The sequence below is a fragment of the Clostridium carboxidivorans P7 genome, assembly GCF_001038625.1.
GTDB lineage: Bacteria > Bacillota > Clostridia > Clostridiales > Clostridiaceae > Clostridium_AM > Clostridium_AM carboxidivorans.
On sequence record NZ_CP011803.1, the window covers coordinates 2768233 to 2825903 of the forward strand.

General features: G+C 29.6%; 56 protein-coding genes and 1 other annotated feature (2 of these 57 only partly in view). Of the genes, 12 read left to right on the forward strand and 44 right to left on the reverse strand.

The window, feature by feature from the left end; all coding sequences use genetic code 11:
• On the reverse strand, positions 1 to 468 hold the 5' portion of the coding sequence (locus tag Ccar_RS12125) for a metal ABC transporter substrate-binding protein (RefSeq protein WP_007062308.1). It extends 462 nt beyond the left edge of the window; only the first 468 of its 930 coding nucleotides appear in the window; its start codon is at positions 466 to 468; the stop codon falls past the left edge of the window.
• 118 nt (positions 469 to 586) lie between these two features.
• Between Ccar_RS12125 and Ccar_RS12130 the strand changes: the two genes are divergently transcribed.
• Both Ccar_RS12130 and Ccar_RS12135 read left to right on the forward strand, forming a co-directional pair.
• Positions 587 to 1651 carry a permease gene (locus Ccar_RS12130; protein ID WP_007062307.1) on the forward strand — a complete coding sequence of 355 codons (1065 nt, stop codon included), beginning with the start codon at positions 587 to 589 and terminating at the stop codon, positions 1649 to 1651.
• A gap of 2 nt (positions 1652 to 1653) precedes the next feature.
• The gene (locus Ccar_RS12135) at positions 1654 to 2421 is read left to right on the forward strand and encodes a TIGR03943 family putative permease subunit (protein WP_007062306.1); all 768 of its coding nucleotides are present in this window, start codon (positions 1654 to 1656) and stop codon (positions 2419 to 2421) included.
• A 352-nt stretch (positions 2422 to 2773) separates the two neighbouring features.
• Here Ccar_RS12135 and Ccar_RS12140 read toward each other — a convergent pair whose 3' ends face one another.
• The 10 genes from Ccar_RS12140 to Ccar_RS12185 form a co-directional block, all read right to left on the reverse strand.
• Positions 2774 to 3088: a NifB/NifX family molybdenum-iron cluster-binding protein gene (locus Ccar_RS12140; protein WP_007062641.1), complete on the reverse strand. Its 315-nt coding sequence runs from the start codon at positions 3086 to 3088 to the stop codon at positions 2774 to 2776.
• Positions 3089 to 3130: 42 nt separating this feature from the next.
• The gene (locus Ccar_RS12145; RefSeq protein WP_007062640.1) at positions 3131 to 3865 is read right to left on the reverse strand and encodes a Rossmann-like domain-containing protein; all 735 of its coding nucleotides are present in this window, start codon (positions 3863 to 3865) and stop codon (positions 3131 to 3133) included.
• A 22-nt stretch (positions 3866 to 3887) separates the two neighbouring features.
• Positions 3888 to 4511 carry a DUF1847 domain-containing protein gene (locus Ccar_RS12150; protein WP_007062639.1) on the reverse strand — a complete coding sequence of 208 codons (624 nt, stop codon included), beginning with the start codon at positions 4509 to 4511 and terminating at the stop codon, positions 3888 to 3890.
• A gap of 234 nt (positions 4512 to 4745) precedes the next feature.
• Entirely contained in the window at positions 4746 to 5306 is a 561-nt protein-coding gene (locus tag Ccar_RS12155) for a class I SAM-dependent methyltransferase (RefSeq protein WP_007062638.1), read from the reverse strand.
• Between the two features lie 5 nt (positions 5307 to 5311).
• Positions 5312 to 5503 (reverse strand): ATP-binding protein, encoded by a 192-nt coding sequence (locus Ccar_RS12160; protein ID WP_007062637.1) that lies wholly within the window; start codon positions 5501 to 5503, stop codon positions 5312 to 5314.
• 306 nt (positions 5504 to 5809) lie between these two features.
• Positions 5810 to 6169 carry a DUF1634 domain-containing protein gene (locus tag Ccar_RS12165; protein WP_007062636.1) on the reverse strand — a complete coding sequence of 120 codons (360 nt, stop codon included), beginning with the start codon at positions 6167 to 6169 and terminating at the stop codon, positions 5810 to 5812.
• Positions 6169 to 7005 (reverse strand): sulfite exporter TauE/SafE family protein, encoded by an 837-nt coding sequence (locus Ccar_RS12170; RefSeq protein ID WP_007062635.1) that lies wholly within the window; start codon positions 7003 to 7005, stop codon positions 6169 to 6171. Before Ccar_RS12170 ends, Ccar_RS12165 begins: the two co-directional genes overlap by 1 nt.
• Position 7006: 1 nt before the next feature.
• Complete coding sequence (locus tag Ccar_RS12175; RefSeq protein ID WP_007062634.1) at positions 7007 to 8209, reverse strand: ROK family protein; 1203 nt, start codon at positions 8207 to 8209, stop codon at positions 7007 to 7009.
• A gap of 401 nt (positions 8210 to 8610) precedes the next feature.
• Entirely contained in the window at positions 8611 to 9366 is a 756-nt protein-coding gene (locus Ccar_RS12180) for a prolipoprotein diacylglyceryl transferase (protein WP_034826511.1), read from the reverse strand.
• A gap of 173 nt (positions 9367 to 9539) precedes the next feature.
• A complete protein-coding gene (locus tag Ccar_RS12185) occupies positions 9540 to 10418 on the reverse strand; it encodes a LysR family transcriptional regulator (RefSeq protein WP_007062631.1) in 879 nt (292 codons plus the stop codon).
• Positions 10419 to 10525: 107 nt separating this feature from the next.
• On the opposite strand from Ccar_RS12185, the gene Ccar_RS12190 reads away from it, so the two are divergent.
• Positions 10526 to 11521, forward strand: coding sequence for a YeiH family protein (locus Ccar_RS12190; protein ID WP_007062630.1), 996 nt, complete (start codon positions 10526 to 10528; stop codon positions 11519 to 11521).
• Between the two features lie 249 nt (positions 11522 to 11770).
• Here Ccar_RS12190 and Ccar_RS12195 read toward each other — a convergent pair whose 3' ends face one another.
• The 4 genes from Ccar_RS12195 to Ccar_RS12210 form a co-directional block, all read right to left on the reverse strand.
• Complete coding sequence (locus Ccar_RS12195; protein WP_007062629.1) at positions 11771 to 12691, reverse strand: SufB/SufD family protein; 921 nt, start codon at positions 12689 to 12691, stop codon at positions 11771 to 11773.
• A complete protein-coding gene (locus Ccar_RS12200) occupies positions 12692 to 13423 on the reverse strand; it encodes an ABC transporter ATP-binding protein (RefSeq protein ID WP_007062628.1) in 732 nt (243 codons plus the stop codon).
• A 163-nt stretch (positions 13424 to 13586) separates the two neighbouring features.
• Positions 13587 to 14126 (reverse strand): permease, encoded by a 540-nt coding sequence (locus tag Ccar_RS12205; protein WP_007062627.1) that lies wholly within the window; start codon positions 14124 to 14126, stop codon positions 13587 to 13589.
• On the reverse strand, positions 14123 to 14599 hold the full coding sequence (locus tag Ccar_RS12210) for a permease (RefSeq protein WP_007062626.1): 477 nt from the start codon (positions 14597 to 14599) through the stop codon (positions 14123 to 14125). The genes Ccar_RS12205 and Ccar_RS12210 overlap by 4 nt, the downstream gene beginning before the upstream one ends.
• A 193-nt stretch (positions 14600 to 14792) precedes the next feature.
• Between Ccar_RS12210 and Ccar_RS12215 the strand changes: the two genes are divergently transcribed.
• The gene (locus Ccar_RS12215) at positions 14793 to 15131 is read left to right on the forward strand and encodes a PadR family transcriptional regulator (RefSeq protein ID WP_007064970.1); all 339 of its coding nucleotides are present in this window, start codon (positions 14793 to 14795) and stop codon (positions 15129 to 15131) included.
• Positions 15132 to 15491: 360 nt separating this feature from the next.
• Here Ccar_RS12215 and trxA read toward each other — a convergent pair whose 3' ends face one another.
• The 20 genes from trxA to Ccar_RS12310 all read right to left on the reverse strand — a co-directional run bounded on the left by trxA (position 15492) and on the right by Ccar_RS12310 (position 40711).
• The gene (trxA, locus tag Ccar_RS12220; protein ID WP_007062624.1) at positions 15492 to 15812 is read right to left on the reverse strand and encodes a thioredoxin; all 321 of its coding nucleotides are present in this window, start codon (positions 15810 to 15812) and stop codon (positions 15492 to 15494) included.
• A gap of 47 nt (positions 15813 to 15859) precedes the next feature.
• Complete coding sequence (locus tag Ccar_RS27690; RefSeq protein ID WP_341271378.1) at positions 15860 to 16159, reverse strand: HesB/IscA family protein; 300 nt, start codon at positions 16157 to 16159, stop codon at positions 15860 to 15862.
• 263 nt (positions 16160 to 16422) lie between these two features.
• On the reverse strand, positions 16423 to 17250 hold the full coding sequence (locus Ccar_RS12225; protein WP_007062622.1) for an AraC family transcriptional regulator: 828 nt from the start codon (positions 17248 to 17250) through the stop codon (positions 16423 to 16425).
• 89 nt (positions 17251 to 17339) lie between these two features.
• A complete protein-coding gene (locus tag Ccar_RS12230; RefSeq protein WP_007062621.1) occupies positions 17340 to 17729 on the reverse strand; it encodes a cupin domain-containing protein in 390 nt (129 codons plus the stop codon).
• Positions 17730 to 18048: 319 nt separating this feature from the next.
• Positions 18049 to 18405 carry a DUF2512 family protein gene (locus Ccar_RS12235; RefSeq protein WP_007062620.1) on the reverse strand — a complete coding sequence of 119 codons (357 nt, stop codon included), beginning with the start codon at positions 18403 to 18405 and terminating at the stop codon, positions 18049 to 18051.
• A gap of 123 nt (positions 18406 to 18528) precedes the next feature.
• Entirely contained in the window at positions 18529 to 20604 is a 2076-nt protein-coding gene (locus Ccar_RS12240; RefSeq protein ID WP_007064969.1) for a histidine kinase N-terminal 7TM domain-containing protein, read from the reverse strand.
• A 110-nt stretch (positions 20605 to 20714) separates the two neighbouring features.
• Entirely contained in the window at positions 20715 to 21233 is a 519-nt protein-coding gene (locus tag Ccar_RS12245) for a type 1 glutamine amidotransferase domain-containing protein (RefSeq protein WP_007062617.1), read from the reverse strand.
• Positions 21234 to 21281: 48 nt separating this feature from the next.
• Positions 21282 to 22301: a sensor histidine kinase gene (locus Ccar_RS12250; RefSeq protein WP_007062616.1), complete on the reverse strand. Its 1020-nt coding sequence runs from the start codon at positions 22299 to 22301 to the stop codon at positions 21282 to 21284.
• On the reverse strand, positions 22298 to 22969 hold the full coding sequence (locus Ccar_RS12255; protein ID WP_007062615.1) for a response regulator transcription factor: 672 nt from the start codon (positions 22967 to 22969) through the stop codon (positions 22298 to 22300). Before Ccar_RS12255 ends, Ccar_RS12250 begins: the two co-directional genes overlap by 4 nt.
• 78 nt (positions 22970 to 23047) lie before the next feature.
• Positions 23048 to 25033, reverse strand: coding sequence for an FtsX-like permease family protein (locus tag Ccar_RS12260; protein WP_007062614.1), 1986 nt, complete (start codon positions 25031 to 25033; stop codon positions 23048 to 23050).
• A complete protein-coding gene (locus Ccar_RS12265; RefSeq protein ID WP_007064968.1) occupies positions 25023 to 25790 on the reverse strand; it encodes an ABC transporter ATP-binding protein in 768 nt (255 codons plus the stop codon). Before Ccar_RS12265 ends, Ccar_RS12260 begins: the two co-directional genes overlap by 11 nt.
• A gap of 308 nt (positions 25791 to 26098) precedes the next feature.
• On the reverse strand, positions 26099 to 29164 hold the full coding sequence (locus Ccar_RS12270) for an efflux RND transporter permease subunit (protein ID WP_048030064.1): 3066 nt from the start codon (positions 29162 to 29164) through the stop codon (positions 26099 to 26101).
• Positions 29165 to 29179: 15 nt separating this feature from the next.
• The gene (locus Ccar_RS12275) at positions 29180 to 30451 is read right to left on the reverse strand and encodes an efflux RND transporter periplasmic adaptor subunit (RefSeq protein ID WP_007064965.1); all 1272 of its coding nucleotides are present in this window, start codon (positions 30449 to 30451) and stop codon (positions 29180 to 29182) included.
• Between the two features lie 86 nt (positions 30452 to 30537).
• Complete coding sequence (locus Ccar_RS12280; RefSeq protein WP_007064274.1) at positions 30538 to 31122, reverse strand: TetR/AcrR family transcriptional regulator; 585 nt, start codon at positions 31120 to 31122, stop codon at positions 30538 to 30540.
• 312 nt (positions 31123 to 31434) lie between these two features.
• Positions 31435 to 32115: a hypothetical protein gene (locus Ccar_RS12285; protein WP_007063490.1), complete on the reverse strand. Its 681-nt coding sequence runs from the start codon at positions 32113 to 32115 to the stop codon at positions 31435 to 31437.
• A gap of 222 nt (positions 32116 to 32337) precedes the next feature.
• Positions 32338 to 33957, reverse strand: coding sequence for an amidohydrolase (locus Ccar_RS12290; RefSeq protein WP_007063489.1), 1620 nt, complete (start codon positions 33955 to 33957; stop codon positions 32338 to 32340).
• Positions 33958 to 33993: 36 nt separating this feature from the next.
• A complete protein-coding gene (locus Ccar_RS12295; RefSeq protein ID WP_007063488.1) occupies positions 33994 to 35391 on the reverse strand; it encodes an APC family permease in 1398 nt (465 codons plus the stop codon).
• A gap of 756 nt (positions 35392 to 36147) precedes the next feature.
• Positions 36148 to 37731, reverse strand: coding sequence for a PucR family transcriptional regulator (locus Ccar_RS12300; RefSeq protein WP_007063486.1), 1584 nt, complete (start codon positions 37729 to 37731; stop codon positions 36148 to 36150).
• Positions 37732 to 38065: 334 nt separating this feature from the next.
• On the reverse strand, positions 38066 to 39289 hold the full coding sequence (gene tyrS, locus Ccar_RS12305) for a tyrosine--tRNA ligase (protein ID WP_007063485.1): 1224 nt from the start codon (positions 39287 to 39289) through the stop codon (positions 38066 to 38068).
• A gap of 127 nt (positions 39290 to 39416) precedes the next feature.
• Positions 39417 to 39649: a binding site (T-box leader), on the reverse strand.
• A 156-nt stretch (positions 39650 to 39805) separates the two neighbouring features.
• A complete protein-coding gene (locus tag Ccar_RS12310; protein ID WP_007063484.1) occupies positions 39806 to 40711 on the reverse strand; it encodes an FRG domain-containing protein in 906 nt (301 codons plus the stop codon).
• Between the two features lie 137 nt (positions 40712 to 40848).
• Between Ccar_RS12310 and Ccar_RS12315 the strand changes: the two genes are divergently transcribed.
• The 4 genes from Ccar_RS12315 to glpT all read left to right on the forward strand — a co-directional run bounded on the left by Ccar_RS12315 (position 40849) and on the right by glpT (position 46290).
• Positions 40849 to 41544 carry a response regulator gene (locus Ccar_RS12315; protein ID WP_007063483.1) on the forward strand — a complete coding sequence of 232 codons (696 nt, stop codon included), beginning with the start codon at positions 40849 to 40851 and terminating at the stop codon, positions 41542 to 41544.
• Positions 41545 to 41585: 41 nt separating this feature from the next.
• Complete coding sequence (locus Ccar_RS12320; protein ID WP_007063482.1) at positions 41586 to 43361, forward strand: HAMP domain-containing sensor histidine kinase; 1776 nt, start codon at positions 41586 to 41588, stop codon at positions 43359 to 43361.
• A gap of 167 nt (positions 43362 to 43528) precedes the next feature.
• On the forward strand, positions 43529 to 44872 hold the full coding sequence (gene pgtP / locus Ccar_RS12325) for a phosphoglycerate transporter protein PgtP (RefSeq protein WP_007063481.1): 1344 nt from the start codon (positions 43529 to 43531) through the stop codon (positions 44870 to 44872).
• Between the two features lie 80 nt (positions 44873 to 44952).
• Complete coding sequence (glpT, locus tag Ccar_RS12330) at positions 44953 to 46290, forward strand: glycerol-3-phosphate transporter (RefSeq protein WP_007063480.1); 1338 nt, start codon at positions 44953 to 44955, stop codon at positions 46288 to 46290.
• A gap of 443 nt (positions 46291 to 46733) precedes the next feature.
• Here the strand turns inward: glpT and Ccar_RS12335 are convergent, their stop codons facing one another.
• The 4 genes from Ccar_RS12335 to Ccar_RS12350 form a co-directional block, all read right to left on the reverse strand.
• Complete coding sequence (locus Ccar_RS12335; protein ID WP_048030066.1) at positions 46734 to 47960, reverse strand: IS256 family transposase; 1227 nt, start codon at positions 47958 to 47960, stop codon at positions 46734 to 46736.
• A 112-nt stretch (positions 47961 to 48072) separates the two neighbouring features.
• A complete protein-coding gene (locus Ccar_RS12340) occupies positions 48073 to 49749 on the reverse strand; it encodes an acyl-CoA dehydratase activase (RefSeq protein WP_007063690.1) in 1677 nt (558 codons plus the stop codon).
• Positions 49746 to 51017: a 2-hydroxyacyl-CoA dehydratase subunit D gene (locus Ccar_RS12345; protein ID WP_007063689.1), complete on the reverse strand. Its 1272-nt coding sequence runs from the start codon at positions 51015 to 51017 to the stop codon at positions 49746 to 49748. The genes Ccar_RS12340 and Ccar_RS12345 overlap by 4 nt, the downstream gene beginning before the upstream one ends.
• Positions 51018 to 51068: 51 nt before the next feature.
• On the reverse strand, positions 51069 to 51761 hold the full coding sequence (locus Ccar_RS12350) for a cyclic nucleotide-binding domain-containing protein (protein WP_007063688.1): 693 nt from the start codon (positions 51759 to 51761) through the stop codon (positions 51069 to 51071).
• A 152-nt stretch (positions 51762 to 51913) separates the two neighbouring features.
• On the opposite strand from Ccar_RS12350, the gene Ccar_RS12355 reads away from it, so the two are divergent.
• Both Ccar_RS12355 and Ccar_RS12360 read left to right on the forward strand, forming a co-directional pair.
• On the forward strand, positions 51914 to 52336 hold the full coding sequence (locus tag Ccar_RS12355; RefSeq protein WP_007063687.1) for a DMT family transporter: 423 nt from the start codon (positions 51914 to 51916) through the stop codon (positions 52334 to 52336).
• Between the two features lie 14 nt (positions 52337 to 52350).
• Positions 52351 to 52809, forward strand: a complete 459-nt coding sequence (locus Ccar_RS12360) for a DMT family transporter (protein ID WP_007063686.1) — start codon at positions 52351 to 52353, stop codon at positions 52807 to 52809.
• Between the two features lie 75 nt (positions 52810 to 52884).
• Here Ccar_RS12360 and Ccar_RS12365 read toward each other — a convergent pair whose 3' ends face one another.
• From Ccar_RS12365 to Ccar_RS12380, 4 genes are read right to left on the reverse strand one after another with little or no spacing between them, the layout of a single operon-like run.
• Positions 52885 to 53991 carry a DUF362 domain-containing protein gene (locus tag Ccar_RS12365; RefSeq protein WP_007063685.1) on the reverse strand — a complete coding sequence of 369 codons (1107 nt, stop codon included), beginning with the start codon at positions 53989 to 53991 and terminating at the stop codon, positions 52885 to 52887.
• 41 nt (positions 53992 to 54032) lie between these two features.
• Entirely contained in the window at positions 54033 to 54506 is a 474-nt protein-coding gene (locus Ccar_RS12370) for a flavodoxin (protein WP_007063684.1), read from the reverse strand.
• A gap of 5 nt (positions 54507 to 54511) precedes the next feature.
• Positions 54512 to 54832 (reverse strand): carboxymuconolactone decarboxylase family protein, encoded by a 321-nt coding sequence (locus tag Ccar_RS12375; RefSeq protein WP_007063683.1) that lies wholly within the window; start codon positions 54830 to 54832, stop codon positions 54512 to 54514.
• A gap of 53 nt (positions 54833 to 54885) precedes the next feature.
• Complete coding sequence (locus tag Ccar_RS12380; RefSeq protein WP_007063682.1) at positions 54886 to 55296, reverse strand: cupin domain-containing protein; 411 nt, start codon at positions 55294 to 55296, stop codon at positions 54886 to 54888.
• A 338-nt stretch (positions 55297 to 55634) separates the two neighbouring features.
• Here Ccar_RS12380 and Ccar_RS12385 point away from each other — a divergent pair, with 338 nt between their 5' ends.
• Positions 55635 to 56081: a MerR family transcriptional regulator gene (locus tag Ccar_RS12385; protein WP_007063681.1), complete on the forward strand. Its 447-nt coding sequence runs from the start codon at positions 55635 to 55637 to the stop codon at positions 56079 to 56081.
• A 96-nt stretch (positions 56082 to 56177) separates the two neighbouring features.
• Entirely contained in the window at positions 56178 to 57089 is a 912-nt protein-coding gene (locus tag Ccar_RS12390; protein ID WP_007063680.1) for a LysR family transcriptional regulator, read from the forward strand.
• Positions 57090 to 57201: 112 nt separating this feature from the next.
• On the opposite strand, the gene Ccar_RS12395 is transcribed toward Ccar_RS12390, so the two are convergent.
• Positions 57202 to 57671 carry the 3' portion of an AEC family transporter gene (locus tag Ccar_RS12395; protein WP_007063679.1) on the reverse strand. Its footprint extends 454 nt past the window's final position, so the window shows 470 of its 924 coding nt (coding positions 455–924); its start codon lies off the right edge, out of view; the stop codon is at positions 57202 to 57204.

Sequence of the window (57671 nt, forward strand, 5' to 3'; positions counted from 1 at the left end):
AAATTCTGCACCCTTTAAACTTAGCCATACATGTGGATCTTCTTGTCCATGTTCCTTAATTTCATCTTCATCAGTATTCTTTATTGATTCAAAGCCTTTTGATGCCTCAACAGTAACTAATTGTTTGTTATCAACTACTTTTAGAGACTTATCCACCCAAGATTCCATTCCAAATCCACTATAAACAAATACTTTAGCTTTATTTAAACCTTCAAGATCCTTTGCTTTAGGCTCAAAATCATGTGGTTCAGTTCCATTTGGAATCATTGTTTTAACTTCTACCTTATCCTTACCTACTGCCTCAACAAATTCTCTCATGGCATTAAAAGAAACTACAACTTGTATTTTTCCCTGAGACTCCTTTTTATCATCAGTCTTATTACTGCTGACTGTACTAACATTACCGCATGCTGAAAAAGTTACAAGAATACACATTAAAATTAAAATTGAGATTATTTTTTTATACATTTTTTCACTCCTTAAATAAAGTTGTTGCAAATCATTTGCATTTACATATATAATATACATACATACCACAATTGTCAATAGATTCCACATTTAAATTTATATTAATAAAGGAGTAAAAATGGAGAGAAAGACCAAATTTTCTATAATCAACAAAAAACTAGCTATAACTATAATGTCAATTATATTACTATTCTTTTTAATGAATATCTTAAGAAATATTTCTATAAGCAAAATTGATACTACTACATTAAACAATTTTTGCACAATATTCATCAGTATGATACTAGAAGGATTACCATTTATTATAATAGGATCATTAATTTCATCATTTATCCAACTATTTATTTCAGAAGAAACTATACTAAAAATCATACCTAAAAATAAAATTGTAGGTTTATTTTGTGCAGCATCAATAGGCCTGATTTTCCCAATATGTGATTGTGCAATAATACCTGTAACTAGAAGACTTATAAAGAAAGGGGTTCCTGTAGGAATAGCCATTACTTTTATGATTTCTGTACCTATAATCAATCCTATAGTACTGTTTTCTACTTACTATGCATTTACTGGAAAACTATACATAGTAATTGCAAGAGCTTTAATTGGATTTATAAGTGCAATTTTAATAGGATATTTCATAGATTTGCTGCATAGGGGAAATGCATTACGACATAACATTCATATAAACAAATGCAGCTGCAATTGCAACGGGCATCATAGTCATAATTACAATAATGCTAGTCATAAAATTTATTTTTTATCTGATATAGTTTATCATACCAGTTCTGAAACCTATAATACAGGTAAATTATTTATTATAGGTGCACTTATATCATCCTTTGTTCAAACTTATGTACCAAAAAAATATATATTTTCTATTGGGCAGGGTGAAATATACTCTATATTAATCATGTTTTTATTAGCTTATCTATTATGTATTTGTTCTCAAACAGATGCCTTCATTGCTAGAGCTTTTCTTGGGCAATTTACTGTTGGTTCTGTAATTGGTTTCTTAATATTTGGACCAATGCTTGATATAAAAAATACATTAATGCTTATGGGAACATTTAATAAAAAATTTGCAATAAAGCTTATTCTCCTCATAATTTCCATATGCTTTATTATGGCTATATCTGCAAATTATGTAATCCCTCTTAGCTTGAAAATTATTGGAGGTATCTAAAAGTGAGTAGTAAAAAATTTAATTTTAACATCGGCGAATTTACATGGTGTACATTGCTTCTTGCAATTTCATTTTATTTTTATAAATTAATTTCTTCAAAAGAAATTAAGATGTTTATAAGTCCTAATATGAATAAATATGTTATGTTTGCTTCTATAACTTTGCTAATTTTAGCAATTTTTCAAATACCTAAAATATTAAATACTCAAAACGATAGACCAAAATTTGGATACTTAATATTTGGAATTCCAATAATCATTGGAATTTTAGTTAATCCAAATGGATTAACTCAACAGATAGCAGATACAAAAGGAATTAATGTATCACAAAACACCTATCAATCAAGCACTAAAGTACAAAAAGAAGACTCTAGTAAAACTAAGAATACAGAAATTGTTATGACTGAAAACAATTTTTTTACTTTTCTTAATGAAATTGACGATAATCCTAATAAATTTAAAAATTACAGTATAACATTAACAGGTTTTATTTATAAAAACGATAATATAAAAGCTAATCAATTTGTTATTGCAAGAATGCTTATGGTATGCTGTGCAGCTGATGCACAGATTGTTGGATTCTTATGTGATTCTAGTGGACAAAACTTAGACAAAAATACATGGGTACAAGTAACAGGAATTCTTGATACTACAAACTACATTGACAATAATTCAAAACAAGTATCTTTAATTCCACTAATAAAAATTCAAAATGTAAAAAAAGTAAATCCTCCTACTTCTAAATATATTTATATGAGAAACACTGATTAAAATTGAAAATAATTATTAACTCAACTTTCCTAGTTTTAAAAAAATGCGAAGCATTTTTTAGAGGACATTTGACAGAGGACAGGGGACAATGAAGGTGAGTTTTCCTCCCTACGTCGGAAAACTAATTTATTTTTAAAGCTTATTTTGCTAACGCAAAAGAAGCTTGGAATTTATACAGGTCAGCAATGTTTTGCTTTAGCAAAATGAGTCATCAAAAATCATCCTTCACTGTCCTCTGTCCTCTAAAAAAGTTGTGTCACATTGTGCTTATTATATTAACTAAAAAGCACTACTTCTACTTAATGATGATGTCCACCACAACTATCTGTACCATCATAATTTCTAATTAGTTTCAATGATCTTTTTTCATTTCTTCAAGAGCTTTTTCAACTGAATAGTCAGCACCAAAGAACCTTGTTACTCCAGCATCTGCTAAAATATCAAATGCTGTTTTTTCTATATCACCTGTAATCAATGCCTCACAATCATACTTCAATATATCATCAGCAAGACTTTTGGAGTATGAATCTTCAAATAATTCATCATTTTTTATAAATGTAATATTTAAATTATTCATATCAACAATGAGCAAATACAAACATTTTTCAAATTTTCTAGACACTTTGCTGCTTAAATTTTCTCCATCTGCTGCCACTGCAATATTCATCTTTTCACCTCGCTTTATGTATATAAATATGGGATTTTTCTATTATTTTGAACAAGGACAAAATCTTTCAAGCTTCATTAAAGCTGCTGCACCTGCAAGAGTAGTTCCAAAAAATATAGTTGGTTTATCTAACAAAACATTAGTTATTGTTTTATTAGCTACAGTGCTGCCTGTAGCAACCACAATATCACACCAATTCAACAAGTCCTCAATTAATTTACTTCCATCCTCAACCATTACTCCATATTTAACTTTTCCTATATTATTGTCATCTAAATCCACAATTCTTACCTTATAATTTTTACTCAAATTTTCTAATATAGCTGGTTGATATCCTATTAATGCAATTTTAGGATTATCATATTTATTTTTTATATATTCTACTAACTCCAAAGCACAGCTTTCTGGTTCTCCATCTTTACAGTGTACTGTATTATTTGTCATCCCTAAGTATCTGCATACAGCATTTAAAGTTGCAATATATACAGCTGTATCAAAGTTTGTCTCTAGCGGCATTTCAATTATTTGTTTTAAATTTCCCAGGAAATTATTCGGCATATCTGTAAAAGCCTGACCTTTAACACCTTTAAAATCTGCTTGTAATAATTTTTCTTTTCCTTTTATAATGGGAAAATCTTTTCTTTCAGTATTTCCTATAGCCTCTTCTGCAGTTAAAGCTCTTCCTGTTATTTTTACTTCTTCATTTAACAATCCATTATCTTCTACAAGTTTTTTAAACTTATCAAATAAATCAGTATAAAATTCATTTTTATTCATTTAGATCCTCTTCTTTATTTAATTATTTATATAGCTTATTTTTATAGTATCCATCTGAAAGATATAGCGCCCCTATAGGATTATGTGCAAGTACTCTATCTTTAACTGCAAAAACAGTTATTGGTGCATCAGAATATTTTATAAATAATGAATCATGACCTACACATAATCCTAAAATAATATTTAAATCCGTTTTAGCGTTATTTAGAAAAATAGCTTGTCCTATAGGATTGCACATAGCTTCATATGTACCAGGTCTTACCTTTTCACTATCCTTAATATTCAAAAATTCTTTAGGTATACTTCCATTTTTACAAACCACCGAATTAACCTCAAATCCATTATGCTTTAATATTGAACATAATGCTTTTGCTTCATTACTTAATCCCACACAAAAAGCTACTCCTAATTTTTTAAAGTTGCATTTATTAGCAAAATCCATTATTTCTTCAAGCCTTGTTTTTTTACAATATCCTTCTGCTTCAACTAACGCTGAATTATGTGCTAATTTATAATTTTCAGCTTCAGAATATAACTTTTTTATTTTCTCTTGTTCCTCTTTTTCATTGCAAGGACAATTAACAGGTAATTTTTCAAGTTCTCCTTTCTTACAATAATGTTCACTGCACATAGCACAAGTATACATATTACCACCTCAAACCTTCTTCATTTTATTTTAAAAAGTAATTATGCCTTTAAGAAAAGATTTATTTATAAAAAGCATAACTACATTAATTATCTAACACACTATTAGCATATGCTATAAATATAATTATAGCATATGCTAATTATATATCAATAAAAAAAGCCATTAGAATAGTCTTTAAAATTATTCTAACTGGCTCCTTATGTTCAATAAAAAATTAATATTTCTATTTTATTATATTTTAAATTTTAAACCATAATGTTCATTATTAATATTTACTTCCTCTAAAAAAGTAAATTCTAGAGGTTCAACTAGGCTTTTTATTTCTTCTTTTGATATTCTTTCATTTACTGGCGGACCACTTTTCATATCCCTTTTATCCCATTCAATTATACAAAAATATCCTTCATTTTTTAATACTCTTTTTACCTCTGTAAGAAATCTCATTTTATCTTCTATTTCATGTATAACATTACATACAAAAACATAATCAATAGAATTATTTTCTACTGGAAAGGAATATTCTTCACTCTTTTTAAATTCTATATTTGTTATATCTTCTACTTTTTCCTTTGCAATATCAAGAATTTCTGGTGTTATATCTATACCAATTACATTTCCCTTATTAATAATTTTTGCTGCTGGTATAGTAAAATAACCTATGCCACACCCTATATCAAGTAACGTACCTTTGTTACCTATTTTAAACTTTTTTAGAGTTTCTTCAGGAGGCATACTCTCTCTTCTTTTAGGATTATCTAATTTTTCTATTTTTTTAATATCAAATTTATGCATCTTAATCACTCCCCATCTTCAAATTCTAATGCACCTATAGGACAATAGTATACACACCTACCGCATTTTACACATCTTTCTTCAAGTACAGTAGGTGCATCAAATCCTGTTTGTTTTAATGCATATACTGGACAAACTTTTACTGCTAAACATGAATGATCTTGCGTGCAAATATCCTTATTTACTCTTATTATCATAATAGTCACTCCAACCCTATCATATTTAATATTCTTATCATTAACTTACTTTTTCATATCCTATTACCTTCTTTGGATATGCTTTAAGATATTTTTCACAAATCTAAAAGCACATACAATTAACTCCTTTCATATGGACTATTTAAATAGCTTAGCATCATTATATCATTATATTATGATATTACAATATATGAGCATTAATTTTATACTAAATTTTTTCATTTAAATTTTAATTTGAAAGTAGATTTTACCTATAATGTGAAAAGTTGCTTTGATTTTAGCAAACAGATTAGATAAAAAATTTACCTATTCAACTTTTCCAAGTATAAAACTTATAATTAATATTACAAAAACAAGTGAAGTAATTTTGGCATATAAAAAATCTTTTTCTTTCATAAATACAATGATTGAAACACCTACACGAAATACAGGGGTTGCAATTAAAATCATAAGTCCAGTTAATATTATTGAATATGATTTAAATGCCAAAGCTCCTTTTAAAATTGCTATAGGCTCTGTTGGATATGTACTTCCTGCATATCCGCTATTTCCAGTTAATAAAAACATTGCAAAACCAATGAATATTACAAAAGCACTTAATAAAACACCAAATTTTAAAAATTTACTTATAACAATCTCCATTTCTTCAATTTCATTTTTATGCATCATTTAACCCCCAATCCTTTTATAATCATTTCTATTGAAACATAAGCAACAACTGGTATAAATATTTTTCTTATAGTTTTACTCTTTAAATTCTGCATAACCTTAGTTCCAATAGCTGCTCCAAATAAAACACCAAGAGCTACAGGAGCAGAAATTTTAGGATCTATATCCCCTCTAATTAAATACACACCAGCACTTGCAGCTGCAGTTACTCCTATCATAAAATTACTAGTGGCACTAGATACCTTTAATGGAAGTTTCATAAACAAGTCCATAGCCATAACCTTAAATATTCCACTTCCTATACCAAGAAGTCCTGATATAACCCCTGCCACATACATCATTCCAAATCCACCATAGACACCAGTAACATTATATTGAATTTGCTGATTTAAAACTTTGTCATAATAAGCCCCATTTAAATTTAATTTTGCAGCTATAGGATGTGTTTCAATATTTTTAGGAAGTTCACTTTTTGATTTTTTGATCATGTTAACTGTAGAATATAGTAAAACCATGCCAAATATTAAATAAAGATATTTAGTGTTAATCATTCCACTTAAAAATGCTCCTGTAATTGCACCTGTTGTTGTAGCTATTTCGAGAAACATACCTACCCTTATATTTGTAATTCTATCTTTTATATAGGCAATAGCTGCTCCACTTGAAGTAGCAATTACTGATACTATACTTGCACCTATGGCATATTTTATGTCTATTCCAAAAAATAAAGTTAATACCGGTGTAATTATAATACCTCCTCCAAGTCCAAGAATTGAACCCAACACTCCTGCTATAATTGATATGATAAATATTTTCAAAGCTATTATAACCATTTTACTTTCCCCCAATGCTTGTTTTTTTCAGATAGTTTTCTATTACTATCAAGCCTGATCCAACTGCTATGGCATTTCCTTTAAATTCACCTCCATCACTAAATATAACCTCATTATTTAAACAGTTACTTTTATTAAATGCATCAATGCATTTATTGTAATACAATTTATAATTTTTAATTAAAGGTCCATATAAAATTACCAATTGAGGATTTAATATTCTCACCATATTAGCAAGTCCAACCCCTAAAATTTCAGCACCCTTATTAATAATTTCTACAGCAGATTTATTATTATTCACTGTCAGTTCTAATATTTTTTTATAATCTTCCTCTTTTATTTCTTCATTTGTATCATTGTTATTATTTTTTAATATTGAATTGAAACTTTTAACTATTGCATTAATAGAGGAATAACTGTCTAAGCATCCTTTATTGCCGCAACTACATTCTTCGCCATTGAAATCTACAACCATATGCGCAAAAGCATCTTCAGAGTCCCTCATAGTCCTAATAATAATTCCATTATTTATAACTGCTGATCTTATTCCAATTCCACAATGTACGTACACAATATTTTTAAAATCTTTTCCCTTACCAAATAGATATTCAGCTAAAACAGCAGCATTAGTTCCATTATCTATGAAACATGGAAGAGAAGTTCTTTTCTCAAACATGTCCCTTATAGGAACATTACTCCAAAGTTCATTGAAAAAATTTTTAGGATTTATCATAACACCTTTTTCTCTATCAAGTGGTCCTACAGTACCTATTCCTATACCCAATACTTCACTTTTATCTATGGATAATTTTAATAGTCCTTCATCTATTATATTTCCAATTTTTTCAACAGTTTTCTCTGGCGAAAAACTATCATCCATAAAAAACTCTTTTTTTTCTAAAATTGTCATTTTTAAATTTAATATAACTATCCTTACATAAGTTCTTGACATATCTACCCCTATAGCATATATACCACTTTGTGCCACATCGTATTTTACTGCTTTTCTACCTCCAGTTGACTTCGATATACCTGCCTCAGATATTAATTTTTTATCTTCAAGACTTTTCATTACTCTATTTAAAGTAGTCAATGTCATACCTGTTATAGCTTGTATACTTTTCTTTGTAATCAAACCCTTTTTTTGAATTATATCAAGAGTTTCTAACTCTCTATTTGACAATTCTCTTAAAATTTTCTTCATATAAACCTCCTTTTTTACATATTTACCTATAACTTCATTATACAACTTTTAACCATTTTGGCAATAAGTTTTTTGTATAATTTATCCGATCGCTACCATTGCTAATATCCCAACCTTCTTCAAGTTTGGGATAAGCACTGCTACGCGCCTGGATAAGTTCTTCTAAGACTCAGATGGGTAAAATGACTAAATGGCATTTTACGAGCTTTTGCTCAAGTAAGAGGTATTACTCACAGGCAAACTCTACCTGAGTCTAAGAATCACTTGATGACTTTATTTTTAAATCACTTTTCATGCATGTTTTATAATTAAAAATTTAAATACAAAAAATCAAGCTGCAATTATACTTTTACAGCTTGATTTTTCATCATGCATTATTGTTTTAAAATTTATAACACCAACTAATTATTTTTCTTTTTATTAGCAAAACCAAAAACATAAATACCTATAAAGAATATAAATATACAAATAAATTGAGAAGTCGATAACAATCCAATGCTACCTCTTGGATCTCCTCTAAATATTTCGATAATAAATCTTCCTATACTGTATAAAATCATATAAAGTCCTGATACTTGTCCTTTTCTTTTAGACTTTGATGAATAATAAAGAAGTAAACCTGCTATTATAAAATCTCCAGCACTTGAGAAAAGCTGTGTAGGTATTAATGGAACTCCATTGGGAGCATATAAAGAATTTTGAAATATTATACCAAAAACACTATCTGTTTCTCTTCCAAAGCAGCAGCCTGTTGCAAAGCACCCTATTCTTCCAAAACCTTGAGCCATTGCAATCGCTGGTACTACTAAATCTAAATAGCCCCAAAAATCTAAGTGCTTTTTTTTACAATAGACATACCCTGTTAAAACACCTCCCATTATACCTCCATAAACCACAAAGCCGCCAGTTAACGTTTCAAAAATATATTTAGGGTCATGAATTACATTTTGGAATTCTACCATCCAAAATAAAAGTTTAGATCCGATAAAACCTCCTATTATTCCATATATGCCTAAATCTATAATTACATCTTCGTTAAAACCTAATTTCTTCGCTCTGTATGTTGATAGCAGCAATGCAGATATTATACCTATGGCTATCATAAGTCCATAACTGTATATAGTAATTGGACCAAATTTAAATAGTATTGGATGCATCTTCATATTCCCCTTTTCATATCTCGTGTATCTTATTATACATCGATTAATTTTTTTACTCAAAATTGAGCTAATATTATTAACATTTCTCTTAATGCTTTTTTATTTATAATATAATTATATATGTTTTAACCGTTTTGGCAATAAGCTAATCATCGAATAACTTGTAAAATTTATTTATACTTTGCTTCACAATAATCCATAAAATGCTGCATTATTTCTGTTAAATACTTATTCTTATGATATATGATTTTAAACTGTCTTTTAAATTTTATACCTTTTATAAGTATTTCGTAAAGAATTGCAGAATCTAATTCATTCATTACTGAATTTCTTGAAATCACTGAAACTCCTAAACCTTCTGCAACTGCAGTTTTTATAGTATCAGTATTATTACAAACCCAGATAACTTGCCATGTTAATTGGTTTTCTATCATTTTATCCTCAAAGGTTTTACGAGTTCCGCTCCCCTCTTCACGAATAATAAATTTTTCCTTTTCAAGCTCATGAGGTTCAATGTAAGATAGTTTTGAAAATCTATGATTAGCTCCACAGATGAGTACAAGTTCATCATTCATAAATGGCTTGTTTATAATATCTGAATTAGTTGTTTCTCCTTCTACAAGTGCTAAATCAATTTCATCATGAAGAAGCATTTTTTCAATTTTCGTAGTGTTTTCTTCATACACTTGTATATCAACTTCAGTATTTTCTCTTTGAAAATGTGAAACAAGTTTAGGAAGTACATAAGCTCCAACGGTAACACTTGCACCAATACGTATAGATCCTTTTTCATTTAGAGTTTTCATTTCATTTTCAAGCTCTATATTTAATTTAATAATATATCTAGCATAGCTGAGCAATTTTTCTCCTGCCTGAGTTATATAAAGTTTTTTCGACAGCCGTTCAAAAAGGCGTAAACCATAGTGGTTTTCAAGTTCAGAAATTGCCTGACTAACTGCTGATTGAGACATAAATAATGTGTCAGAAGCCTTTGTCATATTCATTTTGTCACATACAGCAACAAATATTTTAAAGTGTCTTAAAGTCATAATATTCTCCTTATACATTAGTATATACTTATCACATTGATTAAATAATAATATTTTACTTATATAATGTCAAGGTGTATCATAAGAAACAGATCGGAGGAGATATTATGAAAACAACAAATAACAAATTATATGGAATTATACTTGCTCTAATTATAGCAATTCCAGCATGGATGATTGGAAATACTTTTCCTATTATAGGAAGCCCTGTACTTGGTATTTTATTTGGAATGATTTTAGCCTTTTGGAAAAGGCCAAGCTATTTTAATACAGGGGTAACCTTTACTGCAAAAAAGTTACTTCAATATTCAATTATTCTTATGGGATTTGGCATGAATCTTTTCAATGTTTTTAAAGTAGGAAAGCAAACAATTCTTTTAATGCTTTTTACACTAACAGCAGCATTCATTACTGCTTATATTGCAGGTAAATTATTAAAAATAAATGGAAAAACAGCAGCTTTGATTGGCGTTGGTTCTTCCATATGTGGCGGCTCAGCTATTGCAGCAACAGCTCCAGTTATTAATGCAAATGAGCAAGAAGTAGCTCATTCTATATCAACCATATTTCTTTTTAATGCTATTGCAGCTTTTTTATTTCCATTCCTTGGTCATTTATTTAACATGAGCAATCAATGCTTTGGACTTTGGGCTGGAACAGCTGTTAATGATACTTCATCTGTAGTAGCTGCTGGCTATTCTTACAGCACTGCAGCAGGTAATCTTGCAGTTATAGTAAAACTTACAAGAACCTTGGCCATTGTTCCAATTACATTGGCACTAGCTATTTATACTTCTAAAAAAGAAGCCAAAAGTAAAAAAGGATCTTACAGCATCAGCAAAATATTCCCTTGGTTTGTACTTGGATTTGTAGCTGCATCAGTAATTAACACATTTATTCCTATACCAGCTGTAATTACTAAGTTCTTATCCGAGGCTGGGAAATTCGTCATTGTAATGGCAATGGTATCTGTAGGATTAAATACTAATATTGTAGAACTTGTTAAAAATGGTGTAAGACCAATTGTATTAGGCTTCACATGCTGGGTGGTTTTAGCACTTACTTCACTTGGAGTACAACATTTTATAATGGGAATTTTTTAAGAAAAGCAACTTTTTCAAAGGACAGAGGACAATTGACAGAGGACAGTGAAGGATGATTTTTCTCCACTTTGCTACGAAAAATCTCTAATTAAATTTTTGATGACTCGTTTCGCTAAAGCGAAACATTGCTGATTTATATAAATTTAAAGCTTCTTTTGCATTAGCAAAAAAAGCTTTGAAATAAATTAGTTTTCTGACGTAAGGAAGAAAACTCACCTTCATTGTCCTCTGTCCTCTGTCAAATGTCCTCTATTTAAGAAATCCTTTTAATATAGTATCTTCTGCTTCCTTTTCTGAAAGTCCTAAAGACATAAGCTTTATAAGCTGATCATTAGCAATTCTTCCTATAGCAGCTTCATGTATAAGTTGGGAATCTGAATGGAATGCTGATATTTTAGGTATAGACTCTACTCTAGCCTTATCCATTATTATGGAATCACATTGTATATGACCTCTACATCTTTCATGTCCAGACATATTTAAATGAAACATTTGTTTTGACTCATCTCTAGCTACAGAACGAGAAATTATTTGCGCAGAAGAGTCCTTTCCTATCATTTCTACATTTATGATGGACTCTGCATCTTGATTCTTATATGTAAGAAGTCTTTCTATTACTACAACTTTAGCATCTTTATGAAGTTTTATTTCTGTATCTCTTTTAGTACTGTCTACTCCTTTTATTTGAACTAATTCTAATTCTGCATATCCTCCTTCTTCAACCTCTATTATTGTTTTAGGATTCAATACTTTTTCACCATTTCCATTACCTTCTCCAAAGTGTTTCTCTACATACTTTATTCGAGCACCCTTTCTAACAAAAAATTCATGTACCCCATCATGTTGCGATTTTGTATCACCTGGGTTATGTATACCACAACCTGCTACTATAAGTACATCTGATCCCTCACCAATTTCAAAAGTATTATATACAACATCATTTAATCCTTCTTTTGTTATAATTACAGGTATATGAACGCTCTCTCCTTTAGTTCCAGGTTTTACTACTATATTTATACCAGGCTTATCTTCTTTTGTTATTATATCTATATTAGCTGTAGTGTTTCTTGCAGCCTTTTCTCCATTTTTTCTTATATTATAAGCACCAATTGGCAATTCATGAAGTCCTGACATTTGATCTAACATACTTTTATCTAACGCATCTAACATCTAAAAAGTCCTCCCTTTTTCACAGGTTTCGCTGCAATTACAACTGTCATTTTTTATTATTTGAGCAAGTATATTCTCTTTTGAAGTTATTTCTTTAATTTGACCATCTGAGAGTATAATAACTTCATCTGCTAAATTTAAAATTCTCTCTTGATGAGATATTATAATTATAGTTGTTTCCTTCTTTTTATTCATATTTTCAAAGGTTTCAACTAACTTTTTAAAGCTCCATAAATCTATTCCTGCTTCTGGTTCATCAAATAATGCAACTTTGAGATTTCTAGCAAGTATAGTTGCTATTTCTATTCTCTTAAGTTCTCCACCAGAAAGACTTGAATCCACATCTCTATTTACATAATCTTGAGCACAAAGTCCTACATCCAGAAGCAAATTACATATATTTACTTCTTTATCCTTTGCAGCTAAGCTTAACAATTCATTTACTTTTATACCTTTAAACCTTGCTGGTTGTTGAAATGCAAAACCTATACCTTGTCTGGCTCTCTCTGTAATATCTAAACCTGTAATATCTTCCCCATCTAATAGTATATTTCCAGAAGTAGCCTTATATATTCCCATTATTGTTTTGGCTAGAGATGACTTACCACCACCATTTGGGCCAGTAATTGCATATATTTTATTTTTTTCAAACTTCAAGTTTATATTTTGTAGAATACTAATTTTTTTATTATCATTATCTAATTCTAAAGACAAATTTTTTAATTCTAACATCCATATAATCCTCCTATTTTTGATCATAAAATTGTTTTACATTTATGTTTAATAAATACATTACGTTATTCTTAGTAGTTATTATACCATATATAATAGAAAATACTAAATTTTGTACAACTGCTTGAATAAAGACTTTTCTATTTAAAAAATATAAAAGTCTTTATTCAAGATTTTTAATATTTTCATAAATTGTTTCTTTTTCAATAGGTGAAATAATTTTATCTGTAATATATGCTATTAAGATAATCACAGGTATATCAATAGCATATCGAGTAAGCATAAACTTCCATCCCATTACGGATGCTTCAAACAATGATATAGGTATTTTTGTAGCAGACCATGCTCCTATAAAAATTAGTATATTGAAAAATTTACTTCCCTTTTTCATCAAAATTGCAGCAAAAGGGAATGCAACATATACCGGTCCAGCAGCAAATGACCCTAATAAAAATGCAATAAGTATACCTTTTAATCCTGATCCTTCTCCCATAAACTTTATCATTGTTTCCTTCTGTACCCAGGTATCCAAAAGTCCCATCAGAAGAAATATTGGCGGCATAATAGCAATTAATTCCTTCAAGTTATCTCCAGTTCCCTTTAATGAACTTGTTCCTAGTGAAGGCTTTACTATAAGTAAAATTAAATTTATTATTAAAATAACTCCAAATACTCTATACCTTTTAAAGATTTTTTTCATCATATTAACACTCCCATCACAAACGCAATTATAAAAGAAAACACAAGAGCAAGTGAATTTCTAATATAGGTAGCTTTCATGCCCCAGTATTTTGCTTCAATAGGAATAGTAATAATTCCAACCATAACTGAAGTTGATATTAACATTGTTATTTGAACCATACCAGCTCCATTTTTTAGCAATGTGGCCGCTAACGGAAATGTAACAAATCCAGGTATTACAGTGCAAGAACCAATAAGTGCAGCTAACATTATACCTAATATACCTGATTGCTGTCCCATTATTTTTGAAATAACCTGAGGACTTAAAATAGCAAGCATAATTCCTATAACAAATAATATTGAAAGAAATAATGGCAGGATATTTTCAAAGGATTTCCATGCCTTTTTTAAAGCTAATAATGTTTTCTTACGACTCTTAAACAAAGATATAAACAATAGAACAAACGCTAAAAGATATAATCCAATAGTAAACATAAAATTTTCATAACCTCCCGTAATTTAATTAGATATCAATGAAATATAATGATGATTTTTACACTATAGTGTACTTTACACTATTATCATACATCCATTTTACTTTAGTGTCAATAACACTAAGGTATTATTTGCAATTAGGTGTATAAAATAATATAATGTGATAAGAATACAAATAAAAAGGAGAGATTTTATGGCCAATAAAAGAAATCAATCTCGTCATTTGCCTGCATTTATTTTACTAACATTAGCTGAAGGTTCTACTTATGGTGGTGCAATATACACTTCACTTATAGAAAAAATACCTAATTTCCAATGTGATCAAGGTGCTATATATCGTACTCTTCAGCAACTTGAAAATGACCATGCAGTAATATTTTCATGGGATACAACTAATTCTGGACCTGCAAAGAAAATTTATAGTATTACCGAAACTGGATTGAAGCAGCTTGATGATTGGAAAGATGATATAGAAAAAAGGATTGTATATTTAAAATGCTTTTTAGATAGATATGAAAGTTTAAGAAAATAAGATTATTTGTGACACCTATTGCTATATTTTAAGCATAGTGCGACACAACTTTTTTAGAGGACAGAGGACAATTGACAAAGGACAGTGAAGGATGATTTTTCTCCGCTATGCTGCGAAAAATCTTTGATTAAATTTTCAATTACTCGTTTCACTAAAGTGAAACATTGCTGATTTATATAAATTTAACGCTTGTTTTGCGTTAACGAAACAAGCGTTAAAAATAAATTAGTTTTCTGACGTAAGGAAGAAAACTTACCTTCATTGTCCTCTGTCCTCTGTCAATTGTCCTCTTGAAAAGTTATGTCACATTATTCTAATATTATTTACTTGTTGTGAATTTGCAATAAACAGTTGTTCCTCTTAATTTGAATACTGCTGCAATCTAGACTTAAGTATTTCCTTAGGTTGAAAACCCACTATTTTATCAACTGCTTTACCATCTTTGAAAATCATCAATGTTGGTACTCCTGTAATTCCATACTTTTCAGCTAAATCACCACTTTTATCCACATCAACCTTAAATATTTTAGCCTTTCCTTCCATTTCTGTACTTAACTCTTCTAAAACTGGAGCTACCATCTTACATGGTCCACACCATTCTGCAAAAAAATCCACTAATATTGTTTCATTACTATTTAAAACATCCTTTTGAAATTCACTACTATTTATTACCTTTGCCATTATTAATAACCTTCCTTTCAAATATATCTCTTCATTTTATTTACCTTTTAGCATGAAGAAGAATTACCACCAAATATAGTAAATCCTCGTGTAAACCAACTATTTGAGTAATCAATAGTTGACCCATTTATATATGCTTCAAGCTCTGGACTGTAGGCAACATTTATACCATCTGATTTAACAATTACGTCATCACTATTTTTTAACTCATCCAGAGTTAACTGTAATCTTGGGCCGCCTCATCCATAACCTGCAAAAACAACTCTCAATATTGCATTTTCAGGATCCTTAACTCTTTGCTTCATTTCATTAAACTTTTCTGCTGCTTGTTTAGTAACCTTAACCATAATAATATTACCTCTCTTTCACATTTTTTATTTGAATCAATATTTATATAATTAATTTCTGCCTAGCTTATAATTTTTATAAGTATGAAAATACGGTGGATTAACAAGTATTCACATAAACTTGCATATAGCAACATATTTTCAAATTCAGCTTTAATCTCTATATTTATATATTACGATATTATGATATATATGTCAATATATTTTTTAAATATTTTAAAAAATAGTTCCACTTAAGAGACTACCTAAATTTAAAACTATTATTATTTTTTCATTTCCCCAAGATATTGACTAGGGGTCACTCCTACACTATTTTTAAAATGTTTAATCATATGGCTTTGATCCGCAAAACCTACTTCTAATGCTATATCTGTCATTTTCATTTTTCCATCTTTTAAAAGCTCTTTCACCTTTCTTATTCTGATACTATTCTGATAACAATGGGGAGCAAATCCATATTCATTGGAAAAAAGCCTAATTAAATAGTAAGGACTTAAACCTGAAATTTGAGATAGTTGGTTTATTGAAATATTTTCTTTATAATTATATTCAATATATTCTTTTAATAACTTTATAACTCTTTGTTCATTACCTGTACTTTTTAAACTATATATTCTATCCAAATAGTTTATATTTAATTGCTCTATAATTTTAAGAAACAAACCTTTACTTTCCGAATCTATATTTTTATCTAAAAGGTTACAGCAAAGTTTATTTATTAAGACATATAAATGTGAATCATCAATTATATTGTGAAAAAATAATTTTCTTGAATTTTTTTCTTTTGTATCTTCTAAAATGTTTTTAATGCACCCTTTATCAAAACAAATACACATATAATCATGTGTTCTTTTATCTAAAGATTTAAATGAATGAACTTCACCTGTATTAACAACAAATACTTTACCTTTATCAGCGCATAATTGCCTTTTATCTATGGAATATATTCTTGTCCCCCTATTTATAACTCCTAAACACATACTTCTGTGTGAATGTTTAGGAAACGCTCTTCCTACATTAATACCTTGAATTACATCAATATTATAAAAGTCATTTAAATGACGAAATTCAATTTTCTCCTTATCTATCAAGTATACTCCCCCATATTTCTATTGATTTAAAACAAAAACTTCCAATATAGTAATTATATCAGAAGCTTTACATATAATATAACCTTTTTCTATACCAGCGCAGGTATAAATTTAGCAAACAAATATAGGTCACCATTAACAGCTTTAACTTTATGTTGTATGCCTTGTGGTATTACACTGAGTGTTCCAATAGAATAAATTATTTCTTTATCCTCTAAAAAACATTTTCCTTCACCGTCAATTACCTCATGTAGTTCCCAATTGCTATCATGAATATGTTGTCCTATTTCACATCCTGATTCAATTTTTACAATATGGCAACTAAACTTTCCAGCTGTGTCCTCACCTTTAACAATATGCTTTAGATATACACCTTTATTAGGGTTTTTGTTCCATTCTAACTTTTCAATATTAATTTCCTTGTTTTGGTATATCACCTTACCACCATTAAAAATTTTTACAATACTATCATTCATCATTATTGACCTCCTTATATTTCTAGAAAATACTTAAAATTTATTAAACCTTCATTCCTAGAAGTTTTTTATATTTTTATAATAAATGAATTTTAGAACTTCGTATTGTACGTTATTGCTATTATCTTTAATGATTGCTGATTTATATTGATCTTGTATCGTATATATTTTTAGCAAGATTATAAACTACATTAACCTTATTTAATTACTTATTTTGAAAAGTTTTATTTATAAAAAACATACAGTAAAATAAAAAGTTCGCAGGTATATCTTTTTCTACGAACTTTTCTAAAATGTAAGTTTCTTATCAACGATGGATTTGCTAATCTTTCCTCTTTCTAAAAATAATATTAGATACATACTTGTGAAAGAACCATTCTCCTGTACTTATAATTACAGCTGCTATTAATGCACTTACAAAATGTATTTGAGTAGTGCTCCATATGTAATTAAACATATACATAGTAGCTAATGCCAGCGCAACATCTGCCATAGAAGCTATAGTATTGTTTGATGCTGGAAGTATTAATAAATCACCTATAATATATGCAATAATTGTAACAGCAGCAGCTATATAAAGTATAGATGAAAAAGTTAAAGTGGTTAGTATACTAAAAATAATTTCTAAAACTACTGCTACCATTACAAATTTTATAAGTAAGGCTACAACATGCCTCATACTACCATCTCCTCTAATTTTTTTACAAAATTAGTTTTCCTAGTAGTATAAAAAATATCCAATTATTTTCAAAAAAATAGCTTCAAGATTTTTTAAGAGTGATCTGCAACATATTACATTTTTCTAATTATGTTGTGCATAAGCATTTTGTGATATATTTTCATTAATCATTAACTTTTTTATCCTATTCTTATACTCATACATACGGTTATCTGCAATTTTTATCAGTTCATTAATTTCCACCCCTTCTCTGGGAAAGTTAACAATGCCATAACTATAACTGCAAATAATTTTGTTTTTGCCAAAATTTATTGGATTATTTTTAAAGTGTTCAATTAATTCTTCAAATTTATCAATTAAATTTTCCAAATTTAAATTAAAGAAAACTCCAACAAATTCATCTCCTCCAAATCTTCCTATAATATCTGAAGCATCAGCTAATCCACTCAATACTTTTGAGAATGTTTTAATTAATTCATCTCCAGCTAAATGGCCATAACTATCGTTAACAAATTTTAGTTCATTTAAATCAAAAACCACTAAAAAAAATTCTTTTTTATTTATATTATCATTGTAAATATTATCATAAAGTAATTGTTCAAAATAGCTTCTATTATATACATTAGTTAACTTATCATATCTGGATAGATATACAGTTTTTTCATAAAGTTTATGCTTTGTAACTGCAATAGAAATCTGACTTGCCATATATTCCATTAATTCCAAGTATCCTTCATCAAATATATTGTTATATGTACTGTCAATGTTTAAAAAACCATATAACTCATTATCTATAATAATAGGTGCCCTAATTACAGATTTTATTTTTTTTCCTTCTGCTGTATCTAGCATAACTACATTTTTCATTTTATCCACATCGTTGTAAATAATTGCTTTATTTGTACTTTTCTCACTATCACTCCATTCGAAACGTTCTTTAAAGTTAACTACAAATTTTTTAATATCTTCTGAATTATAACCTCTAGCTGCAACTATTTTTAAATTTTCATCCTTATCCAAAAGTACTATTGAACCATTTCTCTTCCCATCAATACAATTGATAACCTTATCTAATATTAATTGAAGTAAATCATTAATATCTGATATTTCATTAATGGAATACCCAATATCAAGCATAACTTCTTTTAACTTTAATAACTTATTTATTCTCTCTATATTCCTGTTTTGCTCTGTAACATCCATAAAAACAAGTATTTTGCCAATGATTTCACCAGTATTTTCATATATATTATTAATATTAATCTTGTAGTATATTAAGCGATCTTTATCCTTTGCTGTTATTAAACTTTCATTGCTAGAACCATCATTTACTGCTTTTAGTAATGTCCTATGGTCTTTTAATACTTCATCAATTTTTTTGTTGCCTGCTTCTACATATTTCAATTCTGAAATAATATTTTTTGATGCATTATTAAAGTTAACTATATTATTTTGAGAATCTAATATTATAACTCCATCCAGCATATTAGAAAAAACTTTCTCCAGTGCAATTGGTGTAAGTTTTAAAAATCTAAATCTTAATACAGCAAAACTATACATTAGTGCTGAAATACAAAGTGCAAGTGGAGCCAAATCCACATCCAAGCGCAGCAATCCAAAAATGTAAATAAAATCTGAAATCCATGGAATTATCCAGGCTACTATTAAAAGTAATATCTGTTTTTTTATGATTGTCACTGCTTTTAAATAAGCCCTTATAAAAATTATCAATCCTATAACCATTAGTACATAATTATATACTGTATGTACCCAATACCATGGGCCATGTATTACTTCTAAAATTGGAAAAATTCCTTGGTCATTAATATACATTTTTTTATAAAATAAATGATGAAAATCATTTGTATAATTAACTAATAATACAATAGTAGGAATAACATATAATAGCATTAGAGTTCTTTTTTTAATTTTATCTATGAAACCAGTAAAATTAAGTGCAAACATCAACCATAATGCACCTAGAAAAGCTCCTCCTAAATATTCTACTTTAACCCAAAACTTTACCCATTCAATGCTTGTACATAATATTTCAAATGCATATCCAGATGCATAAATTGATACAGGAATCAAAGATATAGCAACATATTTCTTATCACTTTTCCATGCAAAATACCCTACAAAAAACAATACTAGCGCAGATACTAATAACATAAAGCTTAAAAGATTGTTTATCTTCAAAGAACTCACCTCGTACAACCATTATACTAAATATTTATTACAAAGCTATAGAACTTTTTTATAGTTATAAAAAAATTCTCCAAAGAAACTTCTTGGAGAATTTATTATACCTACCTATTCAAAACTTCAATATATTTTTTCATATATAAAGGTAAATCCATTGGGCGTCTGCTGGAAACAAGATTCTTGTCTACAACTACAGCTTCATCAATCCAGGTTGCACCTGCATTTTCCATATCATCCTTTATTCCTGGAGTGCTTGTAACCTTTTTTCCTTTTAAAATCTTTGCTGAAATTGCTACCCATCCAGCATGACATATTTGTCCTACTACCTTGTTTTCATCATTCATTTTTCTTACTATGTCTATAACTTCTGGAAATCTTCTTAGTTTATCTGGAGCCCATCCTCCTGGTATTAAAATACCGTCAAATTCTTCTACATTTATTTCTGAAAAAGCACAATCTGAGTGTGCAGGAACTCCATACTTACCAATATATGTTTCACCAGCTTTTTCACCAGCTACAATTACTTCTACTCCTTCTTCCTTAAGCCTTAAAATAGGATACCAAAATTCTAAATCCTCAAAATCACTGTGAATAAGACTTAAAACTTTTTTATTATTTTTCATGTTAATTCCTCCTCTTAAAATTAGTATTTATCCTTAATAAATATATTATCAATCACATGTAAAAGTTGTCATACTTGACATAGGAAACACTAATGTAACTTTAGTTCCTTTATTAACCTCAGAATCAATGTTAATTTTCAATCCTAATTTTGAACAAAGCTTTTTACACAAATACAAACCCATTCCTGTGCTTTTACTAAATCTTCTTCCATTATCACCAGTAAAGCCTTTTTCAAAAACTCTACTTACATCTTTATCTATTATACCTACTCCATTATCCTCTATAATTAACATCACTGAGTTAGCTTTTTTGACTGAAGATATACTTATTATTGGTTCTTTATTACTTGAATACTTTATAGAATTTCCGATTATCTGATTAATAATAAATTCAGTCCATTTTTCATCAGTATATACACTTTCATTAATGTCTTTTATATCTAATTTTATCTTCTTATGAATAAAATCTCTATAATTTCTTTTGATTACCTTCCTCACTGTGTTATCAAGGTTAATCTGTTTTATAATATAGTCTTTATGAGCATCATTACTTCGTGAATAATAAAGCACCTGTTCTACAAATCCCTCAATTCTATCCATCTGAAAGTCTATTTTATTAGTCACTTCATTTTTATTATTTTCAATTATCAACTTTGTAGAAGCTATTGGTGTTTTAATTTCATGTACCCAGGTCTCTATGTATTCTCTATAATCTTCTTGTGTATCTTTATAATATTTTACATTCTCATGCATATCTCTGCTTATTTCTTTAAGTATACAATTAAGTTTTTCACCTTGCAAAAAATTTGCTTCTTTTATCATCTCTGGAAGTAAATATTTCTTGTCCAATTTTTCTAATATGCTATCAATCTCATCATAATAATTTTTATATTTTATAAATTCTAAAGCCATATATGAAACTAATGAAAAAAAACATATACAAAAGACAAATACAATTATAATGAATTTAACATTAATAGCCAGCATTATAGCTGCAAGTATAATAAACATCAGTATATTACATGATATTATAACAATTTTATCTTTAATAAATTCACCTATACTCATGGCATTATATACCCTAACCCTCTTCTTGTTTCTATTGGATTTTCTATTCCTATTTCCTCAAGTTTTTTTCTTAATCTATTAATATTAACAGTTAAGGTGCTGTCATCTACAAAATAGTCTGCTTTCCACAAGTATTCCATAAGTGAATCTCTTTTTACTATATTTCCTTTATTATTAATTAAATATGAGAGTATTTTAACTTCATTTTTGGTTAGCTCTAGAGACTTGTCTTTATAATTAACCGCTGCATTTGAAAGATTTAAATTGAAATCTTTATAACTTAATACATTATTATTTTTTAAATTACCATAGGTCCTTTTTAATAAATTTGTTATTCTTGCTAGTAATATGTCTGTATTATAAGGCTTGGTTATAAAATCATCTGCCCCTAAATTCATACTCATTAACTCATCTACTTCGCTGTCTCTGCTTGTAACTATTATAATTGGAATATCTGAAGTTTTACGTAGTTCCCTGCATATATAATAGCCATCATACAAAGGAAGGTTAATATCCAATAATATAAGACTTGCATTCTCATTTTCAACATATTGTATTATATCATTAAAATCTACTGGTGTTTTTACCTCATACCCATATTTCATTAAAAAGTTTTGCAATTCTTCTCTTATAACCTCATCATCTTCAATAATAATAATTTTCTTCATTCTATTCCCCCTGTGATAAATATAAGGCCATTAAACTTTGAAAAACAAAATTTAATAACCTTATTAACTATTATAAAACTAAATATTATTTTTTACTATATTTTTATATCCTGTATATGTTGTACAGAAATATCCTGCATAAACTACAATAAATAATAAAGCTGTTATTAGCGCTGAAAATCTAATATCTGTTTGGTTAAACTTACTTAACTCATCATTAACTACTGTAATACCAATAATTGAATGTATTAATGCAATCATCACTGGAAGGCTGAAATATATCAAGGTTTGGATAAATATTGTCTTATCTATCATTTTTTTGTTTGCACCAATTCTCTTTAAAGCTTTATATCTTTCTATACTATCACTGGCTTCTGACAATTGTTGAAGAGCAAGCACTGCCATGCTGGTTATTAAGAATATTATTCCTAAATATATTCCAATAAATAATACTGCTGTTGTTCCACTCTTGCTTCTAGAATAAATATCATCCTTTGAATAAGCATCCATATTTGAAATACTTAAGTCTTTATACTTATGCTTTAATAAATTCTCATGTATTTCACTATATTTTTTATTATTTTGTTTCCTATTTTTATCTGAATACATCACATTAAGTATAGACCTATAAATTTTATTGGGCTTAGGTAAAAATTCATCATCTATAACTATTGTTAAGTAAGTATCCTGCATAGTATAATCTGCAAGATTTTCATCTATTATTTCATCATTTTTTACTGAATACTCTTTTCCTTTGATATTGACTTTCTTACTACTTTTAAATTTTTCATCAATTAACTTAACCATGTCTTTATAGTTGGACATAATCAAAACTTCATCCTTATTTAAACTTACTTCTTTTTTATTCCTTAACTTTAACATTTTATTATAATCAGATATTTTAATAAAGAATACTTTGCTATCTTTGTTATCTTCATTGGTAGTGGATAATAAATCACCTACTTTTACATCTGAACGATATTCATTGTAAGTTGCATATTTTTCATTTTCATTTATTTTAAAGTCAATCTTTTTTAATACATCTTCTAAATTTTCACTATGATTATTTATTGTTATACTAGCATCAAAAGGTGCTTCTTTTTTAAGCCCTACTTCAAAATCTTTCTTAATACTTATTCCTGTAGATAACACAAGTATTGTCATAAATAGCATTAAGCATATTACTGACATTGATATAAAATTTGTATTAACTTTACTGTTTATCTGTTTTACTACAAATATATTTAATCCTTTTAAATATAAATTTTTGTTTTTATTTACTATATATAATATAAATCCAGATAAACTGAAGAAAAATAATACTGTACCTACTATCAAAAGGACTATTAATGGCTTAAACATAGTATTTCTTGTATCCAACCCTATCTTTAATAGAGAACTATATGTGAATCCAAGTAATACTACACATAGAATAAAAGCTAATAAATATACAAATGAACTTTTAAATTTTATATTTTCATTTTTTCTGCCTGCTGTTAGCAAATCAATTATTTTATATTTAGAAATAACAAATATATTAAATATCATAACAATTAAAAACATTATTCCAAAATATAATGCAGTCTTAGTTACAGCACTTGTTGAAAGTGCAAATCTATATTCATTTATTGAAATCTCAAATAACTTCAATGTAAAAATAGATAAAACCTGAGATACTGCCATCCCTAATATAATACCCGCAATTAAGGATATAGCTCCAACTATAGAGGTCTCTGTTACTATAATTCTAGATACTTTTCTTTTTCCCATACCTAAAGTCATATATATTCCTAATTCTTTTTTACGTTTCTTTATTAAAAAATTATTTGCGTATAATATTAAGCTGCCTAATATCATCGATACAAATACTGACACACCAGACATAATTTCAATTAATCTTGATATGTACTGTGCATTTGAGGATTTCACATCGATAAGTGCCTTTTGTGAATCTATAGAATTAAAGCTGTAAAATATACAAACAGCTAATATTAGTGTTAAGAAATATATAGTATAGTCCTTATAACTCTTCTTAATATTATTTATAGCTATCTTAGAATACATTGTTGTCATCACCTCCAAGAAGAGTTACTACTTCTATAATTTTATTAAAGAATTCTTTTCTAGTATCGCTGCCTCTTATAAGCTCATTAAAGAGTCTTCCATCTTTAATAAAAAGTATTCTATGAGCATAGCTGGCTGTAAAAGAATCATGAGTAACCATAAGTATTGTAGTTTTTAAATTCTTGTTTAAATCTTCAAATCTTTCCAGTAATAATCTAGCTGATTTTGAATCCAGCGCCCCTGTTGGTTCATCTGCCAATACTAAGGAGGGATTAGTTACTATTGCTCTTGCCGAAGCAACTCTTTGCTTTTGTCCTCCTGACATCTGATAAGGGTATTTATTTAATACTTGTCCTATTTCTAAATACTGTGCTACTGCTTTTATTTTTTCATCTATTTCTGAACTTTTCTCCCCTTTTATTGTTAATGCTAAAGCTATATTCTCATAAGCTGTAAGGGTATCCAGCAAATTAAAGTCTTGAAATATAAAACCTAACTCATTTTGTCTAAACTTATCCAATGCTTTTGATTTTAATCTTGTAATATCGCTGTCATTTATTATTATATTTCCCGTGGTAACATTATCAATAGTTGATATACAGTTAAGTAATGTAGTTTTACCACTTCCTGAGGGTCCCATTATTCCAACGAACTCCCCTTTATCTACCTTAAAGCTGATATTATCTATAGCCTTTGTTACATTATCTTTGTTTCCATAATACTTTTCAATTTTTTCTACACTTAATATACTTTTCATTTATAAATCTCCCTTTTTTCTTTATCTGGTGGCTGTCTACTATAGCATTTATTGATATTAATCAGTACTGTTAACTTTATTTCATGTAACCTATTTTATATGATTCTATATATATCAGCAATTGAAGTATATTTCATTAACATTACATTTTTGTTATATTAATATCAAATGATTATTTAAATATGAAAAAAATTCTCCAAAGAAACTCTTTGGAGAATTTATAAAATATATTTACTAGCTTAACTTTCACATATACAAAATTAATATGAAGTGATGATATTGATAGCATAGTTATTTCTAATCTATTTTTAATCTTTAGATATTTGTAGAAGTTTTTTATTTGCTAATCTTTGCTCTAATTTAGTATTAATTAAAGAATATACTACTGGAACAACAATAAATGTTAGAAAAGTAGCTGTCAAAAGTCCACACATCATGGCAACTGACATAGGTCCAAATAATGCACTTCCTGAAAAAGCTAGTGGTATAAGTGCTGTAATAGTTGCTGTAGAGCTCAATATTATAGGCCTAAATCTTTGACTTACAGCATGCATACAAGCATCATCTACAGAAAATCCATTTTCTCTAGCATCATTTATATATTCAATAAGAAGTATAGCATTTCTTATAACTACTCCAATTAAGCTTATTACTCCCATAAAAGCTGTAAGTGACAAATTCATTCCAAAAGCATGAAGTCCTATAGCCACTCCTATAAGTGACAGTGGCAGAGAACACATTATTACAAGAGGCTGCATAAATGATTTGAATTGAACAAACAAAAGTACATAGATTATTACCAAAATAAGTACTCCAGCAACGCCAAGGCTTGTAAAGTATTTACTTATTTGAGCTTTCTCTCCATCATATATAACTTTTATTGGATCTAAATTCATTCCATCTATTTTTTGCTTCAATGCATTTTCTATATTAACAGAATTATATCCACTTTTAACATCACTATAAATGGTTATAGTTCTATCTTCCTTATAATGTGTTATCTTATCTATCTCTGAGTTAAGTTTAATAGAGGCTACTTCATATAAAGGTATTTTTTTATTTGTAATGCTTGATTCGATATATAAATTTTTCAAGTCTTCTATAGACGAAATATTTGTTTTAACCATAATATCATATTCACTACCATTTTTTCTATAAGTAGATGCTTTATACCCTTTAAGTGCAATATTAATTTGCTGTAGAATGTCCGACTTCAATAATCCAAGTTGTGATGCTCTATTTTCATCTATATTTACTTCAAATTCATAAGTCTTTTTGGCAGCATCATCTCTTACATTCATAGTTCCAGGCATATTTTTTAGCTGCTGCTCAATTTTTTCAGAAGCCTTTTGAATCTGATCTAAATCATCTCCAGTAAGTCTTAAACGTATTGGAGCACCTATAGGCGTTGCTTCTTCAAGTTGATTTACTGTAGCTGTGCCTCCCGAAATGTTACTATCTATTTGATTTTGCATATATTCTACTAATTCCTGTCTTGTTTTAAACCTTTTTGTTTTATTTAAATCTAATTTTACCATTATTTGAGCTGTATTGTCAGCAGGTGCAACTGTAGGTAATGTTACATAAAACTTTGGCATACCACCACCTATAGCTGACGTATAACTTGTAACTTCTTTTTGCTGTTTCAATATGCCTTCTATTTGATTTACTAATTTACTAGTATTTTTTATATCTGCAACTTTTTCATTTGAAATATCTATATATATTACATCTTTATCCACATAAGGGAAAAGCTGCATTCCAAGAGTTTTCATTAAAATCAATGCTGCTGCAAAGACAGCTAAAGCTGCTGAAACAACAGTTTTTTTATGCTTAAGTCCATATTTTAAAAGATTTTCAAACATCATACGAACTGGATTTGTTCCTTTGCTTTCTTTACTCTTTTTAAAGAATAAAGAAGACATGGCTGGAGTTACAAACAATGCACATAAATATGAGCAGATTACACATATTATCACAACCTGAGGTAGGCTTTTTAAAAACTTACCTACAACTCCCGATATGGAGAGTAGAGGCAAAAAGGCTCCTACAATAATTAAGGTAGATGTAAATACCGGAACAAACAATTTCTTTATGCCGCCAAAGGCTGCTTCATTTCTTTTTAATCCCTCATCTATTCCAACTTGTACAACATCACCTATTACTATGGCATCATCAACAAGTATACCAAGAGCTATGATGAGTGCTGTAGTTGACATCTGTTCAACCTTGATTCCAAATGCGTACATGATAATAAAATTCATGCATATTGATATAGGTATAACTGTAGAAATTACCATTGCATTTCTAAACCCCATACCTATAAGTACTGTTATAATTACAAGTATTATCCCATCTCTAAGATTTTTCATAAAAAATGAAACGGAATCATTTACGTCTTTAGGTTGAAAGGTAACTTCATCTATTTTAAGATCACTTGGCATTCCTTTTTTTATTTTATCTAATTTTTTCTGTATAGCATTTCCTATTGGAATTACATTTTTATTTTTTTGAAAATAAGCTGCCAATAATACTGCATTTTGACCATTATCAGTAAATTTATATGTAGAATCATTATCATAGTCCATATATACTTTTGCTATGTCCTTAATCTTTATGGTTTCACCAGTACTACTGGAAACTCCTATGACAGTATTTTCTATATCATGTAATGAACTAAACATACCTGGTATATTTACTTTTATTTTACCTGTAGCTAAATTTAAAGATCCTGATGGTATGTCTATATTTTGTGCACTTAACACAGTACATATATCTTTTACAGATACTTTATACTTGTTTATTTTGTTCCAATCTACTTGTACATTTACTTGTCTATCCTGTTTGCCTTTTACATCTATTCTTGAAATTCCATCAGTATTACGAATCTCTTTCTTTATATCATCAGCGTAATCTCCTAATTGTTGATAAGAGTAATTATTACCTGATATACTTATTATTGTACCAGCTGTTTCTGTAAGATTAGTATTAATTTCACTATCATTACATCCACTAGGAAGTTCAGATTTTAAATCTTTTATTTTATCTCTTAAATCCCTCCAGGCCTTATCTTCATCAGCGTCATTGTTCAAATTAATGATAACTATTGATGCATTACTTTCTGAATAAGATTGTACATAGTCACACCCATCAATTTCTTCAGCTTTTTGTTCCACTTTTTTAGTAACTAACTTTTCTATATCGCTAGGTGAAGCACCTGGATAAACTGTAGTAATCATAGCTGCTGGAGAGCCAACATCTGGAGTTTCCTGTTTTGAAATGCCACTATAACAGTAAAATCCACTGACTATAATTATAGCTACTAAAAATAATACAATTTTTTTATTCTTTATAGCTGCTTTAATTAATCCCATATTATATGTCTCCTTTTATTTAATTGTAACCTTGTACCCTGATTTTATATTTTTCATTCCTTCAATTATAAGTTTGTCTCCATCTTTCAAACCTTCTACTGAAACTTTATCTTCTTTGTTATCACCTAAAGTTACATTTTTTTTAACAGCATGTCCATTTTCAACTACATAAACATAATCCTCTCCATCATTTAAAACTGAGTTAATCGGAATAGATATAGAATTTGTCTGTCCCATGTCTATATAAACTGTGGAAGTTTCACCTACATAATACTTACTGGTGTCTATAGGAGTAGTAATGTTGATTTCAGCACTATATGTTCCAGATGTGCTGTCTGCTAATTGAACTATATTTATAATTTCTCCTTGTGCTTTATCATCGCCAATATTTACTTGTGCTTTTGTTCCAACTTTTACTTTCTTTACATCATCTTCTGATAGACCTACTGTAATAACTTGTTTTTCACTTCTAAATAATATTACAGGACTGCCAGCTTGCTGCATTTCTCCTTCTTTACCTAATACATCAACAACATAGCCATCCATATCTGCAGTCATAGAAGCATCATTCAACATACTTTCTTTTGCCTCATAACCTGCTTTTGCCTGATTTAATTGGTCTAAAGTTGCTTGTTTATCTTCTGGTCTAGATCCATTTTGCAACTGTTGAAGACTCTGCTCAGCACTATTTAAGGCATTCTGGGAATTATCCAATTGTAACTTAACATCTTGTAATTGCTGCTTTGAAATGGCACCAGATTCACTTAGTTTCAGATTTTTGTTATACAAATCTTTATAATAATTATTTGCATCCTGTGCATTTTTTACACCTATTTGAGCTTTGTTTATATCTTCCTGCTGAGCACCATTTACAGCCTTATCATATTGTGCAGAAGCCGCAGCTACTTGAGCATTAGCAGCTTCTGCTGCAAAATTAAGATCACTTTTATCTAGATCTACTAGCTTGTCACCTTTTTTTACATGTTGACCTTTAGATACATATATTTTTGAAATTTTGGCTGAACTTTTAAAAGAAAGCTTTCTAACTTCACTGCCTCCAGTTAACCCTTGATATTGTAACGACATAGGATAACTTCCGCTTTTAACCTGCATTATTTTTACTGGATATTTTTTAGTGTCATTTTCACTTGTTTTATTTTTAGATGAAAACACAGAATATACTATACACAAAACTATAGCTGCAACAGTTAAGGATATAAACAAAATCTTTTTTCTCTTAGCTGCATTAGTTATTTTTTTCATCATATAAATAAATTTTTCTACCACTCTATATGCCTCCTCAATTTTAAAATATCTATATATTTCTACTTGTATTAATAAATAAATATTCATTCATTAATGTTTAAAAAAAATTATTTCATTGCATTTATACATATTTGGGCTGTTTTCTTAATTTCCTCTTCTGTAAATATTTTATTTTTATCCAGCTCTAATGAAAATGATAAATATCTAAATGGAATTGTAAAAGAAACAACTAATACTTCCAGTGGAGTTATATTAGGATTAATTTCTCCTGTTTTCTTACCTAATTTAATACACCTTTCTGCTAATTCAAAAACTTCTCTAAAATTATCAGACCTTCCTCCTGCTGGTATTTTTAAATCCATAACAACTGTAGATGTAAATTTTGCTATCATAGGATCTTGATTTGCTTTCAAAAATAATTTTTTTATTATTTTGTATCCAACTTCGTACAATGTGTTAGAAGACTCTATATCTGATATGAGATTTTTGCTTATTTTTTCCATTTCTAAATCTACTAATTCCTGTACTAATTCTTCCTTACTTTTATAGTATCTATATAGATACCCTGGTGAAACACCTGCTTTTTTACAGATTAAAGCAGTAGATACTCCTGCATATCCATAATCTATTACACATTCCATAACTGCTCTCTTAATACTATCCATTTTTTCAGGATCTGCAATTCTTGCCATACAAATCACCCTCAATTTTAATTAATAAATAAATGTTCATTTATTTATTATATTATATATTTATATTCTTTGATCGTCAATATGTAATTTTTATTTGTATTTTGTTACATTTAAATTGTTAACTCAACTTTTATACATACAAACTTTTAACTTAATATAATAAACAAACTGAGGAAGTCTAGTTATTAAATAAATCATCAATGAAAAAACACAATCTGAGTGTGCAGGAACTCCATACTTACCAACATATGTTTCACCAGGGTTCTCACTAGCTACAATTACTTCTATTCCTTAAAACTAATTTCAACTTATTTAAAAAGCTTCTATTAAATTTTTTGTTTCTTGGCTTCCTTTTTTTGAAATTGCTACTAGAATTCCTAACAGTATAGATAAAAATGCAGATGCTAGCACTCTGTATTGAGGTGGCAGCAGGAATACTGCTGTATGACATGGTATCCAAACTAATGTACAAGTCTTAATCCAAGAAAAACTAACAATTGTATACCAATCAATTCTATCTACAAAGTCTTTAATAGTTATCTTTTCACCCTTTTTCTCATATCTTAAGTCAATAAATAAATCGCCAAACTTATGATAGATATACATCATAGGTCCAAACGTCAAATTCATGATTATACTTCCAAAAAAAGCCTGTGCCAGTTTTGAGCCTGCAAAGGGAAGTCTTCCTGCTGTTTGTGCAACTGCAGTGCCCCCAATAAAGACAGTAAATACAAGAGTAATCATTATTCCTAAGACTCCCCAAACTACTGCTTTAAGTACAACTCCTTTAGGTATTATCCATTTACCCTTTAGAATTCTAACTCCAAGTAGGTCTCCCATTGTTGCAAGTATACAAAATTTAAAGAATCCTCCCATATATGGATGTGCTTCTGTTACTTCTATAAATACTACACGAAAATCTGGTATTGCTAATATTAATATCCACATTAACAACAAACATCCCCATAAAAAATCTCCATTTCTATTTTTCATTTGTCTTCACTCCTAATTTATTAATTCATCGATATGTTCTTTAGATTTGCCTAACTCTATCTACAAAACATCTTTTCTAAGTTTGTACCTATGTCTAGTTCCCGTTCAATAGATGTTATTGTTTTGATAAAAAAACTCTAGCATAAAATATATCTACCATTAAAAATTAATGCAAATAGAAAAATATATGCTAGAGCTTTAATTGCATAATTGTTTTATTTTTTATAATTCAGAATGAATAACTTCACCGCCTACCATTGTCATAAGCACTTTAGTTTCTAAAATTTCTTTTGGCTTGGCAGTAAATAAATTCTTATCTAGAACTACTATATCAGCAAGGTTACCTACATTTAATGTTCCCAATTCATTTTCACAATTTTCTACATAAGCAGGTCCATAAGTATAAGCTTTTAATGCCTCACCAAGGGTTATACTCTGATTTTTAACAAATCCTCCCTCTGGATATCCTTCAAAAGTCTGACGGGTAATAGCTGCATAAATCCCTTCCATTGGATTTAATCCGATAACTGGGAAATCTGTTCCAAATGCCATAATTGTACCTGCATCAATTAAATCTCTCATTGGCCATGTAGTTTCTAGTCGCTTTTTACCTACCAATTTTAAATATTCATCCGTATTTTGAATTATATGCATGGGCTGCATAGAGGCTATAACCCCCAGTTTTGCAAATCGTGCAATATCCTCTGGATGGCAGTTCTCAATGTGCTCAATAGCATTATGAAGATTCTTTCTACCATTAACCTTCTGTACTGCCTCAAAACAATCCAGTGCATTTCTTACTGCACCATCTCCGATACAATGAAGCCTTACATTAAATCCTTCACTATCTGCATTCATTATCAATTCTGTTAGTTCTTCTGGTGTAACCTGTAATTCACCTTTAGTCATTGGGTCGTCTGTATAAGGCTCTAAGAGGTATCCAGTATGAGATTCGCATATTCCATCTGTAATCTTTTTAAGCCCTGCAAAACAAAGTTTTTTAGAACAGTATTTTTTTGCGTATTCCTTCGCATCTGTCAAATCCTTTTTCAGTTCACCAAATAAATGAATTCTGCTGGTTAATAACCCCTCTTCTTCCATTTCCTTATAAACTTCAAAAACTTCTTTTTCCTCAAGTCCACCATATGGCTGTACATTTCCAAGAGAAGTTACACCATATTTAGCTGCCTCTTTTAGATATTTTCTAAGAGCAGCCTTCGAATCACCCGATTGAATTGCCAATTTTTGAACAGGATCAAACGCTCCAGGCTCCCTTAATATACCACTTAGTTCTCCATCTGGAAAATGTTCAATAAAGCCATTCTCAAGATTTGGTGTATTTCGATCATAACCTATTAACTCCAGTGCCTTTTTATTTACCCATGCAGTATGAATATCCCAAGATGATAAATAAACTGGTTTATCCGGCAAAATTTTGTCTAGCAAGTGTCTATCTGGAACTTTTGCGCTAGGCCATATGTTATGATTCCAGCCACTACCAAAAATCCACGGATTATTTGGATGCTTGTCTGCAAACTCTTTTACTCGTTTTACACATTCTTCTTCACTGGTACAATCATATAAACTTAAACAAAAATCCTCATCTCGTACCATTGAACCATACATAAAATGAACATGCGAATCATTGAACCCTGGCACAATAAGCTTGTCTCCACAATCCACAACTTTTGTATTGTCATCTATATATTCATTCATGGAATCCATGCTTCCAACTGCAATAATCCTATCACCAGCTATTGCAATGGCTCCATTCATAGGCTCTAAACTATTGCCTGTAAAAATAGCAGAACTTACATAAATACTATCTGCATGCTTTTTCATTGAATTCACTCCTCTTCTTTGATGTCAACTAACTAGTTAACCTATTTTTTCCATTTCTACTTTCTTCTTTGCTTTGCGAGCGTTCTTCAAATAGAGTCCCACGCCAAATAATACAACAATAGCAAAGCCTACCCACATCTTCAGTTCATACATTAATGGATTTACAGTCTCTGCTGGTGGCATCGAAAATCCTATGATTGAACCTATAATACCAAGTGTTGTAATTCCTCCACAGAACCATACTCCAACCATTCCACCAGGAATTTTGTATGGACGTTCTATATCAGGTTCTTTATATCTTAATTTAATTACTGCAGGATACATAAATAGGTATGGAGCTAAAAATATCATTGATGAGAAGGAAAATATAACCCAGAAAATAGCTTGAATATTTGAACCACCCAAATAATTGAATGCAACATATACAGTTCCAAAAGCAGCTGTAATAATGTATACATAATCAGGTGTACCATATTTTTTATTAATGTGCCCAAGTATTTTTGATTGCTGATCAAGTCCAGTTGTAGATATTACATAACTAGTCCCCAAAGCCCAACCTATTCCACTGGCAATCATAGCGTATATAAATGCTATTACTATCAATGTTGATACAAATGAAAAGTTTGGTCCTAATAGACCTATGACAATAATCTTGGTAGCATCAATAAATCCTGACACACTATTTATTTTTTCAACAGGAATTACCGATAATATGGAAACTGATCCCAATATATAAAGTACTGCTACTAATAAACCTGTAGTTATTATAAACTTAGGTACATTTTTTTTAGGATTATCCATTCTACCTGCTACTGAGCTCAACAATTCCACACCTAAAATATTAAAAATTACCACAGGCCCAAATTGACGCATCAATGATAATGTTGGTTTGAAATTTCCAAGAGTAAAATTGTTTGCAAACCCATACTTTAAGCCATACATTATCCCACCAATACTAATTAAACTTAATAATATTAAAATTACAGTTCCACCATAAGAAGCAAGCTTTTGAGTAACCTCTGAATTTACAATTCCAATGACAGCTATACACCATAAGAACCCAATTACCATAAACATTTGAGTAATATTCGATGCGTTTGGTAAAAAATAACTGCAAGTAACACCAATAAGTGTAACACTGGATAATGGATTAGTGAAAAGAGTATTGGCCCAATACAGCCATGCAACCTGTGAAGAAACAAAATCTCCAAAAGCTCTTTTTGTCCAAATATAAATTCCTCCATTTTCAGACCACGTAGATCCTAATTCTGAAATAACTAAGCAACTTGGTATTAAAAATAATAGTATTATTACAAACCAGACACCAAGTCCTTGTACTCCTTTACTAGCATTTGCAGCAACGGTGTATAACACTAATACGCTGCACACGCCAAAAAAAACCATTGAAAATAAACTTATTTTCTTGTTTTCCATAATATTGATTCAACCTCCAAAATTATTATTTTATTTTTCCTCCACTGCGGTGCAACGTAATCACACCACATAACACAAAACACCACAGGGAGGTTTTTAACAAATTTTGCATTAATACATCTAAATAACTTAAATACAACCACTTAAAAAATTTCATAAGCATTGCTCTTATAGTTTTTTATCTATTAGGCTTTTATATTTTCCCCAATTGCGATATAATGTAAATAACCACATAATACAAGACACCACATGGAGGTTTTTAATGCATTTTGCTTTAATAAACCTAACTGACTCAATGTACTTGCTTGCGGAATTCCGCAAGCACTAACTTTATTAATTTGACAATTGTTAAAAATTCTATACTCTAATGTTGAAAAAATGTTAATATCAATTGCAGAAAACGATATCATATGTGATATTTATTCTTCTCTGAAGATGTAAAACAGTATTCTGTTTTGACACATTCTGTTTTTTTAGTTCCATCACCCTTTTAATAACTAGCTTCTCATCAAATTTTTTCATTATTTCTACTAATTTTTCACTCACAGAAAGTTTAATTTTTTAATCTTTATTTGTTGTTTATATTTTAACATATAGATTTAAGCAAGTATTGAATCAAAATGTACGAAAAATATCATAAATAATCATACAAATTGTAGTTATTTTTTTAAACATGCTAAAATGAGGTACCCAAAAAAGATACCTCATTAAAAAGAAACTAAATTTATGTAGATTAAAAATTTAAAAGTATTTCACCTATTCTCTAACTAAACGTGGTATAAATTTAACCTCCCCAATAAATTCTAATATCTCGAATGAAAGTAAAAGATTAAACACTAAACCACTACTTTTTAAATTAACATTCATTATTTCTTCAGCTTTTTTAATCCGATAAAGCAATGTGCTTCGATGAATATGTAATACCTTTGCTGTTTCTATCTGATTTTTTTCATAGATAAGATAAGTATAAAGACTATGTATAAAGTCAGTATTATGTGTTCTATCGTACTTTAAAAGTTCTAAAATTGACGGATGGCAGAAAGCTTTCAAGTTCTCATGCTTGGAACAAACATCCATTATGTGATATTTCGCATAATCCTCATATGAAAAAATCACTTCCTTTTTATTCAATTGAATACCTATTTCAATAGATTTTAATGATTGTTTATAGTATTTCTTTAAATACTTTAAGTTATAAAAGCAATAACTTAATCCACTATGCATCTTATTACTTTTTAAAAGATTTCTTAACTTTTTCTGATCAACTTTATACAGTGGCTTTTCATCACTTGCTATAGTGATCAAACATAAAATATTATCATTATAAATTACAGACTTGCCATTTTTAATCATATTCTCTATGACATTTCTAATATATGGAAGATTAGTATTTACTTGTTCAGCCTGATTAACAGCAATTGTAAATACACAAAATTTTTCTTCCAGATCTATATCTAAAGCTTTTATCCTATCCTCAATAATTAAAGGATCTTTAACTCTTCCTTCCAGCAAGTCTAAAAATAGAGACTCATATAAAAATCCTCTTGAATTAGCAATAAGCCTGTCCTTCTGCATTTCTAATGAAATAACTTTAGATAAAAGAATAATAATTTCATGATCTTCTTCTTCAAAATTCCTTTCAAATTCTATTACCGTTAAGTGTCCTACCTTTTTATCATCAATAAATATCTTTGAAACCAAATACGCATATTTATCTACGTCTTTACTAATATATCTTGGAACGTTACTTTTGTATGATTGTTCAAAACCCCTTTTTTCTCTCTCTTTAATATAAAAGCTATTATAGTTTTCAATAGGATCTTCATAAATCCACTTTTTTAAATCATCATCCATTTTTGCATTTTCTGAGCATAGAATAACATTTAAGCCTATATCACTTAATAAAATCATATTTCCAAGCATTTCATATCCCTTATTTATTATTTGCTGTAACCCTTTTCCTTCCGCAAGCAACTCAAAAAGTATTGCAGTATTTTTCAAAAGCTGCTGGTATTTATCTAAAATAGTCTGTATTTCATCAACAACTAATTCTATATCTTCGTTATCATTCAATACTAACATATTGATGTTTAATTTTTTTGCTTCCTCTAAAGGGTTAACACACTTACCTACACAAAGTATATTTAAACATTTTATTTCAGGTGACAAATTTAGAATAGTTGAAGCATCCATAACATATAGAGTATCTGACTTAATATTTGATTGATTTTGTTTATACACTGTCACATTGTTAATCAACACATGTTCTTGTTGATTAATGTAAAGCTCTAAATTTTTCTTTTTTAATTTATTTTGGATTTTTCCCATGCTCATTTCCATAAAACATTCATTCCTTTCACTGTACTCAAATCACAAAATAGATTAAAATGATTAAAATCTGTGAATAATATAGAAAATTATACAGATGAGAATTATATTTATGAAATATTATAAGTTGTGAGCTAGAATTTTAATAATTAATTATAAAATCATTATAAAAATTATAACATAAAAGAATAAGAAAATTGAGAGTCAAGTTAATTTTTTTCTCATCAAATCTTTTCCAACTAAACCTTTGTTTCAGAAATAACTTCGATAAAAGGAAAAGCCTGTGTTAAATTCAACACAGGCTACTAATTATTAAAGCTATTTTTTACAATGATTATAATATCCTTTACTTCATCAAAGCCTTATGGTAAGTCTTTTTCCCTTTACGTATTTTAACACCATTTTTTAGTTGTTCTAAAGTAATATTACAGTCAATGGATTCAACTTTATCATCATCAATGAATACACCACCCTGTTGAACTACACGTCTTGCTTCACTCTTAGATGCAGTTAAACCACATGCTACCATTAAATCTAAAATACTAATAGCACCATCATTTAACTGGTCATCTGAAATTTCAGTAGTTGGCATATTGGAATCATCTGTACCACCTGCAAAAAGAGCATGAGAAGCATTTTTTGCTTTTTCAGCTTCTTCTTCACCATGAACAAGCTTAGTCAATTCATATGCCAATATTTCCTTAGCCTCATTCAACTTACTTCCTTCCCATTTGTCCATTTCATCAACCTGTTCAAGTGGCAAGAAAGTAAGCATACGTATGCACTTGAGAACATCAGCGTCAGCAACATTACGCCAATATTGGAAGAATTCAAAAGGTGAAGTTTTATTAGGGTCAAGCCATACAGCTCCACTTGCAGTTTTTCCCATTTTTTTGCCTTCAGAATTCATAAGCAATGTAATTGTCATGGCATATGCATCCTCACCTAACTTATTGTGAATAAGTTTCGTACCTCCCAACATGTTAGACCATTGATCATCTCCACCAAGCTGCATATTACAGCCATAATTTTTGTGAAGATGATAAAAATCATAGGATTGCATAATCATATAGTTGAATTCCAAGAAAGACAAACCCTTTTCCATTCTCTGCTTGTAGCATTCTGCACGTAACATATTATTTACAGAAAACCAAACTCCTACTTCACGAAGTACTTCAATGTAATTCAATTTTAAAAGCCATTCTGCATTGTTAAGCATGATTGCCTTGTCATCACCGAATTCAATAAATCTTTCCATCTGTTTTTTAAAACAATCACAGTTATGCTGAATTGTTTCAGGTGTCATCATAGTACGCAGGTCAGTACGTCCAGATGGATCACCTACATGGCCAGTTCCACCGCCCAAAAGAACTATAGGTTTATTCCCAGCCATTTGTAAACGTTTCATAAGACAAAGAGCCATGAAATGACCTGCATGTAAAGAGTCAGCAGTTGGATCAAAGCCAATATAAAAAATTCCTTTACCATTATTAATAAGTTCTTTAATTTCATCTTCGTCAGTAACCTGGGCAATCAAACCACGAGCTACTAGTTCATCATAAATTTTCATTGTAACAACTCCCTTTAATATTTAGTAATGAAACTCCTCCTCCTTATAGTCGGATGAGTAAGCGATCATCTCAAAATCATAGATTTTGGATGCCTGCTTAATAAAAAAGCCTTCTGTTCCAATTGGAACAGAAGGCAAAAATTGCGGTACCACCTCTGACTTAGAAATTCCTCACAGAATTTCCCTCACTGAGTGCAATCACACTCTCACGCTGTATCGGGCGTCCCCGTCAAGCCCTACTATAATTCAGGCAGCAGCTCCAGGATGTATTTCGAATCAGTGCATTTGCATCTTCTCACCAACCAGATGCTCTCTTAATAACATGAAACTGATCTACTTCTTTCCTCTCATAGCTTTTTAATAATTTAATTAAATTATAATTTATAAATTTAAAAAAGTAAAGTCACAAAATATCATATATGTTACATTTTATAACTTTTTAATTAATATATTTAAGAATATCTTTTGACAAAGTTTCTTTAAGAAGCGATATCAGTTTACTCTTTTCCACTTATCCTAATATCCCTCTTCAAATATTTCTTTTGAAACATACTCAATTTCAGGAAATAGTTGTGCATAATTTATACCATATTTTCTAAGTTGTTCTGTAATATCTTCCCTTGAATCTTTGCATATTATAAGTTTTTCCATGTAATCAGAACTATCTGGAAGCTTATCAAATTCAATCATATTATCGGTATATGGAAAAATTGTAAATACTCCTTTTTGAGCCACAATTCTTGCACTGTTCAAAGGTCCATAAACTGCACAAGGCTTCTTATTGACAAATCCACTTTGTTCTGGTCCAAACATCTCATATACTTGTTTTTCCTCTACATTAGGAATATACCCTAAAGGATAGGCATTATTAAAGTTAAAAGCTTCATTTAATTTAACAGGATTTAAACACCAAACCGCAGGATCTTTATCCAATTCTTTAGGTGTTGCATCTACATTAATGGCAAAAATAAGTGCAACTAGTGCATCCTCAGACCAATCCATAAGTCTTGTAGGTACGCCATAATGCTGCATTAAAAACATCCAGTCCCAATAACCAGCAAGTCCCTCTGAAAAAGGGTATGATGGTAACTGTCCTAAATAAGGTATTGCTTTTGATTTAAATTTTGATAAAAATGTTGTCTCATAATTCACATTCAAATCATTTCTAGAAATAGAAGGCAGCATCTTATAATCCTGGGCCCTAACACCTCTGTACCAAATTTTCGAGCTATATTTAATTGTGTCATCATTCTGATCTTCTTCCCAAAACTTTTCATAAATACTATCTATAGCATTAAGATATTCTTCAACAGTCTTTATCTTACCTTCACACGGATTCACTTTTTCTTTTTCTACTTTCACTACTGGTTCAATTTTTTGATTATCTATATTAACTGAATTATTTATATGATTTCTACTCATCTTTAATCCTCCTAATAGCTTCTTGGTCTATAATATGTAGAATAAATCTGATGAGTGATAATAAAAATATGGAAACATTAAAATCTTTAGTATATACTGTAAAATGTATATTGATATTTGATTGAAGGTGATTTTTTATGAAAACAGGAAAAGTACTAATAGTGGATGATGAAATTAATATAACAGAACTCATTTCTGTAAATCTCGAAGAAAATTTTAATGTAGTATGCTGTCATAATGGCTTAGATGCAGTAGAACTTGCTAAAAAAGAACTTCCAGATATTATACTGCTAGATATTATGATACCGGGAATTGATGGATTTGAAGTCTGCAGAAGAATACGAAATGATGAAGCCACTAAAAAAATACCCATAATAATGCTTACAGTAAAAAAAGAGGAAAATGATAAGGTAAGAGGCTTAAAACTAGGTGCAGATGATTATATAACTAAACCTTTTGGAATAAATGAATTATTAGCTAGAATAGATGCTGTGCTTAGAAGATCAGATATGATATCTGCTTCCAACACAAGTGACAATATAATGCAAATAGGTGATATAGAAATTGATACTGATAAGTATGAAGTTAAAAAGAAAGGAACTGTTATAGAACTTACTTTAAGGGAATTTAAGTTATTACAAACCTTGGCTAAAAATAAGGGAAATTTAGTTTCAAGAGAAGTTTTGTTAAGCGAAGTATGGGGATGTGGTAATTTAGGAGATTCAAGGACATTGGATGTACATATAAGAAAGTTAAGAAAAAAATTAGAGGATAATGATAAATTTCCGAAATACATAGAAACAGTAAGAGGCCTTGGATACATGATTAAATAGTAGATTATAAGATAAATATTATATTAGAAATAGGTGATTTGATGAGAAGAAAGTTATTCATTACTTATATTATTTTGGTTATGGTGGGTTCTTTAATTACAGGAGCATTGTGCTTGAGTTTTGTAAGAACCTACTATGTGAAGAATATTCAAGATAAACTTGTTAGTAATGGAAATTTGATTACCACTACTCTTTTAAATTTAGTAGATGAAAAAAATGAAATTGACTACATGGCTATGGCTCAAAAATTTTCTTCTCAAACCAATGCGGAAATATCTTTTATAAATGATAAAGGTTATATTCTAGCTGATTCTAGTGACAGCTTAATGCTTGAAAATCAAATTAACAAACCAGAAATACAAAATTGTCTGCATGGTAAAACTGCAGTTAGTGATAGATACAGTAAAGTTAAAGGTGAAAGATTTATTTATGTGGCATTAAGTCCCGTAAAAATATATGATAATAAGGTTATAGTACGACTTGGAATGTCTCTTAAGGGTTTTGATAACCTTAATAAAGTGTTCTTGAGCTGCACTTTAATTTCTATACTTATAGGGGTTATTGTAGCAGTAGTAATTGGATGCTTTTTTTTAGACAATATGATGAACCCCTTGCAAAAATTAAATAATGCAGCTAAGAGAATATCTAATGGAAATTTTAATCATAAAGTAAGGATTAACACAAAAGACGAACTTGAGGAGCTTGCAAATAGCTTTAACAACATGTCTTCTACAATAAATAATGTAGTATCACAATTAAACTACAGAAATCTGGAGTTAAATTCAATTTTAAATAGTATAACCTATGGAATATTAGTAATAGATATCAACTGGAATATAATACTTTCAAATCCTGCAGTTATAAAAATACTAAGGCTAGATAAAAATTTAAACATAGGAGATAACTTAAAAAACAGCATAGAATCGCAAGAACTCTATAATTTAATTGAAGAAACATTTGATAATAATGTACATAAAGAGAAAGAATTAGGTCTGAGAGATAATGATGATAAGATATATAAAGTATATACTAAATTAATAGATTATGATGTTGAAAATTTAGTATATGAAAAAGGTATAGTAATTATTTTACAAGATATTTCAGAAATTAAGCATCTTGAAAAGATGAGAAGTGAATTTGTGGCTAATGTTTCTCATGAATTAAAGACACCACTAACTACTATAATTGGTTTTGTTGATACTTTAAAAAGGAAACCAGGAGAAGACAAAGAAAAGAGACAAAGGTTTTTAGGTATTATATCTGAAGAAGTAGAAAGATTAAAAAGACTTATAGAAGATATACTTTTGCTTTCTCATCTAGAAAATCAATCTTCTTCAAACAATCTAGAAGAAGTAAATATATATAAAGAGTTAGATGATATCTTATATATGTTAACTCCTTCAGCAAACAGAAAGAATATAGGTATTAATTTAATTATAGAGAAAAATTTCACATTATATGTGAAAAGCAAGGATTGGTTTAAGCAAGCTGTAATGAATCTTATAGATAATGCAATAAAATATACGCAGCCAGAAGGACACATCAATGTTTCAGCATATATAAAAGAAAATAATGCTCTTATTATTGTAAAGGATAATGGTGTTGGTATACCAAAAGAAGATATATCAAGGGTTTTTGAAAGATTTTACAGGGTAGATAAATCTAGAAGCCGCAGTGAAGGAGGAACAGGACTTGGATTAGCTATTGTAAAACATATAGTTTCCGAATTAGATGGCAGTATATATTTAAATAGTGAGTTAAATAAAGGCAGTGAATTTATTATACAGCTTCCTTTAAATAAATTAGATGCTATTTAAGTACAGCTTATTATGGCAAGTAAAGAAAACGTTGACAATGGATATTAAATCATATATAATGTTAACAATGTTAATTTTGTTAACAATGTTAATTTATTTAATAATGTTAACAATGTTATATATGGTTTTAAATATTAAAATATTATTGATTTGGAGTTAGTTGAGATATGATTAAATTTTTAAAACCATCAAGTGCAAAAACTTATTTACCAGAAAAAAGCATAGACAAAGGATACAAAAAACTACGATTTCAAGTGCTTATAACTATATTTATTGGATATGCTGCTTATTATTTTGTAAGAAAAAACTTTATACTAGCAATGCCTTATTTGGAAAGTGAAGGTTTAGATACAGGAAAATTAGGGTTTGCTGCTGCAATTTTACCTTTTAGTTATGGTTTAAGTAAATTTTTTATGGGAGTTGTTTCAGATAGAAGTAATGCTAGAATATTTTTTTCTCTAGGTCTTATATTGTCTAGTATTATAAGTATTTTGCTAGGGACTACAACAAACATAAACTTAATAATTGTTCTTATGTTTATCAATGGTTGGCTTCAAGGAATGGGATGGCCCGCTTGTGGACGAGTAATGTCTCATTGGTTTTCAGATAGAGAAAGAGGTATGAAAATGTCCATATGGAATGTATCTCATAATTTTGGAGGAGGAGTTTTAGCTACTATATCCAGTATTGGAATAATTATTTTTGGTACCTGGAAAAGCTTATTTTACTTCCCTGCAGCTATTTCCATATGTATAGGTATAGCTTGCCTTATATTCTTAAGGGATACACCTCAATCCTGTGGATTACCACCAATTGAAGAGTATAAGAACGATTACCCTGAAACAAATGTGGATGATAGAGAAAGAGAACTACAAGCACATGAAATATTGTTTAAATATGTATTGAATAATAAGTTTTTATGGTATTTAGCTATAGCAAATATATTTGTATATATGGTTCGCTATGGAGTTCTAGATTGGTGTACTTTTTATCTTACTACAGTAAAAGGAGCTCCTCAATGGCTTTCACAAAGATGCTATTCTTTATACGAATATGCTGGCATACCAGGAATATTAGTTTCAGGTTGGTTAAGTGATAAATACTTCAAAGGCAGAAGAGGTCCAATTTCAACTATTTGCATGACTTTTGTAACATTAGCTATATTACTTTATTGGATGAATCCAGAAAATAACTACAGCGTTGATGTTATAGCTTTAATACTCATAGGCGGCCTCATTTATGTTCCAGTAGTTCTTGTTGGAATTGCAGCTATAGACATAGTACCTAAAAAAGCTGCTGGCACAGCTGCAGGATTTACAGGTCTATTTGGTTATTTATTTGGTACAGCCCTAGGCGATTGGTTAATAGGTGTGATACTTAAGTATAATGGTTGGAATTTAGTTTTTTTGATGCTTATTTGCGCCTGTGTTTTAGGAACATTATTCCTTGCACTAACTTGGAATCTTCATGATAGAGAAAAGCTTGATGAAGAAGATGAATACATTATTTAATTCATATCTACATTATAAAAAGTGAAAAACTCTAGGATTAGAGTTTGAAATATATTACATAATCAAGGGGGAATTTTTAAATGTTTGGAATTTTTAAACCTGCACCTCATATAAGTAGGCTGCCAGAAGAAAAAATCGATTCAACCTATAAAAGATACAGAATACAGGTTTTTTTAAGTATCTATTTAGGTTATATGCTTTACTATTTCGTTAGAAGTAATTTCTCATTAGCAAAAGCTTATCTTATACATCAAGGTTTTACTAAAACAGAACTTGGACTCGTAGCTTCAGCACTTGGACTTGCCTATGGTATAAGTAAATTTGTAATGGGTAATTTATCAGACAGATCAAATCCAAGATATTTCCTAGCTGCAGGATTGATACTTTCAGGAATTGTAAATTTATTTTTTCCAATTACAAAAGGCATAACTTTTTTATTTGCATTAATGTTCTTAAATGGATGGTTTCAAGGAATGGGATGGCCTCCATGTGGAAGAACAATGACTCACTGGTTCTCTGATGGAGAGCGTGGTGTTAAAATGTCTATATGGAATACTGCACATAATGTTGGTGGTGGATTCATAGCTGTTATTGCATTAGCTGGTGTTTCAATATTTGGAAGCTGGAAAGGATTATTTTATTTACCAGGCTTAATAGCAATCGTAGGTGGTTTATTGTACATAATATTTGCTAAAGATACTCCACAATCTGTTGGACTTCCTCCAATTGAGGAATATAAAAATGACTATCCAGAAGTAAATGTTGAAGATAGAGAAAGAGAAATGACAGGTAAAGAAATATTGTTTAAGTATGTATTAAATAATAAATATTTATGGTATATTGCTCTTGCAAACGTTTTTGTGTATCTTGTCAGATATGGAATTATAAACTGGGTTCCAACTTATTTACAAGAAGCAAGACATTTTTCTCCTAAAGATACAGCTATTGCTTTTCAAATCTATGAATATGCAGCCATTCCAGGAACTATAATAGTAGGTTGGATAAGTGATAGATTTTTCAGCGGCCGTCGTGCTCCAATAGGTATAATTTGTATGATTGGTGTCACTTTTGGTGTATTTATTTATTCTCACAGCACTAGTCTTCTTGTAATAAATATTACACTAGCAGTTATAGGTGCATTAATATATGGCCCAGTTATGCTTATAGGTGTAAGCGCATTGGATATGGTACCTAAAAAAGCTGGTGGTACTGCTGCAGGATTTACAGGTCTATTCGGATATATGGGTGGACAAGTTGCAGCTGAAATAGTAATGGGTATAGTAGTAGACAAGTTTAGCTGGAATGGTGGATTTATGCTAATTTTAGCCGCATGTGTACTTTCTATAGTATTTTTAGCCTTTACATGGAATGTTCATGATAGATCTAAATACAATAAGGATAATGAATTACCTGCATAGGATTAATTCTGAAATAGAGAGCTGTCGCACTAAAATAATTAGTGTGACAGTTTTTTTGCGTAAAAATCAAGTGATTCTTAGACTCAGGTGAGTTTGCTTGTGAGGAATACCTATCTCCACTTGAGTCTTAGAAGAACTTATCCAGGCGCGTAGCAGTGCTTATCCCCCAATTGAAGAAGATGGGTGTATTAGCAATGGTAGCGATCGGATAAATGTTCTAGTGTTAATTATAATTAGCAAAGAGAACGTCCGTAGGTTTGTGTAAAATAAAATAGACAAGTAGAAAATTAATTGGAAATTACTATAGGAATTGAGTCCTGTAGTAATTTTTATTTTTTGGGGAATAACTAGATAATAAGATAGTATAGCTTATTTATGTTATTATTATTTGTAATATCTTCATTATTATTCATCTTTATTCAAAATAGTACAGGCTTTATTGCTTAAATATATTGTTCAATTCTTTCTCCAAACATTATACTAAGTTGTGCTAAGGTACTAGGCCAATTTTGTTTAGGCGATGTCCATTTAACCATTATCTGTTCTGTAGCCAAGTATAAAGCCTTTGTAAGAGAGTCATCTGTAGGAAATACGGTCCTTATTTTAGTGAATTTTCTAAGTTGTCTGTTGAAACCTTCTAAGGCATTAGTGGTATATATTATTTTTCTTATATCTTGAGGAAAATCAAAATATGTTGACAGGTTATCCCAATTGCTATTCCATGATTGTATTACTATTGGATATTTATCTCCCCACTTAGCTTCCAAAGCTTGCAGTGATTGACTTGCCATTGTTTCATTTACCGCCTGATATATGCACTTTAGATCCTTTAAAAAGGCTTTTATATCTTTTGAAGGTATATATTTTATAGAATTTCTTATCTGATGTACTATGCAGCTTTGTATATTTACTTCAGGAAAAACAGCTTTAACAGCATCAGAAAGACCTTTAAGACCATCCATACATGCTAGGAGTATATCTTTAACCCCTCTATTTTTAAGATCGTTGCATACAGATAACCAAAATTTAGCTCCTTCCTGCTCACCAACCCATATTCCTAATATATCTTTATAACCTTTAACATCTAAAGCCATACAAATATATGCTGCCTTGCTAACAATTCTATGTTGATCTCTAACCTTAAAATGAACTGCATCCATATATACTATAGGATACATAGGGTCTAAAGCTCTATTTTGCCAGGCATTGGCTGTATCCATTACTTTATCAGTGATTTTGGATATCATTGAAGGGATTATATCTACTCCATATAGTTCATCTATTTCTGACTTAATATCATCCACAGACATTCCTCTTGCATATAGTCCTATAACCTTTTTATCAAGTTCATTACACACAGTTTCGTATTTCTTAACAATCTTAGGCTCAAAATTTGCCTTTCTATCCCTTGGTACATTTACACCTACTTCTCCAAAGCTGGTTCTAATATTTTTTGAACTGTATCCATTTCTATAATTTCTATCTTCTCCATTCTGCCTCTCATATTTTTCGCGTCCAAGATGTTCCTCCATTTCTGCTTCTAAAAACTGTTGAATTATACCACCAAATAGTCGCTGCATTAAGCCATTCTTACCAACTAAATCCTCCATACTTTTGCATTTGTTTAGCTCCTTTTTTAAATCAATATCAGGTATCTCTAATGAATTCATAACTTTCTCCTCCTAAAAAATCTTTTGTAGTTATTCTTTCCACAAATACCAGCTATACATACATAAAAAGAACATCCTTAGATTTGATTTACACAAATCTAAGGATGTTCCCTTAGCAAATGTCCTCAAGTCCAAATAAAGCTGCTCCAATTGCTCCAACTATTTCTGGCTCATCTGAAATAAATAATTTATCTCCTATTCTTTCTTCTAAAGCTTTTACAACTCCTATATTCTGCGCAACTCCCCCTGTCATCATAAATTCACTTTCTCTCCCTACTCTTCCAAGAAGAGCATTAGTTTTACTGGATATAGATTGATTTAAAGCATGGATAATATCAGCTTTTTCTTTATTTTGTGCAATAAGCGAAATTACTTCTGACTCAGCAAAAACAGAACACATGCTGCTTATTTTTATATCTTCTTTCCATTTTAAAGATTCTGGTCCCATATCTTTTATATCTATTTCCAGTGTCCTGGCCATCATTTCTAAAAATCTTCCTGTTCCTGCAGCACACTTATCATTCATTACAAAATCAATTACTTCACCTTTTTCATTTAGTTTAATAACCTTGCTGTCTTGACCACCAATATCTATTATTGTTCTAATTTTAGGATTTATATAATGAGCACCTTTTCCATGGCAGCTTATCTCTGTTACTTCTTTATCTGCAAAAGCTATACTAACTCTTCCATAGCCTGTAGACACAATTAACGAAAGCTCCTCCCTATCTAATCCAGCCTTTTTAAGCACTTCATCTAAGGCTCTTTTAGCACTTTCGCTGCTTTTAGCTCCAGTTCTTACTACAGTATAAGCTACAATTTTCTTATCATTGTTTAAAATAACAGCATTAGTTGATGTTGAACCACTATCAATTCCCATTACATATTTTGTGTTTTCATCATTTCCTTTAATACTTTTTTCCATAATATCATCACCTGTTTCATTTTTAGCATTTAATGCTTCAATAAAAGCTTCAACTCTTGTTTTTATTTGTCCTTCACACTGCTTAGTATAATCTGTTTCTACTTTTAATAAAGGAACATCATAATTTTCTTTAATATCTGCATATTCATAAGCATAAATATCACAGAATTTAACCGTATGATAAATAATTCCATCTAAATTTTTCTTCTGCTTCTCAAGGAAATCATTTCTTTCACTAATATCTGTCATATGCAGACATGGAAATTTGCTTAACAATTCTTTTATATATTCATGATATATATTTTCACCTTTTAAGTTGTATTTACGTTCATCCCCAGTGCATGAAATATTAAATAATATATTAGCATCATATTTCTTAACTAATTCAATTATTCCCTCATTACACCTTGCACCCATTAATCCTATATTTAACCCTTTTGAAGGCTTAATGGATGGTATCTTTAATGAATCACATACTTCTTTAAGTTTTTTCTCATCAAAGCTTTTACCACTAAATCTTTCATAAGCATATACCATTTTCTTAACTGTATCTTCATAAATTTTTATAGATTCTTCATTTACCTTTCTTGGTAAATCCAATATATAAATAAATTTGTCTGAAAAATTATCTTTTAATGTATCATAAAGTCTTCTAGTACTGTCACAGCAGCTAGTTAATATTACTCCTTCATAATCGTTCATAATCACATCTTCTACTACACCCTTAACATAAGAACATAAATTAGTATGCATCATGGTTTCTGCTTTATCATAGCTTGTCACATTGGGCTCAATTTTCTTTACCTGGACTCCTAAACTTGTAAATATCTCTAAAGGTACATATTTGCATGCATATCCAATCATCTATTTGCCTCCGTATTCTTTAGTATTTCTAAAAATGCTTCTAACCTTGTTTTCAACTGACCATCATGACAATTTCGCCTGTCCATACAATCACCATCTAAAATAAGCATTGGTATACTTTTTTCCTTCATCGTTTGTTTAAGCTGCATTACTCCACCTGAAGATTGTTTACAGCCCCAGTGACAGAAATGAATAACTGCTTCAGATTGAAGGGTATCAACAGCCTTTTCAATTGCTTTAATCTTTCTTTCATAAGGACCATTATATATATTTAAAATAAGCTTTTTAGCTAATGCCTCCAGTGGATGTTCTATATCTAATTCCTCCATATAATCAAAGTTTATGTCATAAGATTGAATTTGGTATTTAGGGTTAAAATTAAAATATTCTTTCATTGTTTCTTGATAATATGGTAAAAGATGAACCCAAAATATTTTTACTCCTTCACTTTCAGGATACTTCTTTATATCCTCCGCTAACAGCTTATAAAAATCATAAATTTCTTTAGTTCCTATACCTACATGAGCTGCAAAGAGCATGTACATATGTAATGTTAAAGAGCTTGGATAATATTTTGTTCTTTGATATTTTAAGTATTCTTTAAAAAACTTCTTAGATTCATTTTCCCTTTTTAATATTTCCTTTAACTTATCCTCATCAAATTTTTTACCACACTTTTCTTCAAGCATAGCAATCATATGTTTTAATTGAGTTACAACATATTTTTCACCCTCTAAAGAATATTCATAAGGAATATCTAATATATATGAATCTAAATTATGTTTTTTAGCAAGGTAACGTATTGTATTAACATTACCATCACAACAAGTAGATGTTGTAAATGCAAATTTAGGTTTAGGAAGTATGCCACTTTCAACTGTTCCAATAAAACCTTTATGGTAAGAGCATAAAGTCTCTGCTATACCCATATTTTCAGCATATTCATTTACAAAATCTTCACATTCAAATCCCGACATAAAACATGCCATACATTCTATTGATAAAGGATTTATATCAAAGCACTGTAATATTTCCACTGGAGTAAAAATATTAATCCATGCAGAATTCTCTGGCTCCTTTAAAGCTCTTAAGATTGAATTAATAGCTATTAAACTTAAATTTGTATAGGCTTTAGGAACTTCCTTAGATGACAATTTTACTATTTGCTTTTCCAAAAAAAGACCTAATTTAATCATCTTGTATGCTGTTTCAGGATTAGTTTCAGCTTCTTTCTTAGTTAATTCTTCATATTTTTTTACTATACTCATACTTCACCTCATTTTTATGACTAATTTTCAGGTTTAACACATTATTCCACTTTATTCATATAAATCTCCTGCTAAACCTATTAAAATATCTCTTCGTACTATCTCATAGTTTGCATTTTTCTTTTCAATTGCTCCTCTTTCAGTAAATTTATTTAATGTTCTTAATAAATGCCTATAACTTGTTCCTAGTAGCTCTGACATTTCTGTTAAATTACAATCCTGTATGATTTTAGTTTCTTCACCCTTATCATTGATAGATATAGCTAAAATATAGCTTGCTAACCTATTTTCCAAAGGGTACAAAAGATTTATTGAATTATTATCTGTATTTCGAGCAAGTTTTTTACCTAAGCTATTTATGATGTATCTTAAAAACTTACCATCATCCATTAAGCGCTCTCTAATAATATTCAAATCAATAGATATACAATAAGTTTCCTGGATAGCCTGTATATTGCAGTGAAATTTATTTAGCTTTATGCATTCAAGATCTCCAATCACCTCTAAAGGACTATTAAAACTAAGCAGTAACTGTTTACCATTGCTTAATATAGTATAAACTTTTGCTCTTCCTAATACTAAAAAATATAATTTAGTTATATCTTCATCTGACCTACAAATGTGTTCTCCTTTATTAAACTTCCAAAGCTTCATATACATTTGCATATTATCTGTAAACATATCATTTAAACTGTATTTTTTAACATAATAATCAATCTTAGCATCATCAATAATTTCTATCATCAGCTCTCACCTTTACCATTTCATTGTACAAAGTTCCCATTACTTCCCTATATAAATATAACATATATTTCATCATATATGACATATGTCATAGTACTGAATTTTATTATTATGGTAATTTAATATTAGTTATTTTAGGAGGTCATAATATAATGTACAATTTTTTATCAATCTTAACAGGTATTTTAGTTACCATAATGGTAAGCTTTAATGCCGTACTTTCAAAGAATTTTGGAAACTACACTTCAACTATTATAATTCATATTGTTGGATTAATTGCAATTTTAATTGTGCTAGCTGTTAAAAGGTTGAAAATTCCTTTTGATAGATCAATACCTTTATTCACATATACAGCTGGTTTTATAGGGGTTTTTACAGTTCTATTCTGTAATTCTTCAATGATAGCTTTAGGAGCATCTTTATCTGTTGCATTAGGCCTTTTCGGACAAGGAGTTACTTCAATTATAATAGATCACTATGGACTTTTCGGCATGGAAGTTGTGAAATTTAATAATAAAAAATTAATTGGATTTGTAATAATGGTTATAGGCCTTGTTGTAATGACAATTTATTAGAAAGGAAAATTATAATGATATTAAATATAATTCTTGCTTTGGCAAGTGGACTAACTAACGTTTTAGGTAGAATTATAAACTCAAATTTAGCTAATAAAATAGGTATTTTACCTGGCACATTCTATAACTATTTAACTGGCTTAATAACTTCGGCACTTTTCTTTATGTTTAGCAGTAATACCTTAAGATATTCTCCTGATAAATTTTTAGGCTTACCTGTATATGCATACATTGGTGGTGCTATGGGAGTAGTTGTTGTAGGAATCTCCAGCTACATAACCCCAAAAATCTCTGCTTTATATGCCACAATACTCTTATTTATTGGACAACTTTTTGCTGGAATAATCATAGATTATTTCACATTGCATGTTCTTTCAACAGGAAAAGTTGTTGGTGGAGTTCTAGTTTTATTAGGATTGGTTTACAATGCATTTGTAGATAAGATGGATGCAAGAACTGTTGAAAATTCTTAATAGTTATTTAAATTATAAGAACTATTATATAATTTTTATGGAAGCTACCTTAAAGTAACTTCCATAAATTCATGTTTATATCTCGATTAGTTCATACTCACAGCTTCCCATTCCAATTTCTTCACCATAGCTTAATTGATGGCTTCCTCTTGTTTCAGATCTTAGAGCATGGAATTTATCTTCTCCAGCTTTGCAGTCACAACTTAACATTGAATGTACATTTACTGATTGCTTATTAACAAGATCATAACATGCCTTATCAAGTGCTACAGGATCAGTAGATGCTAAGAAACCTATATCAGGAACTATTGGTGCATCACTCCATGGCACACAATCACAGTCTGGAGTAATATTGATTAAGAAGTTAATATATCCAATTTTATTTTCATGAGGTTTCGCAGCACCAAATGCATACTCAGTCAATCTTTCAATAAAAGGATTCATTTCTGAAGACCAATCCATACCAATTGCTTTAGGTTTGCATACTGTCATACATTCCCCACAACCGATACATTTATCATGTGATACTGAAGCTTTTCTATTTTCAATTGTGATAGCTTGCTCTGGACAAACTTTAGCACATTGACCGCAGCCAACACATTTATCATTTTGAACATCCATCTTTAAAGCATGTTGTTCCTTTTTCCCAATAGCTGGTGCTCCACCCATTCCAAGATTTTTAATTGCACCACCAAAACCAGCCATTTCATGACCTTTAAAATGAGAAAGTACAATCATACCATCAGCACTAACCATATCTTTTGCTAATTTTACCTTTTTAAAATGTTTTTTATTTATTTCAACTTCTTTAATATTTTCGCTTTTTAAACCATCCGCAATAATTATTGGTGCTCCAATTACTGCATAGTCATAACCATGTTCTATAGCAGTTATCATATGATCTACCGAATTATGACGGCTACCAGAATATAAAGTATTAGTATCAGTTAAAAAAGGCTTACCACCAGCTTCTTTAATCTTATCTACAACTTGTCTTACAAAAACAGGATTAATAAAAGTATCATTTCCTCTTTCCCCAAAATGGAGTTTAACAGCAGTAAGATCTCCTTCATCAATAATATTATCAAAACCAGCCTTTTCAAATAAACGTCTTATTTTTGTAATTTTATTATTTTTATCACTTCTTGAACGTAAATTAACAAAGTAAACTTTGCTTGCCATAATTAATCATCCCTTCTAATTTACAAATTTTATAAAGCTGCTTATATAGAAGCAATCCATTTCTTAAGATTACCTTCAGGTATTGCCATTTTATCCATATCAAATTTAATATCAATAGCTTTTGTAACAGTGGCATTGTTGCAACAATTTTCTATATCTTTTAACGTATGTCCAAGCCATCCTCCATTTGTTGCAAATGGAATTATGGTCTTGCCTGACAAATCATATTCAGATAAAAAAGTGGCAACTGCTGGTGCATAGGTATACCACCACACAGGAGTGCCTATAATAACCGTATCATAGTCTTCTAAGTTTGCTTTAAGAGGTTTAATTTCCGGTTTAAATCCACGGTCTACTTCCTGTTTTCCTTGGTCAACTACCGAATTGTAATCACCTGTATAAGGCTTTACTGTTTCGATTTCACAGATATCTGCACCTGTAGCCTTCTGAATCTGCTCTGCAATTTTCTTTGTATTATTTGTATATGAATAATACACTATCAACTTTTTTCCCATACAATCTATTCCTCCCAAACTTCTTTTGCCAGTGAAAATGCTGCCCATGCATTTGGCCATCCCACATAAAATGCCAGATGTGTGATAATTTCAGCAATTTCTTCTGCAGTAACTCCATTATCTTTGGCATTTGCCATATGGTATTTTAAAAAGTTATCAAAAATTCCTTTTGTCATTAATGCTGTTACCGTAATTACACTGCGATCCCTAAGCGATAATTTATCCTCCCGTGACCACACCTCACCAAATAAAACATCATCATTTAACTCTGCAAATTTATGTGCAAACTTTCCAAGTGAATCTCTTCCTGCTGTCTGCTTTTTCATAAATATCTCCTTTCTGGTTAGACAAAATTTTCATCTCATATAACCACACAATCCTATTTTAATTTTTTATATTCTTCATCTGTCACTGGTTCACACCATTCATTAGAAGCACCTTCTACTGGAACAGATAAAGCTAAATGTGCAAAAGCCTCATTACATACAGCACCATGCCAGTGTTTGATTTCTGGAGCAATATATACCACATCTCCACTTTTTAAAAGCTGTGGTCCTTTACCCATCTCCTGATACCATCCATGACCACCAACACAGATTAATATTTGTCCACTACCATGATGAATATGCCAGTTATTTCTACATCCTGGCTCAAATGTAACGTTACAGATAATAACTTCCTTATTATTCAAAAGACTTAAATAGCTTTTTCCAATAAAATAAGGTGCATAAGCAGTATTTTCTTCTCCAAGTAAAAATCCAGATACATTTTCTAATTCTTTTCTATTCATACTTTTTCTCCTCATTCCTATTTATGTAATTTCTCATAAGTTTTTATACAATCCTAATGCCTTTGCCATAAATACAAATCTTTTATCACAGCTTCTAATTTTATTAGTCAAAGTACACTTTAATCTTGCATAATTTTCTTTTATACCTTATGATAAACAGAGTTCTTAGCATAAGATTAAGTTTTTGCTTAAAACTCGTTATCCAGGGACGTAGCTGCTCTTTACTCCCACTTAAGGAATTAGGAATATTAGAGCGGGTAGTCATCGGATAAACATATTCTAATACCTAAACCTAACTTTAGGTCAATACTAAATTTAAAATTTATTGGAGGTAACTTATGACTTATTCCATTGGTGATATTTCAAAAATGCTAAACATATCTATATCAGCCCTGCGTTACTATGACAAAAAAGGTCTTCTTCCTCTTGTGAATAGAACGTCTGGAAATATCCGAGTATTCGATGATACCGATGTTGAATGCCTAAAAATGATAGAATGTTTAAAGAATACAGGAATGCCTCTTAAGGATATCAAACAGTTTTTTGAATGGTGCGAAGAAGGAGATTCTACCATTGACCAACGATATGAACTTTTCATTAATCAGAAGAAAAAGACAGAACAACAAATTTCACTCTTACAAAATGCTTTGGATCGAATCAATTATAAATGCGAATTTTACAGAATATCAAAAGAAAATGGAACAACAAATGTTCCGGGATTACGTGAAGAATTAGCTATGAGATTTTTAAATAAGGATACAGAAAATGATACAACGGACAAATAATAAAAATATTTTATGCTAGTGTATCATAAAAGAAATGTATTGATAAGACGATTGTTTTAATTAACTTAATCGTTTTTTACGATTGGATGTGATTTATTGTATATTAGACAACTTCAAACCTTTCTTGTTGTTGCAAGATTACTAAATTTTAGAGCTGCTGCTGAGGAACTTAATTACTCTCAATCTACTGTTTCAGATCATATACGTAATCTTGAACAAGAACTTGATGTTAAACTATTTGAACGATTTGGACGAAAGGTATTCTTAAACGAACAAGGAGAAAAACTAATTTCTCCAGCTAAAAAAATGATCAAAGACGCTGAAGAAATTCATAAATTATTTGACAATGATGAAAAAATTAAAGGTACGCTAAAAATAGGCTCTGCTGAAACCCTCTGTGTATTTTGGCTGCCACCACTACTTAAAGAATATAGTAAAATCTATCCAGATGTCCAAATAATACTTAAAATGGCAGATTGCCTGGAGCTTCCTGAAATGCTAGAAAAAAATATTATTGATGCTGCATTTAGTCTTCATGATGAATCTGCACAGCAGCAGCTTTCTCAAATAGATCTTTTCCAAGATTCTACTATTTTTGTTGCAGCGCCAAATCATCCTCTTACTTCTGTAAAAAAAATTACTGCATATGAACTTGAAAATCAAGCATTCATCCTTACTGAATCTAAAAGAGGCTACAGCTTTGAATTAAAAAAATTGCTTGAAAATTTAAATATAAAAACAAACACTATTATGGAGCTCAGCAGCCTAGAAGCAATAAAACAGTGTGTTAAGAATGGCCTTGGTATTACTCTGCTGCCGCGTATAGTAGTTGATAAAGAACTTCAAAATGGTGAACTTGTGATTCTACCTGTAGAAATTAATCAAATACTTATACAAGCTAAAATGATATATCATCGGGAAAAATGGATGTCGCCACCATTATTAGCTTTAAAAAATATTGTATTATTAAGAAAAGATGAAATTAGAAAACAGACTAATGAAGATTAAAATAGAAGAATCCTCTACTATTGAGAATTCTTCTACCATTTTAAAGTATTTCTTAATATTTGATATTTTAATTATCAAAAGATAAAAGAACATTGTGACTTAACTATTAACCCTATATTTGATACAACCAAACCATAATTGGCATTGTTATAATACATATAATAGTTGTAATTGCATTTATAACACTAGCATATTCTTCATTTTTACCATAAATTTGAGCCATTTGTGTAACCGCTGATGCAGAGGGAGTAATTGTTGCAAGCAAGCTGATAAGCAAAATAACCTTTCCACCCGATAATAAGTTTGCCATTCCACCATATTTAAGCAAAAGCAAAATTATAAAGGGGCATACTATCATCTTAAGAAAAGTAACTATATAAATTCGCTTATAAGCAAATACCTGTTTGAAGCTCATATTTCCAATTAGCATTCCCATTATAATCATGGAAATAGGACCAAGCATAACGCTTACTGATTCCATGGTTTTTATTATAATATCCGGCAATTGAAATCTTGTAACGAAAAATAAAATTCCAAGAAAAATAGTAATCATATTAATATTTAAAAGAATTTTTTTCAAGT

Coding starts and splice junctions, on each gene's coding strand:
- glpT (WP_007063480.1), top strand. CDS start 44,953: ATGTTTGGAATTTTTAAACCTGCACCTCATATAAGTAGGCTGCCAGAA.
- Ccar_RS12185 (WP_007062631.1), bottom strand. CDS start 10,418: ATGACTTTAAGACACTTTAAAATATTTGTTGCTGTATGTGACAAAATG.
- Ccar_RS12290 (WP_007063489.1), bottom strand. CDS start 33,957: ATGAAAAAGCATGCAGATAGTATTTATGTAAGTTCTGCTATTTTTACA.
- Ccar_RS12150 (WP_007062639.1), bottom strand. CDS start 4,511: ATGTATACTTGTGCTATGTGCAGTGAACATTATTGTAAGAAAGGAGAA.
- Ccar_RS12295 (WP_007063488.1), bottom strand. CDS start 35,391: ATGGAAAACAAGAAAATAAGTTTATTTTCAATGGTTTTTTTTGGCGTG.
- Ccar_RS12300 (WP_007063486.1), bottom strand. CDS start 37,731: ATGGAAATGAGCATGGGAAAAATCCAAAATAAATTAAAAAAGAAAAAT.
- Ccar_RS12370 (WP_007063684.1), bottom strand. CDS start 54,506: ATGGGAAAAAAGTTGATAGTGTATTATTCATATACAAATAATACAAAG.
- Ccar_RS12155 (WP_007062638.1), bottom strand. CDS start 5,306: ATGCATAAATTTGATATTAAAAAAATAGAAAAATTAGATAATCCTAAA.
- Ccar_RS12355 (WP_007063687.1), top strand. CDS start 51,914: ATGTACAATTTTTTATCAATCTTAACAGGTATTTTAGTTACCATAATG.
- Ccar_RS12200 (WP_007062628.1), bottom strand. CDS start 13,423: ATGTTAGAATTAAAAAATTTGTCTTTAGAATTAGATAATGATAATAAA.
- Ccar_RS12165 (WP_007062636.1), bottom strand. CDS start 6,169: ATGCATAAAAATGAAATTGAAGAAATGGAGATTGTTATAAGTAAATTT.
- Ccar_RS12265 (WP_007064968.1), bottom strand. CDS start 25,790: ATGAAAAGTATATTAAGTGTAGAAAAAATTGAAAAGTATTATGGAAAC.
- Ccar_RS12285 (WP_007063490.1), bottom strand. CDS start 32,115: ATGAAAAATAGAAATGGAGATTTTTTATGGGGATGTTTGTTGTTAATG.
- Ccar_RS12210 (WP_007062626.1), bottom strand. CDS start 14,599: ATGTTTACTATTGGATTATATCTTTTAGCGTTTGTTCTATTGTTTATA.
- trxA (WP_007062624.1), bottom strand. CDS start 15,812: ATGGCAAAGGTAATAAATAGTAGTGAATTTCAAAAGGATGTTTTAAAT.
- Ccar_RS12365 (WP_007063685.1), bottom strand. CDS start 53,991: ATGGCAAGCAAAGTTTACTTTGTTAATTTACGTTCAAGAAGTGATAAA.
- Ccar_RS12385 (WP_007063681.1), top strand. CDS start 55,635: ATGACTTATTCCATTGGTGATATTTCAAAAATGCTAAACATATCTATA.
- Ccar_RS12360 (WP_007063686.1), top strand. CDS start 52,351: ATGATATTAAATATAATTCTTGCTTTGGCAAGTGGACTAACTAACGTT.
- Ccar_RS12215 (WP_007064970.1), top strand. CDS start 14,793: ATGGCCAATAAAAGAAATCAATCTCGTCATTTGCCTGCATTTATTTTA.
- pgtP (WP_007063481.1), top strand. CDS start 43,529: ATGATTAAATTTTTAAAACCATCAAGTGCAAAAACTTATTTACCAGAA.
- Ccar_RS12280 (WP_007064274.1), bottom strand. CDS start 31,122: ATGGCAAGAATTGCAGATCCTGAAAAAATGGATAGTATTAAGAGAGCA.
- Ccar_RS12335 (WP_048030066.1), bottom strand. CDS start 47,960: ATGAATTCATTAGAGATACCTGATATTGATTTAAAAAAGGAGCTAAAC.
- Ccar_RS12175 (WP_007062634.1), bottom strand. CDS start 8,209: ATGAAGAAAATTTTAAGAGAATTGTCAAATAGAGAGTTAGAAACTCTT.
- Ccar_RS12190 (WP_007062630.1), top strand. CDS start 10,526: ATGAAAACAACAAATAACAAATTATATGGAATTATACTTGCTCTAATT.
- Ccar_RS12235 (WP_007062620.1), bottom strand. CDS start 18,405: ATGAGGCATGTTGTAGCCTTACTTATAAAATTTGTAATGGTAGCAGTA.
- Ccar_RS12345 (WP_007063689.1), bottom strand. CDS start 51,017: ATGAGTATAGTAAAAAAATATGAAGAATTAACTAAGAAAGAAGCTGAA.
- Ccar_RS12310 (WP_007063484.1), bottom strand. CDS start 40,711: ATGAGTAGAAATCATATAAATAATTCAGTTAATATAGATAATCAAAAA.
- Ccar_RS12195 (WP_007062629.1), bottom strand. CDS start 12,691: ATGTTAGATGCGTTAGATAAAAGTATGTTAGATCAAATGTCAGGACTT.
- tyrS (WP_007063485.1), bottom strand. CDS start 39,289: ATGAAAATTTATGATGAACTAGTAGCTCGTGGTTTGATTGCCCAGGTT.
- Ccar_RS12255 (WP_007062615.1), bottom strand. CDS start 22,969: ATGAAGAAAATTATTATTATTGAAGATGATGAGGTTATAAGAGAAGAA.
- Ccar_RS12145 (WP_007062640.1), bottom strand. CDS start 3,865: ATGAATAAAAATGAATTTTATACTGATTTATTTGATAAGTTTAAAAAA.
- Ccar_RS12340 (WP_007063690.1), bottom strand. CDS start 49,749: ATGATTGGATATGCATGCAAATATGTACCTTTAGAGATATTTACAAGT.
- Ccar_RS12380 (WP_007063682.1), bottom strand. CDS start 55,296: ATGAATAGAAAAGAATTAGAAAATGTATCTGGATTTTTACTTGGAGAA.
- Ccar_RS12315 (WP_007063483.1), top strand. CDS start 40,849: ATGAAAACAGGAAAAGTACTAATAGTGGATGATGAAATTAATATAACA.
- Ccar_RS12140 (WP_007062641.1), bottom strand. CDS start 3,088: ATGAATATTGCAGTGGCAGCAGATGGAGAAAATTTAAGCAGCAAAGTG.
- Ccar_RS12375 (WP_007063683.1), bottom strand. CDS start 54,832: ATGAAAAAGCAGACAGCAGGAAGAGATTCACTTGGAAAGTTTGCACAT.
- Ccar_RS12170 (WP_007062635.1), bottom strand. CDS start 7,005: ATGGTTATAATAGCTTTGAAAATATTTATCATATCAATTATAGCAGGA.
- Ccar_RS12130 (WP_007062307.1), top strand. CDS start 587: ATGGAGAGAAAGACCAAATTTTCTATAATCAACAAAAAACTAGCTATA.
- Ccar_RS12160 (WP_007062637.1), bottom strand. CDS start 5,503: ATGATAATAAGAGTAAATAAGGATATTTGCACGCAAGATCATTCATGT.
- Ccar_RS12270 (WP_048030064.1), bottom strand. CDS start 29,164: ATGGGATTAATTAAAGCAGCTATAAAGAATAAAAAAATTGTATTATTT.
- Ccar_RS12320 (WP_007063482.1), top strand. CDS start 41,586: ATGAGAAGAAAGTTATTCATTACTTATATTATTTTGGTTATGGTGGGT.
- Ccar_RS12180 (WP_034826511.1), bottom strand. CDS start 9,366: ATGCATCCAATACTATTTAAATTTGGTCCAATTACTATATACAGTTAT.
- Ccar_RS12260 (WP_007062614.1), bottom strand. CDS start 25,033: ATGTATTCTAAGATAGCTATAAATAATATTAAGAAGAGTTATAAGGAC.
- Ccar_RS12250 (WP_007062616.1), bottom strand. CDS start 22,301: ATGAGTATAGGTGAATTTATTAAAGATAAAATTGTTATAATATCATGT.
- Ccar_RS12245 (WP_007062617.1), bottom strand. CDS start 21,233: ATGAAAAATAATAAAAAAGTTTTAAGTCTTATTCACAGTGATTTTGAG.
- Ccar_RS12350 (WP_007063688.1), bottom strand. CDS start 51,761: ATGATAGAAATTATTGATGATGCTAAGATTGATTATTATGTTAAAAAA.
- Ccar_RS12230 (WP_007062621.1), bottom strand. CDS start 17,729: ATGATGAATGATAGTATTGTAAAAATTTTTAATGGTGGTAAGGTGATA.
- Ccar_RS12205 (WP_007062627.1), bottom strand. CDS start 14,126: ATGATGAAAAAAATCTTTAAAAGGTATAGAGTATTTGGAGTTATTTTA.